Here is a 57,671-nt window from a genome sequence, read left to right as displayed (position 1 = left end):
GCCAATTTTAAGTATGGTTGGTCCAAATAGTGAAGTAATCGGAGCAATTTATATAGAGTCCAATATTGAAAAAGTATACGATCAAATGGACGATATTAATCGTATTTTTGCTGTTGGTACAGCAATTTCCTTAGTCATCACAGTCGTATTAGGAATACTTATAGCTCGAACAATCACTAGACCTATTATGGATATGCGCAAGCAGGCTCAAGCAATGTCAAGAGGAAACTTTTCAAGAAAAGTAAGAGTGTACGGTAACGATGAAATTGGTCAATTAGCAATTGCTTTTAACCATTTAACGAATCGATTGCAAGAAGCGCAATCTTCAACAGAAGCAGAGCGTAGAAAATTAGCATCAGTTTTAGCAAATATGACAGACGGTGTTATTGCAACAGATCGCAAAGGGAAAATCATCTTAATTAACGATCCTGCATTAAGTTTGTTAAATGTGACAAGGGAAGAAACGTTAAACCGACCAATTGCTTCTGTCCTAGGAATTGAAGAAAACTACAGCTTTGAAGATTTAATTCATATGAAAGAGCCGCTAAATTTGAATTTTAGTACAGAAGAAGCTCCTTTCATTTTGCGTGCAAATTTTTCTGTCATCCAAAAGGAAACGGGATTTGTCAACGGTTTAATCACTGTATTACACGACATTACGGAACAAGAAAAAATTGAAATGGAACGCCGTGAATTCGTAGCGAATGTATCTCACGAATTACGGACGCCTTTAACAACGATGAGAAGCTATTTAGAGGCTCTTGCAGATGGTGCGTGGAGAGATGAAAATATCGCTCCGCATTTTCTCAATGTAGCACAAACGGAAACAGAGCGAATGATTCGCCTTGTGAATGATTTATTGAATTTATCCAAAATGGATAGTAGGGATTATAAATTGAATAAAGAAGTTGTTGAATTTAATAGTTTCTTCCATCGAATTATTGATCGGTTTGAAATGTCAAAATCACAAAACGTTAAATTCATTCGCTATATTCCGGAGACACCATATTTTGTGGAAATTGATACAGATAAATTGACTCAAGTAATCGATAACATTATTTCTAACGCAATAAAATATTCCCCTGATGGAGGCAACATTCGATTTGGTTTTACCGTTCAAGGAAATATGTTAAAAGTAATGATTTCCGACGATGGAATGGGTATACCAAAAGAGAATCTTGGAAAGATCTTTGATCGGTTTTATCGCGTAGACAAAGCACGTTCTCGCGCCATGGGGGGAACTGGTTTAGGTCTTGCCATTGCGAAGGAAATGATTAAAGCTCACAATGGTACAATTTGGGCAGAAAGTGAAGAAGGTGTAGGAACGACAATCTTCTTTACGTTACCGTACGAAATAGATGGGGCTGGTGATTGGGAATGAAGTATATCGAACATATCAAATCCATAATTCTTCTTTTCCTAGTCCTTTTAAGTATCGTCCTAACCTTTTCAATTTGGACATATACACCAAATCTTCAAGTGATTGAAGAAACACAAGTTGATCAATTAGTTGTGGGTAAACAAAAAAAATTCCAGGAAATCATAAAACCTTATCGCATTTTAGTAAGAGAGCAAGATGAATGGAAAGGTACGATCGGTTCTGGAGCAATTAACGATTTGATGGAAATCATGGTGAATTGGAAAGGTTCGGCTCTTACTTATGTTCAAAGTAATTTTTCGAATGATAAAATGAATGATTTTTTACGAGCAAACAATCGGATAACATTGTTTTTTTCTGTAGAAGTGCCAATCAAGGTATTTCACTCGATTGTTCCATTAACACAAGATGACTTGCCAGAAATCAGCTTCAATCGACTTGTAATTGATTGGAGCAAGGTTACCACGAATAATGCGGTAACTCTTTATTTTTTAAGTGAATCCCATCGCAATATTTATAGTACTGAAGTAAAAATGAGTGAAGATTATTTTCAGTCAACGGTTTTACAAGCATTGGAAGGATTGGCCTTTTATAAAGAAATAGAGCGTCCAAATGCCCTGTCTTTATACGTACCAGCTGAAGAAGTTAAATTAGTTCAATACACTTACTATATTGATGAAATTCATCCGGATACATTTAGAGATATATTGTTTTATGATTCAACTATTGTCCGTAAAAATGTTGAAAATCAAGATTCCTTAAAGTATACAGACGGTATGACGTTAATGACAGTAGATGTAAAATATCGTTATTTGAATTATGTAAATCCGTCTACAGAAAGTATCGTTGAATTACCTCCATCCCGTTTACTTTTAGATAGCTTTGAATTTGTGAATGAACATGGAGGTTTTACTGGGGATTATCGTTTGATCTCTGTAAATGAGCAAAAGCACATTATCGAATACCAATTGTATAAACAAGGATTACCTGTTGTAAGTACAGATACGACAACAAGAATTACTACGACTTGGGGAGAAAATCAAATATTCCGCTATAAGAGACCTTATTTTTTACTGGATTTAGATATAAACTCTGAAAAATTTGAAAGAAAACTATCTTCAGGTCTTGAGGTTATTGAATTCATTGAGAAGAGAAAGCAACTTGAGTTAAATGAAGTGGATGATATCATTCTGGGATATTATTTAAAACAAAATGACAATAATCTTTTATTTACATTAGAACCGAGTTGGTTTGCAGTCAGTCAAGGAAGCTGGATTCGCATTACACCGGATGTACTAGGAGGGGGAAATAGTGGACTGGAGTAGATCAAAAACCATATTCATTATTGTGTTTTTAATTTTAGATGTCTTCCTTTTCTCTCTCTATTTAAATCGCCATATTGAAGCTCAACAAGTGAAAGTGTCCGGTGGAAAAACGATTGAGTCCAGGTTAAAAGACGATCAAATTACCTTTAATCTACTGCCAAATATAGAATCTGCTCCATATATTTCGGCAAAAGTCCAGGATTTTAGCGCAGAAAATTTGCAACTGAAAAACTATCAACAAATGACAATCGAAAATAACAATAAACTCATCGTTACACTAGATGAACCAGTGAAACTTCGAAATGTAAAAGAAAAATCATCATTTAACGAGTTTGTTCGAAATAACGTATACAATGGCTCATCATATGTAGTATGGAAAATTAATGAAGATGAACGAACAGCTATTTTCTTTCAAAAATTTGAAGATAAAACAATTTACTATAACATTCATGGTATCGTTACAATTTATTGGAATGAAGATTTAGAAGTAACGAGATATGAGCAAACAATGCTGAATGATTTTGAAAAATTTGAAGAAGAAGAAAACCTTCTCCCACCATATCAAATTATTCAAATATTATATTCCAGGGACTTATTGAAACCAAGATCTCATATTACAGAAATAAAACTAGGGTATTCAACTCTTGTTCAGCTAACGCAAACGCAAGTATTCGTTCCTACTTGGAAAGTAAGCGTTAAGGATGCAGATGGAGCAGAAGAAGAATTTTTCGTGAATGCTGTAGAAGGTAAAATCATTGATGTTCAGTCAGATTTAACAGTTGATGAAGATGAAACAGATGAATTAGAACTGTTAAGAGAATTAGAAGAAGAATAGGGTGTACGAAATGCGATTTAGTGTTTTAGCTAGCGGCAGTACAGGCAATGCCATTTATGTCGAAACCGATGAACACGCCTTTTTAGTGGATGTTGGATTGAGCGGAAAAAAGATGGAGCAGCTCTTTGCAAAAATTGGTCGCGACATGAAAAATTTATCAGGGATTTTAGTGACACATGAACATAGTGACCATATTAAAGGCCTTGGTGTAGTCGCAAGAAAATATAAGCTGCCGATTTATGCAAACGAGAAAACTTGGAGAGCGATGGAAGAGCATGTTGGCAATATTCCACTTGATCAGCGCTTTTTGTTTAACATGGAGTCGGTACAATCCTTTGGTTCTTTAGATATTGAATCCTTTGCTGTATCGCATGATGCGGTTGATCCGATGTTTTACGTATTTCATGAGAATGGACGGAAATTAGTAATCATCACGGACACAGGGTATGTGAGTGATCGAATGAAAGGAATTATACGCGGTGCAGATGCATTCGTATTTGAAAGCAATCATGATATTAATATGCTTCAAATGGGGAAATATCCTTGGTCTATTAAACGTCGCATATTAAGCGATGTTGGACATGTCTCCAATGAAGATGCTGCTGTAGCCATCAGCGAAGTGGTTGAAGCAAAACCTACCCATGTTTATTTATCTCATTTAAGCAAGGAAAACAACATGAAAGAACTTGCTCGCATGACAGTAAAGCAAATATTAGAGTCCTATGGCATTAAAGAAGGGGAATTTTTGCATTTACATGATACCGATGCAGAAGAACCAACATTACTTGTGACGGTGTAAAATTAGATTTAATGAGAACTTTGTATGTTATACAGAGTTCTTTTTTAATTAAATTAAATGCAAATATTGTTAAAAATTGAATACGACGTTCATACTGGAATTATGAATTTTTAATTTGGTTTTATTGCATTTTAATGTAATTTTAATGTTTGGCATGTATCATAAATGACGATGAAAGAAAGAAAGGAGAAGGGTCATGAGTTTTTATCAAAATGATGAACATCGGAATGAATCGGATAAGGATTTTTCATACTCTCCTTTACAAGAACAATTAAGACGAGAAGAAGAGGAATATAAGAAACGGCAAAATAAAAAAAGACAAGGGGTTTTAGGCTATTTTTTTAGCGGATTTGTGGGAGTCATTGTAGGAGCATTATTAGTTTGGTTGTTGCTTCCCTCTATGGTAGACCGATTGCCAAGTAGTACAACTCATCACACTCCAACAATTACGCAAACGGCTACAGAAGTGACAACAGATGTTACAAAGGCAGTGGAAAAAGTATCGAAAGCGGTCGTAGGGATTACAAACATTCAAGAAGTGTCGGACTTCTGGACGCGTCAATCTAGAGAGACTGAAGCTGGTAGCGGTTCAGGGGTGATCTATAAAGTTGTTGGAAATAAAGCCTATATTGTCACGAATTATCACGTTGTCGAAAATGCCAAACAATTAGAAGTAACTTTGGCTGATGGAACGAAAGAAAATGCAGAACTGATTGGTAGCGATATTTGGACAGACTTAGCGGTTGTCTCCATTCCAAGCAAAAATGTTGAAGCCGTTGCAGAGTTTGGCGATTCCGATGTGTTAAAACAAGGAGAGACAGTCATTGCCATTGGTAACCCTCTAGGATTAGACTTTTACGGTTCGGTTACAACAGGAGTCATTTCAGGAAAAGAGCGTTCCGTACCTGTCGATTTGAATGGTGATGGTTATGTCGACTGGGAAACAGAAGTATTGCAAACAGATGCAGCCATCAACCCGGGAAATAGTGGAGGAGCATTAGTGAACATTGCTGGTGAATTAGTTGGAATTAACTCAATGAAAATTGCAGAGTCAACGGTGGAAGGATTAGGTTTCTCAATCCCGATTAACACGGTGATTCCAATCATTGAAGAACTTGAGCAACATGGTGAAGTAAAAAGACCGACGATGGGAATTGGTTTATTAGATTTAACGGACGTACCAGCATTCTATCAAAAACAAACATTAAAATTGCCTGAAGAAGTCACAACGGGTGTTGTGGTGACAGAAGTGGTGCCAGGTTCTCCTGCTGACCGTGCAGGTGTAGAACAATATGATGTCATTGTAGAAATGGATGGGCAAAAAATTGAAAACTCCATCGACTTACGTCAACATTTATATAACGAAACGGAAATTGGTGACACATTAAAGATGAAAGTGTATCGCGCAGGAAAAATGATGGAGTTGCAATTAAAATTAACTGAGGGTAGTCAGTTATAATATTGTGGATAAATGACAGTTATCAACATGATTTTTCCACAAAAGAGTAGGGAAAAGAAAGTCTGTTATTTCCTACTCTTTTTTTGTTTGTTAAAATGTTTTGTGGATAAAATATGAAAAATGTGAATATCTTTGTGGAAAAATGAATCAAGAAGGAGGGATTGGAAATGAAAAAATTTTGCTGTGAAACGCACGTAAATCATGCATTGGACATGATGGTTGCTGAAACAAAAGAATATCCGATATTAGAGAAAGTGGATGAGGAACAACAATTATCCACAAAGTGCGATTACTGTGAAAACGAAGCGAAATATATTGTATCAAGAAAATAACTTTACACAAAATATAGATTTTGGTTGTGGATATGTGTAAAACTTTTGTGGATAACTTGTTTATAAATAAAAATCCGATGTGGATTGGCTGTGAATTTCTAAATTATATGATTTGTTAAACAATTGGTGTGAATCAAGTTAAAGGTGAGAAGATGAATATTTCAATTATTTCAGTCGGAAAGTTAAAAGAAAAATATTTAAAAATGGGTATGGATGAGTATGTGAAGCGCCTTTCCGGTTACGCAAAAATCGAATTGATTGAAGTGCCGGATGAGAAAGCGCCTGAAGAATTGAGCGAGGCGGAAATGGAGTTGGTGAAAAAGAAGGAAGGAGAAAGGATTTTATCTAAAATTCCAGATGGTACATATGTGTACGCCCTTGCCATCGAAGGAAAAATGAAAACATCCGAAGAATTTGCAGAAGGCTTGGAAAAACTGATGACCTATGGTACAAGCAAAATCGCCTTTGTCATCGGCGGCTCCCTCGGTTTACATAAAGATGTATTAAATCGGGCAAATGAAAAAATCAGCTTCGGCCGCATGACCTTTCCCCATCAACTCATGCGGCTTATCTTGCTGGAGCAAATCTACCGCGGTTTCCGGATTATGAAGGGAGAACCGTATCATAAGTAAGGTTTTTTGGAAATCAATCGAAAAGTCCGTATAATAAACAGAGGATTTTTCAATCTAAACGAAAGGGAGAAATAAAAATGCCAATCGCAGCTATATATGGGGAACCCGTCCTAATGGAAATTCAGAGATACTGACAGAACAGGTAATTCAAGAAATAGCTACTGAAAAAATTTATTTAAGAGATTATCATACCCAACCCATTATAGATATGCGCCACGCGGAGGAAGGTTTTCAAGAAAGAAATGATGATTATAATTCAATCATTGATCGTATACTTCCACATGATATTTTAATTTTCTCTACTCCTATTTATTGGTATAGCATGTCAGGAACAATGAAAAACTTTATTGATCGATGGTCACAAACTTTAAGAGACCCGAAATATCCTGATTTCAAGAGTAAGATGGCCTCAAAAAAAGCCTATGTAATCGCTGTTGGAGGAGATGATCCCCACATCAAAGGACTACCTTTGATTCAGCAATTTCAATATATTTTTGATTTTATGGAAATTGAATTTGCTGGATATATTCTTGGAAATGGAAACAAACCTGGAGAAGTATTACAAGACGAGGCAGCACTCTTCGCAGCGACTCAACTGCGAAAGCTATTAACGGAAAATATCTGAAATTAGTCATCAAAAATGCTTAAAAAGGCAAGTGCCTTCACCGACACCAAGTTTTTCGATTTCTTCTACAAACTGCTCGCGGCTTGGTACGGTCATTGGGAATGGAGCATTTGTATCAGAAAATTTATTTAATAGGTCAGCAAACACAGCCCAAGGAATCTGCTCTTCGTTAAAAGCATCTTATCCTGACCATAATCCTGGTGTTTCGCCATCTTTGTTTGGGATACGCAAAAACGTTGTGGCATCAATCAGTCTTAAATTGGGATTATCTAGGCGCTCATATAACCAAGCGCTGTCAACAACAGAAGGAATCGTTCTCATTATTCATCATATTTATTTTGCTTATTGGATTACTTGGTTTTAATATATCAAATATATCTATCTAAAACAATTGAATTTTAAAAAAGAGACCAGCACTTAGAATATGTGCCAGGCACTTTTTTTATAGTTCAAAGAGTTTGCGCCATATTTCTTTCTTTTTTCTTTGCCATATACAAAGCTTGCTCAGCACGTTTGATTAAAGTTTTGGGAACGTCATATGACCTGCAAAGCGGAATGAATGGTTTTCAATGATATTTCTCAGCTTTTCTGCTGCCAGCTCTGTCGCTTCAAGCAAGGTTTTATCTTTAAGATGATTATGAATTCTTCTCCTCCCCAACGTCCAAATAAGTCGTCAGGCTGAAGAAAATTTTTTACTAAAGAGGTTAGAGAGGTTGGCGATAAGGCATATAGTAAGGAGAAAAAATGGGTACAATTTAAGCCTGAGAAAAACCTAATAAGGGAATTTCTCAGGCTTTAGAATTTTATTACGCTCTTTCTAAAATAGAGGCAATCTCTGAAATAATGATCTCACTTCCAAAAATAGGAGAGTGTTCTTTGGAATTTTCAGGAGGATTATGGGCTTCTTTAAAAAGGTCGCTGCTTCTCCAACGTGTGAAGTCTTCAATGGATTCCCAATACATATTGACGTTCATTTCATCATAGTCTGTAAGATTTTTTGTAATTAGTCTTATTTTTTAAATCCTTCGAACTATCCATTTGTTTTTCTAATCAATGAGGCGTTTAAAGAAATTGAAAAAATTAAACCGGATACATCTTATGAAAAAGAATGGATTAAAAAACAATAAAAATAAGAGACCATTGCGGACAAAGGCTGTGACTTCAAACACTTTTTCTAATGCTTGTTTTACGACATGACGTTCCACAGCGCCAGTTGCTCCAAAGACAATAATTTTCATAGCGCTCCCCCCTTCCGTTCGACGGTAAATCTCCCTTGTGAATCAATAGAATTGAGAGATTTGAAACGCTAGCAAGCTGCCTAGTTTGGAGCACTAAAAAAGCGGCAAAATGTTGTGCAATCAACATCCTGCCGTTTTCATAGAAAATGTTTATTGATCTTCAATGACAATATAAGTTGCTTTTACGGGGCCATGCACGCCGACAATCAATACGGATTCTATATCTGCTGAATTGCTTGGTCCTGACATAAATAAAATGCAGGATGGCACTTGTTGACCCTTTTCGATTTGCTTGCGGATTTTTTGGGCAGCTTGCGTCATTCTAGGGACAATGGAACTTTTCGGAATAAGCACGATCACTTTTTGCGGCAAAAAGTTCATTGTGCGTCCCCGGTTTGGATGACTGGTAAGCATAGCGGTGGCGGATTCGGCCAATGTCATTTCGCTGATCGTTATACCGATATTCGCCTTTTCGGCCTGGCGAATGTTTTCCTCAGGGGTGTCCGGATTCCACTCGTAAAAGTGGATGCCGTTTTCCGGCAAATTTTCCATCCATTTCTTCACCCCGAATTTTTCAAAGCGGTCGTCTTTCCATGTGATGACCGATTCACCTCCATAATCGTTCACCACTTGATGAAGTACATTCGGCAAATCCGCGGTTGTTGTTTGGACGAACGTTGTATGGATGTTTTCGCATTGCTGTTTCAACACTTCCACTAGTTCATCTTGGGATGCATTTTTTAACACTTCATGTTGGGGGCAATATTTCCAAACCGGACGTTCCACTTTTGTTCGAACAGGGCGGCCGAGGCTTTGGGCAATTTGATTTAGGAATTCATCGCGATTTTGAATCGTCATGATTGCTCTCCTTTCTGACGCTGCTTCATCCAATGGCGGAAGCTTTCTTTATTTGGGGCAGGAAAATCCCGCGCTTCCGTCCAAGCTTTTAATGGGCCTGGTCCGCTTGTGATTTTGTCATCTTTTACAAAAGGAGACATGATAGGTGAAGCGACTTTTGTTGCCATATTAAAGAGCGGCGAAGTTGATGCCCCTAGCCCAAAGGCTTTCATAATTAAACGTTCTGAAATCGGGGCTTTTCCTTCCTGTTCCACAATTTTTTGGCGATGCAAATGCAATAATTGATGCAATGGAATTTTTACAGGGCAAACTTCTGTACAAGCACCGCAAAGGCTTGATGCATACGGCAGTTCTTTGAAATCTTCATATCCTCCAAGGAGCGGAGATAAAATAGCGCCGATTGGGCCAGAATAAATTGACCCGTAAGTGTGGCCACCTACATGGCGATACACTGGACAAACATTGACACATGCTGCACAGCGGATGCATTGTAGTATAGGCTGGAATTCCGTGCCTAAAATTTTCGAGCGTCCATTATCTACAATGACTAAGTGGAATTCTTCCGGACCGTCAGTTTCGTTTTCTCCTTTTGGTCCTGTCAGCAATGTGACATAGCTTGTTAATCGTTGGCCGACCGAGCTGCGAGTTAATAGGCTGACGAGAACTTCCATTTCCTCAAAGGTTGGTACAATTCTTTCCATCCCCATTACCACGATTTGAGTTTTTGGCAGAGCTGAGACAAGGTCTGCATTTCCTTCATTTGTCACTAAAGTCACTGTGCCGCTTTCGGCAATGGCAAAGTTGCATCCTGTAATGCCAATGTCTGCTGTTAAATATTCCTCGCGCAGCTTTTTGCGGGCAAACAGCGCCATTTCTTCAGGTTGTTCTGATTTGTCGTAGCCAACTTTTGCAAAGATTTCCCGTATTTGATGGCGGTTTTTATGCAATGATGGCACAATGATGTGTGAAGGTGGTTCATGGTCATTTAATTGTAAAATGAACTCTGCCAGATCGGTTTCCACCACTTTGCAGTCAGCTTCTTCCAACGCTGCGTTTAGATTGATTTCTTCTGTCACCATCGATTTAGCTTTAACAATTTTTTTCGCTTCTTTTTGAATGGCGATGTTTTTTATATAGTTCGATGCGTCTTCTTTTGTTTTCGCGAAAAATACATGGCCGCCGCGTTTGACCACATTTTCGCTCAACTCATAAAGATATGCATCTAAATTTTCTAAAACGTGTTTTCGAATTTCTTCTCCATGAGCTCTCCATTCTTCCCAATTTCCTAATTCCTCCACGCGAGCTTGACGGCGGGTTTGAAATCGGGCTTGGGCAGCGGAGATAGCGCCTCGCATAAAGGTATCGTTTAAGTTCGTCTCCACGCGTTCTTTAAATTGTTCATCACTTGTTTTCATAGCCATCATGAATCCCCCCTTAGCGACTATTTAACACTTCTGCAATATGCATAACGCGAATCGGCTTTCCGGTGCGGCTGGTTCTTCCTCCAATATTAATAAGGCATCCGGCATCTGCACCAACTAAAATATCCGCTCCTGTTTCTTCGATATTGCGAACTTTTTCATCCACCATTTCTCCGGAAATATTCCCCATTTTCACAGAGAATGTACCGCCAAATCCACAGCAGCGCTCGTTTCCTGGAAGTTCAACATATTCCAGTCCTTCAACATTTTGAAGTAATCGGATGGGTGCATCTTTTACTCCTAAAAGTCTCGTCATATGGCATGATGTATGATAAGTAGCTTTGCCTTTTAACCGGGCTCCGACATTTTCAATTTTTAAAATATTTACAATAAAGTCGGTTAATTCATAGGTTTTATCTGCTAAACGTTGCGCTCTTTGTTCCCATTCCGGATCCCCTTTAAAAATATGCGGATACTCTTTAAACATATATGCGCAAGAACCTGATGGCGTAACAACATATTCTGCATGTTCAAATGCTTTAATCATGTTTTTCATGGAACCTTTTGATTCTTCTACATATCCGCTGTTATAAGCCGGCTGACCACAGCAAACTTGTGATGTAGGAAAATCGATTTCACAACCAAGCCGTTCAAGAAGTTCAACAGTCGCTTTTCCTACATTCCCTTGAAACATATCGACAAGGCATGTCGCAAATAATGAGACTTTCATTATGAATCCCCCTATAATCCTACATAAATCGACAGGTCATCAGATGACTTAAATGGTAACACATTTTTTTAAATTCTACTATAATTTTTTGAAAATACAAAACATAAAAAAGTGCAGAAGCTGATTAAACTTCTACACTTTTCCTTATTCAGCCATATCGAAATATTTCATTAAAATTTCTTCTACGTTATTTAAATGGGAATACATGGCGAGTTCTGCCAGTTCGGGATTTTGTTGTTTGATAGCTAAATAAATTTGCATATGTTCATCATATAATTGTTCAATCGTGGTTTGTTTAGAAAATAACCAAATGCGCCTTGTTTCTCGCATTAATTCAATCGTAAGCCCAGATACTTGGTTTAGTAAATTAGGTAGCAGAGGGTTGTGGGAAGCATTTGCAATGGCCTTATGGAATTCGAAATCCGCTTTTTCACCAAGCTCTTCATCCCCTTCTACGTTTTTCATTTCCCCAAGGATTCCTTCTAAAATGACAAGATCTTCTTTTGTTCTGTTTTTCGCTGCGCTTCTTGCCGTCCCAACTTCAAGAATTTTTCTTAATTCAAGCAAATGAGGGACGTATTCTCTGTATGTAATAATGGCCGTAGAAAGAGGAAATTCCAGTTTTTGTTTAGGGAAGTTTTTCACAAATGTGCCAGAGCCTTGTTTTATTTCAATCAGCCCCATTGCTTTTAAGGCTGATAATGCTTCACGAACAGCGGATCTACTGACTTGTAATTGCTCTGCTAAATATTCAACAGAATCTAAACGGTCACCTGGTTTTAGTTCGCCTGTACGGATCTTTTCATAAAGAATTTCACAAACTTCTTCGTAAATTTTTTTCGTTTTTACTTTTGCAAGTTTCAAATAGTCCACCTCGTTTTTCAAGCAAAATCGGTAAATTAATTATACATTATACCGAAAGTACAATGAAAAATCTTCTCGTTCAGAGAAGATAAAAGTGTAACTCAAATAAAACAACATTGAATTTTAAAAAAATTCAATTTATAATCTAAGTCATAAGGTCATCAGATGACTTGATAGGGGATATTTTGAAACATTGGGGGAAAGAGCATGACATTTACTCAAAATTTTACAGCAGTTGGAAACAGTTTAGGGTGGACAGCCCTGGTTGCAACAATTCCTATTTTATATTTTTTCTGGGCGCTTGCTATTAAAAAAATGAAAGGGTATATGGCGGGGCTAACCACTTTAATTATAGCTATCGTCATTGCAGTTTTAGCATTTAAGGTGCCAGTTTTGACAGCAGTAGCATCTGCTTCGCAAGGGGCTGTATATGGAATCATTCCAATTGGCTGGATTATCATTACGTCCGTATTTTTATATAACTTGACGGTAAAAACCGGACACTTTGATGTTATTCGTTCATCGGTGTTATCTATTACTGAAGATCGTCGTATTCAGGCTCTATTGATAGCCTTTTCTTTTGGGGCATTTTTGGAAGGGGCAGCAGGATTTGGCGCTCCGGTTGCCATTACAGCGGCGTTGCTAGTAGGGTTGGGTTTTAAACCGTTGCAAGCGGCGGCCCTTTGTTTAATTGCAAACACAGCTCCTGTAGCTTTCGGTGCTATTGGGGTACCGATTACCGTAATGGAAGGGATTACAGGGATTCCTGCTTTAGAAATTTCAAAAATGGTAGGCCGTCAATTGCCTATTATTGCCGTATTTATTCCCTTTGTTTTAGTGGTGATTATGGTCGGTTTTAAACGGGCTTTTGAAGTGCTGCCTGCAATTTTAGTATCCGGTATTTCGTTTGCAGTGGCGCAATTTTTAAGTTCCAATTATTTGGGCGCCGAATTGCCGGATATTATTTCATCCTTAGTATCCTTAGTAGCTTTAGCGATTTTCTTGCGCTTTTGGCAGCCAAAACATATTTATCGTTTTGAAACGGATGGCCAAATGGAGGATACAAAAAATCATTATACTAGTGGACAAATTTTAAGGGCTTGGTCTCCGTTTATTGTATTAACGCTATTTATTTCTGCCTGGGGAATTCCATCCTTCAAAAAGGCGTTATTAGGTACATATGAAGGCGGGAACGCATTTTTAACCTTTGTGAATAACATTGGTGGTGCGCTCACGTTCTATCCGGAAGTACCGTTTTTACATAATCAAGTGATTGATGGTTCAACAGGCAAAGAAATTGCGGCAGTGTATAAATTCGAATTATTAGGTGCTGCGGGAACAGCCATTTTATTTGCTGCTATAGTATCTAAGTTTCTATTGAAAGTTTCTTGGGGTAAATGGGTAAAAACTTTTGGTGAAACCATCAACGAAATTAAATTCCCGCTTTTAACTATTTGCTGCGTTGTTGGTTATGCTTATGTGGCAAACACAGCCGGCATGATGACGACTTTAGGTTTAGTATTGGCAAAAACAGGAGCTTTATTCCCGTTCTTCTCGCCGGTGCTTGGCTGGATTGGTGTGTTTGTTACAGGTTCCGATACATCTTCCAACGTATTGTTTGCCAAGTTGCAGCAAGTTACGTCTGAATCCATCGGCATGGATCCGGTTCTTGCATTGGCTGCCAACACATCGGGAGGCGTGACTGGAAAAATGATTTCGCCGCAAACATTAGCTGTAGCTGCTGCAGCGGTGGGATTAATCGGAAGAGAATCAGAGTTGTTAAAATTCGCCTTAAAATATAGTCTCATTTTACTTCTCTGCATATGTATCATTACATTTTTGCAAAGCACGGTACTTACATGGATGATTCCATAAGTTCTGAAATCTTAGCAGTATTGTCTGTTATAGATGATGCTGCTAACAATTTTGAGTAATAGGGGGAAAACTTATGAAAAAAATTGAAAAAGTCTTAGTAGCAAACCGCGGCGAAATTGCCATCCGCATTTTCCGCGCATGTACTGAATTAAAAATAAAAACCGTTGCAATTTATTCCCATGAGGATAGCGGCGCCATTCATCGTTTTAAAGCGGATGAATCCTATTTAGTAGGAAATGGAAAAAAACCGATTGATGCTTATTTAGATATTGAAGGAATTTTAAAAATAGCAAAAGAAGCAAATGTGGATGCTATTCACCCGGGATATGGCTTTTTATCAGAGAATGTAGAGTTTGCTCGCCGTTGCGAAGAAGAAGGAATCATCTTCATTGGACCAAAATCAAAACATTTAAGCATATTTGGGGATAAAGTAAAGGCTCGCGAACAAGCCATCGCTGCTGGAATTCCTGTCATTCCAGGTACAGATAGGCCAGTAAAAAGTTTGGAAGAAGTTGAACAGTTTGCAGATACATACGGCTACCCCATTATGATTAAAGCTGCACTTGGCGGTGGAGGCAGAGGAATGCGCCTTGTGGAAAAGGCAAGCGATTTAAAAGAGGCTTTTGAACGGGCCAAATCCGAAGCAAAAGCGGCTTTTGGTTCGGATGAGGTTTACGTGGAAAAAGCCATTGTTAAACCAAAACATATAGAGGTTCAAATTTTAGGGGATGAAGCCGGCAATATCGTGCATTTATATGAACGAGATTGCTCAATTCAACGCCGCCATCAAAAAGTGGTAGAGATTGCGCCATCTATCTCAATTTCAGAAGATTTGCGCCGCCGCATTTGCGAAGCAGCTGTAAAATTGATGAAAAATGTGCAGTATGTGAATGCAGGGACAGTGGAGTTTTTAGTAACGGGCGATAATTTTTACTTTATTGAGGTAAACCCGCGCATTCAAGTGGAACATACCATTACCGAAATGATTACAGGAGTTGATATTGTTCAGACGCAAATTAAAATTGCGGAAGGTCATGGACTACACAGTAAAGCAATTCGGATTCCTGAGCAAGAAAAGATTCCTTTATTTGGCTATGCCATTCAATCACGGATTACAACGGAAGATCCAAAAAACCATTTTATGCCGGATACAGGAAAAATTATGGTGTATCGCTCATCCGGCGGTTTTGGTGTCCGTTTAGATGCAGGGAACGGTTTCCAAGGCGCAGTTGTTACTCCTCACTATGATTCGTTGCTTGTGAAACTATCGACTTGGGGAAGAACCTTTGAAGAAGCAGCGCAAAAAATGGATCGCAATTTGCGGGAGTTCCGTATTCGAGGTGTGAAAACCAATATTCCGTTTTTAGAAAATGTCGTAAACCATGAGAAATTTTTAAGCGGCCAATTCGATACAAGCTTTATTGATACAACACCGGAATTATTTGAATTTAAAGAACGGAAAGACCGTGCGACAAAGCTGTTAAACTATATCGGCAATGTGACATTAAATGGCTTCCCTGGAATCGAAAAGCGGCCAAAACCAATCTTTGTTCAGCCTCATATTCCGACTGTACCTGAAAAAAAGGTAACTGGTACAAAACAAATTTTAGATGAACAAGGCGTGGCTGGACTTATCCAATGGATTAAAGCCCAAGATGATGTACTGCTTACCGATACAACATTCCGGGATGCCCATCAATCGCTCCTTGCCACACGCGTTCGTTCGAAAGATATGTTTGAAATTGCCGATGCTACAAGCCAATTGATGAACGATTTCTTCTCCCTTGAAATGTGGGGAGGTGCAACTTTCGATGTAGCGTATCGCTTTTTAAAAGAAGACCCTTGGGATCGATTGGAAACATTGCGCAAAAAAATTCCAAATATCTTGTTCCAAATGTTATTTAGAGGAAGCAATGCGGTAGGGTATTCCAACTATCCGGATAACGTCATCCGCGAGTTTATAAAATTATCAGCTCAGTCCGGTATTGATGTATTCCGCATTTTCGATTCATTGAACTGGGTAAAAGCGATGGAAGTGGCCATTGACGAAGTTCGCCTCAACGGAAAAGTGGCAGAAGCGGCAATCTGCTATACGGGCGATATTTTAGATGATGGAAGAGCAAAATATACGGTGCAATATTACAAGGAAATGGCAAAACAATTAGAACAGGCCGGCGCGCATATTTTAGCCATTAAAGATATGGCAGGGCTGCTTAAACCAAATGCAGCTTATCGTTTAATTTCCGAATTGAAGGAAACAACAGATTTGCCAATTCATCTTCATACCCATGATACAAGCGGAAATGGGATTTTCGTTTATGCAAAAGCCATTGAAGCAGGAGTGGACATTATTGATACGGCATTAGGTTCCATGGCTGGCTTAACATCTCAGCCAAGCGCCAATTCGCTCTACTATGCTTTAAGCGGCGAAAAACGGCAAGTTAGAGCGGATATAGAATCCCTTGAAAAACTATCTTACTATTGGGCGGATGTGCGAAAATATTATGTGGATTTCGAAAGCGGCATGAATGCCCCTCATTCAGAAGTGTATGTACACGAAATGCCTGGCGGACAATACAGCAACTTGCAGCAACAAGCGAAAGCAGTAGGGCTTGGGGACCGCTGGGAGCAAGTAAAGAAAATGTATTCCCGCGTCAATTTAATGTTTGGCGATATTGTAAAAGTAACGCCATCATCAAAAGTTGTTGGCGATATGGCGCTTTTTATGGTGCAAAATGATTTAGATGAAGAAAATATTTTTGAGCGCGGGAAAACGCTTGACTTCCCTGATTCCGTCATTGAATTTTTCCAAGGTTATCTAGGACAGCCTTATGGCGGATTCCCGAAAAAACTGCAAAAGCTTATACTAAAAGACCGCAAGCCAATTACGGTGCGCCCTGGTGAACTGCTAGAGCCGGTTGATTTTAGTAAACTTGCTGTTAAGCTGGAAGAAAAAGTCGGATTCAAACCGACTGAGAAAGATTTAATCTCCTATGCACTATATCCAAAAGTATTTGAAGAATACGCTAAAGTGCGTGCTCAATATGGTGACATTTCTGTATTAGATACTCCAACATTCTTATATGGTTTGCGCCTGGGCGAAGAAATTGAAGTGGAAATTGAAAAAGGAAAAACATTGATTATTAAATTAGTGTCCATTGGCGAGCCTCAACATGATGGTACACGGGTAATTTACTTTGAAATTAACGGCCAACCTCGGGAAATTGTCGTACAAGATATGACGGTGGAGGCAACGGGTAATAAAGCCGTCAAAGCGGACCCATCCAATCCAAATCAAATCGGTGCAACGATGCCGGGTACAATTTTGAAAGTGGTAGTATCTAAAGGCAGTCCGATCAAGCGGGGCGACCATTTATTAATTACGGAAGCCATGAAGATGGAAACAACTGTGCAGGCGCCAAAAGACGGTGTGGTAAAAGAAATTTACGTCAAAGAGGGCGATTCTATTTCTACAGGCGACCTATTAATCGAAATCGAATAAATAAGAGGTTGGAACAAATCTAAAAAAACATCATTTTCTCCAAGGAGAAAATGATGTTTTTTTGATATGTTATTAAAATTAGCTCTATAATATTGGATCTATAATATTTGGTGTTGGTGAGTAAAAACCAGCACCAATTTTTTGAACAAAAAAATGAGACAGTGACAAAACTCTGGTAAAATGTAATCGACCAAAACCACATTTACAAGGAGTGATGTCACATGTCTCATCATTATTCTATACGTAATTTATTAAATATTAAAGATAAAAATATCACATTTGATGAAAATTTTTGTGCAGAAGAACTCATTAAGGGGGTCCAATCAAAAGTCTTTTATGGCCAATTAACTTACCAACCAAAAGCTTGTTATGCTTGTGGCCATGTCTTCGATGATCAAATCATTAAACACGGTTTTAAAACGTCTCTCATTAAAATGCCTAGCATTTCAGGTTTTCATACCTACTTAAAATTGCGTAAACAGCGTTATTTCTGTAAACATTGTCATTCCACGTTTACTTTAAAAACGAGCGTCGTGGCTAAAAACTGTTGTATTTCCAACAATACTAAAGTATCGATTGCTTTAAACGCCAAAGATAAAATATCCGAAAAAGATATTGCGATGAAACATCATGTTTCTCATGCCACTGTCAGTCGTGTCATTGACAGCTTTTATAGCTACTATCAACCAAATGTTCACTACCTTCCAAAGCATTTGTGTTTTGATGAGTTTAAATCAGTGAAAATTCATAGAAGTCTTCACCTTACCTTATCGATTCCACTTTCTTATACACGATCTCTATGGACCCAACATACTAAACTGATTCTCATAAGGGTGTGAAGTTAGCCAGTTTTTAATACGGATTCAAAGATCCCTGAGACTGGTCGACTTTTCTAAAAAATAGTAGCACAAATCTTGGCCTTGGTTTGTACTACTAATCTTAGTATGTTTTTGTTTTGACTATAACAGGACTTGTATGCTCAACTAAACGACCTTATGGTGGAGTAGGAATTGTAAAGTATACACGAGGCCCCTTTTCCAAAGTTCCCAAACTCGTCGATTTTAGCTATATTCGGAAATCTTCCTTAAATCTCCAAATATTCGCCTCAAAAAATTTAGGATAGACATGCTTATGAAATGTACTATTTCAAAACTTAAACATTTGAAGAATAATTGGAGCTCCTTTTGGTGGCAGGTCTTTCGTTTTTAACTTAATCATACCGCATTGGACTTCGTAATTTTCTTTAGGTTGTAGCACACCATTAATAAATAAATTCATATAGGAGACGGTACTTGGGTCAATGATTTTCTGATTTTTTCCTTTCGTAAAGCCATCTTGATCTCTATAAATTCTTGATTTTCCGTTTGAATTTGTATAGTACTCAAAAACTTCAACCTTTTTTGGAAGGTGAAAGGAAAACTCTGTCTGTGGTAAATGAGGGATTTTTAAAAATGGCTTAGGTAAGTTATTAGCACACTTTTTACTTTCCATCATTCCGCTCCTTCCAATTAATTACTAATAATTTCTACTATAATATGCCTAAGTACACAAAAAATTTCTCCATACAATAAAATGAAATTAGCTTTAAGGAGGAAAATGGATGGCATTAGAAATTTTAAAGCTTGCAATTAATGCCGCTACAACTGTACTTACTAATCCAGATGTACAAAAATTTTTTTATGTAGTAGATACTCCTGTAACTGGGGCATCTACTTTAACAATTAACGCAGAAGATTTCATGGATGATACTGGAGCAACAGGTGTTACACTTCCAGCATTATCAGATGAGAATAGTTATTTAATTGTATATGTAAACGGTGTACAAGTAATGCAAGATTTAGTGACATATAATCCAGGTGGAACTGGTACAGGATCACTTGTCATTACTGTTCCTGAAAATTCAGATATTATTGCAAATACACCAGTAGTTCTTGTGGTAACTAACTTCGCTCCAACAGCTCAAACTACTATTAATACTTAAGAAGTTGTATAATTCTTTAGATTAGAAGTGGTGCTTTGTTAGTTAGAATAAAAGCCCCCTTTTCTCGTACCATTCATTTTAAGAGAAAAGGGGCTTTTATTAATGAGCGAGAACTTTGTGAGTCTTCGGAACGAACATGTTTTTTTACGAAAAAACTAGGTAATAACTATTAAGTATCTGATAGGAGGTTTTTTGTAGGGAGGAGCTTATTTTGAAAGCGTCCAAGCGAATTAAAGCGTCTAATGCCAGATATAACACAGAAAATGTTAACTCAACAATTACGCGAATTGGAGCAAGATGGAGTTATTAAACGAATTGTTTATCATCAAGTTCCTCCGAATGTTGAGTATGAATTAAGTGAATATGGTTGGAGTTTGAAAGGGATTCTAGATGCTCTATGAACTTGGGGGAAAAATATATCGTCAAAGTGTATGGTAGTACAGATGGAGTTTTGGAAGAGAACATTTTAAATGAACACTTAAAATAAATTGAATTAGAGTGTAAGTATTATTTTCTGTCTCCCATTAAGCTAAACAAAGGAAAAGTTTATTCTTAACAAAATCCGGAATATCAATAAATTTAAATATTGGTAATAATCCCCAAATTCAGAAACCATTCATTATGAAAAATCCCAACTTTAAACGTATGAAAACCTCCTTTGAAACAAATGATAAAAATACAATTCAAATACCAATGAATTGTAAATGGAGAATAAAGGAGGTATGTTGCATGAGAACGTTGCAAAGAATAGCTTTAGTATTAGCAATTATCGGAGCTATTAATTGGGGACTTATTGGATTTTTTAATTTTGATTTAGTAGCGACATTATTTGGAGGACAAGATACAGCCTTATCACGTATTATCTACAGTCTAATTGGTTTAAGCGGACTATTTTGTTTAACACTCTTGTTTCAACCATGGGAAGATATGGAGCGACAAGAAACGGTTCGTCCTAGAAGCCAACAAAACAATATCAATTACGGAACGGAATTTGGAGAAGAAGCTGATTTCACTTCCGTAGAAGAAAAAAACAAGCGAAATGAATAAAATACTTTTAAGAAAGTGCAGCACTTTACGTAATCATCTCAAGAGTGCAGCACTTTTTTTGTTGCTTATACATTAAGAAGAAAATTTTGGATTATTATAAAATTTGAAACTCCGTAGATAATAGCACATTTTCGTCTAATATTGCATATATTGCAATGGATTCGTAAAAAGGGGTGTTGAAATATGAATGGAAACTGGAAGCTTAGTGACCCGTATGTATTTGAATCATTAAAAAGACTTTTAAATCAATCCATTGCAGTTCAAACAATTCGGGGCAGTCTACGTGGGGAATTGAAAACCGTGATGCCAGATCATATTGTCATTCATATGGGTGGATCGCCATTTTTTGTTCGTACTGAACAAATTATTTGGATTCAACCAATATGAATGCATAGGTCAAGCACCGTCCATCATAAGATAGAAACGGTTAAAAATTATGGATGGAGGCTCACTCACTCTTATGTTTAAACGTGTAAATAAAATTCTCATTGATTTACCGATTCCGGACCATGGCGATATGAATGCGGCTGCAGCCGTTCAAGAATTACTCGGTGGTAAATTCGGTGAAATGTCTACATTAAATAATTATATGTTCCAATCCTTTAATTTCCGCGGCAAAAAAAAGCTTAAACCTTTTTATGACTTAGTGGCAAGTATTACAGCAGAAGAATTTGGTCATGTGGAATTAGTGGCGAATACGATCAACCTGCTCTCTATTGGCAACACAGTTCCAACTGGTCCTGATACCGCTCCACTCCAAAACGGAAAAGACGCACGTTATTCCCTCCACTTTACAACGACTGCACAAGCAGCCTATCCAGGAGATTCAATGGGGAGACCGTGGACTGGTGAATATGTCACAAATTCAGGCAACCTTGTAGCAGATCTTCTTTTTAATTATTTATTAGAAATTGGTGCAAGAACTCATAAAATGAGGGTCTATGAGATGACAACTCACCCGACGGCATTAACGATGATTGGTTACTTGCTCGTCAGAGGCGGCACACACATTATTGCATATGCAAAAGCCCTTGAAGTTGCAACAGGCGTAGATGTAGGGAAAATGCTCCCAGTTCCAAGCTTGGATAACAGTAAATTCGATTATGCAAAACCATTCTTGGAGCAAGGATTATTTAATGTATTGTATACATGGGGAGAAGAAGACTATCGCGACATTAATCAAATTTGGAAAGGGCAGAACCCTGAAACCGGAGACCCGTTAAAAGTCATTCACGGAACACCGGAAGGGGCACCAGTACCAGATCTTCCGGAACTACCGGAAGAATTTGCTCCTGGAATTGACCGGGATGATTATTTACGGATTTTAAAAAGACTGCAAAGCAACTTGTAATAAGTTTGGGAAAAAATTTGCCGTCCCACATTTAACAAGATGTGGAACGGCATTTTTATGTTAATTTTGCTTCTTTGTTGTAAAATCAGGAATAAGCCAATAAATAAGCAATCCAGCAATTGTTGCATAAGCGATCCCGTTTGCATATCCAATACCGATAATAAAGATAACTGCCACAATAATTAAGTTTTTCATGTTCGTCATATCCACTTTTTCTTCGATCATGTGGCGTATTCCCATCCCAGCAATCATACCAAATAACAAGATACAAATACCACCCATAACAGCAACAGGAATAGATTGAATTGCAGCCCCTACTTTTCCGAATAAACCTAATAAGATGGCAATGACACCCGCACCTTGAATAATTCTGCTAGAGAATTGACGAGTAATTGCTAATACGCCAAGGTTTTCTGCATAAGTTGTTTGTGCAGGACCTCCAATTAAACCAGAGATAAATGTAGCGAGACCGTTTCCCCAAAGAATGCTTGAGAATCCTGGATCCTTCGTTACATCCTTACCTGTAATCTCATTTAATACGAACATATGTCCTAAGTCTTCGATGATTGTAACTAATGCAATAGGTGCCATTCCGAAAATGACAATCCATGTGAATTCAGGCATGACAAAATGAGGAAGAGCAAATACTGGAGCATCTACAATTGGGCTATAATCGACGATTCCACGAATTGCGGCATAAATGTATCCTACTCCTAGGCCAATAATAATTGGCAGTAAACGAACCATTTTATTTCCTGCAAGTGTCGCGATAATTGCGGCAAGGAGGCTGACGATTGCTACATCCCAATTTACACTAGCCATATTTGTAACAGCTGTCGTTGCTAATGCTAACCCAATGATACTCACAACAGGGCCAACAACTACTGGAGGAATTGCTTTCCGGACTTTATCAAAACCAATAAAAGTAATAAGAAGTGCAACAATTCCATAAACAATTGAAACACTAATAAGTCCTGCAACTGCCTCGCCCGGCGAATTCAATTCCCCTACATACAATGCTAAAGGCGCAATGAAAGCGAAAGACGATCCTAAATAAGTAGGAACTTTTCCACGCGTAATCAAATGGAATATTAAAGTCCCTAAACCACTAGCAACAAGTGCACTTCCTGGATCTAATCCGGTGAGTGCTGGAACTAAAATCGTCGCACCGAACATAGCAAACAAATGCTGCAAAGACAATGGAATCGCTTTCAAAAAGTTTTTCAAACAAGTGTCCCTCCTTAATAAATGGTATTTCTGTCATGAAATTTTTAGAATATGAATTTTAAATTTTCACTATTGAAATAAGACAAATTAATGAAGGATATAGTGATGAAGAATAAAATTGTACATAAGTTGGGAGAGTAATGAACGACTTAAAAGAAAAGGAGGCACCCTTTGCCTTTTATTAGGTACTCACAAAATCAGTTTGTAGAGAATCGAAAAGGCATGCAAACAAATGAAGTTTGCATGCCTTTATTGATGCGTACTAAATTTTTATAATGATTTCCTACTAATATTAGATTCATTAATATTTTTAAAAGCGTTGATGATAAAAAGGAGATTGCCTAATAAAAATGCACCGCCGCCAAGATATGTGAAAATATGTGCTGTATCGAGCATACCAGGGACTTGAACTAAAAAGGCGCTGAGTAGGAAAACCGGGACCCCTAATTGATGAAGCCAAAAGTGTGTTTTACCTAATGAATTGATTGCAGCTCTTGGATAAAGGCTATAGATAACTCCGAAAATAGCCGTTGTTGCAAAACCAACTAAGTTTACATGTGCATGAGCAGAACCCCATTGAAGTTTAAGCGTCATCGACATAAATAATCCTACACAAATTCCAAAAATCAAGTAAAGAACTGCAAGCTTAATCCAAATGGATCCCCTCATGTATACACTCCTTGTTGTCATTATTCCATGCTCCTACTAACGTCGCCATTTCCTTTTACTTAAAGCTTGTTGTTCCTCCTTTTTCCTTTGCTTATTTCATCATAATACGATTTTTTATGAATTATGAATGGATTGATGAATTTGATTTCATTAAAGTGAAGAAGTCCACTTTTAGCATAAATGTCCAGTTTAAATTCAATTCGCGGCAGACATCACTACTGCTTCAAAAGGATTTAATTACAAGTAATATCAATAGAAATTATAAAATAAGCCATTGCTATTGGAATATCAGTTTTCATCCCATCATTTTACATATTAGGGAGGAATCTAGTAAATTATTGTTTATAATTATTACATAGGCAAGTCTATGAAGGGGTTTTATAAGAAATGAAACAATACTATGCTTTCTTAAAAGTGATTGAAAGAGGGAGCTTCACAAAAGCAGCGGCAGAACTTGGTTATACTCAGTCTGCTATCAGTCAGATGATTCAAGCTCTTGAAGAAGAAATGGGGACAACGTTGATATACCGTTCAAGAAAAGGCATTACATTAACGCCGGATGGAGAGGAATTTTTGCCTTTTATTACGAGAGTTGCAAATTCTCATGCAGAACTGATTGAAAAAGCGAAGGAAATGCAAGGATTAGCAAACGGGCATATTCGAATTGGAACTTTTACAAGCGTTTCAAGCAATTGGTTGCCAAGTTTAATGCAAGATTTTAAACACCTTTACCCATCCGTGCAATTTCACCTGCAGCAAGGAGAATATACAAGTATCGTCAAATATATTAAAGAAGGCAGTGTGGATTTCGGGTTTGTCAATCCTGATGCGGCAGAAGACTTAGAAACAGTTGTTTTAAAGCAGGATAATATGGTCGCAATCTTACCAGAAAATCATCCTCTTGCAAACGATTCAACAGTCACATTAGAAGATTTAGCAAAGGAACCGTTTATATTACTTGAAGAAGGAGAACTAAATGAACCGCTAAATGCTTTTAAGAAAAAAGGATTGCATCCTAATATTCAATATAGAGTAATTGATGATTATACAATAATGTCAATGGTCGAAAGTGGACTCGGCGTTTCAATTCTATCGGAAATGGTGATGAAAAAAGTTCGTTACCGATTTGTCATAAAAGAAGTGAACCCTCCGATCATTCGAACAATTGGCATTGCTTATAAAAATAAAAAAACGTTGCCAATTGCTAGTCGTTATTTTATCGATTTCATCATTCGAAAACTGTCTTAAAAGGTTTGTAACCTTTTTGAAAGGAAGATTCTGAATGAAACAACTGTATATAAAACAAAAGTTTTTTAGCTTAACTGATAAATTTACGATCAAAGATGAACATGAGAATGATGTGTACTATGTAAAAGGGAGATTCTTAAAAATTCCAAAAACCTTTTCAATTTATAATATGGAGGGGCAACAAGTAGCCCTTATTACAAAAAAAGTATTTGGTGTATTGCCAAAATTTACTGTTGAAGTAGGAGGGCAGCACGTCATAACAATCATAAAGGAATTTACCTTTTTTAAATCGCGCTATACGATAGATTCAGCTGGAATAGAAGTACGTGGTAATTGGTGGGATATAGATTTTCAAGTATTCCAACATGGTGAAAAAATAGGTCAAGTAAGCAAAGAATGGTTTACTTGGGGAGACAGTTATAAAGCACAAATCTTAAAAGAAGAGGTGGAAACCATCATTATTGCTCTTGTAATTGCCATTGATTGTGTGAAGGAAGATCAAAGAATTGCGTCTGCCACAAGTTCAGTTTGATAAAAAACATACTAACATTAGTAGTACAGACCTAGGCCAAGGTTTGTGCTACTATTTTTTTATAGTAGAAGTGAAGGAAGGTCGAACAGCCCCTGGGACCAAATAGAGTCCGTATTAAAAACAGACCAACTTCACACCCTTATTTGAATCAGTTTAGTATGTTGGGTCCATAGAGACCGTGTATAAGAAAATGGAATCGATAAGGCAATGTGAAGAACTTCTATGTTTGGCTAAAAAGGAGAGGCAGAAAATATGAAACACGTAGTGGCATTTGATGTCAGTATGGGGAAAAGTACAATGGTCATTTACGACCGTTATCGTCAATGCGAATATGAGGGTGAAATAACCCATAACCGTTACTCTTTCGAGAAATTAAACAAAACCCTTATAACTTTAACACAAAAAGATGGACAGGCACCTGATATTGTCTTTGAAGCAACAGGCGTATATTCAAAACCACTAGAACGATTCTTAGGTGATCAAGGTTATATGTATTATCGAGTTAACCCACTCGAAGCGAATATTCAAATGGCTTCAATGAGGAGACAAAAAACAGATAAAAGCGACGCTCATGAACTTGCGAAAACTCACTTTAGAGTTGAACGTGAACAAACTTATCAAGAAGAGGATTATTATAAACAAATGCGTGCAATGACGAGATATTATGATGAATTAAGTAGTGAAATGACGCATTTATATAGTCGTTTACATGCGATTCTACAATTGAGTTTTCCCGAGTTAGAAAAGCTATTCAGTAAACGTTCTGCTTTATTTTTGAATGTCGTTCAATTATACCCTCATCCGGATCATGTGTTAGTTTGTTCAAAAACAGTGATTCGTAATCGTTTAAAAGCCAACACAAGAAAAAACTTATCATTGGCACGTGCTGAAGAAAAAGGGATCGCTTTAATCGAAGCAGCAAAAGAAGCGTATCCAGCAATTTCAAAAGATGATATTCGCTGTGAACAAGTGCGGGATTATGCCAAACGGATTGCAGACTTGAAGGAGAAAAGAGATCAACTTGTCCAAAAGATGGTTAAATTATCGAAAGATAAACAAGAGTATCAGATTTTAATTTCATTTCCAGGAATCGGAGAAACGACTGCAGTTCGTTTAATTGGAGAATTAGGAGATATTCGACGATTCAAAAACCATAAACAACTGAATGCTTACGTCGGTATTGATATCATGAGATATCAATCTGGGAATACCTTTTATAAAGACAAGATTAATAAAAGAGGAAATAACAAACTTAGAAAGATTCTATTTTACATGATCCAGACCATGATCCAACTACGGAAAAATACACAAAATCATATTGTAGATTATTATGATAAATTAAAAACGCAACCCCAGAGGAAACCTCATAAAGTTGCGTCCATAGCATGCGTGAATAAGTTCTTGAAATCGGCTTATCACCTTATCACACATAATCTGAAATACGATTACGAAAAGGCAACAATGCATCAGTAATCGTAAGTAAGATTATATCACAAAGACCTGGCGAAAAAAATGGAAATCGTGAGGTCTATTTGTCATGCGAAAATTTATTTTGGAAGGAAGGGGTACCCCTTCCTTCCAAAATAAAATCTATGTTAACCAAATTATTTAATAAAAAACACTTGACTAGAGGTAAGAAAGGGGCTGTTCAGAAAGTCGAACACTTTCTGAACAGCCTTACTTCTTATAGTAATATTCTCTTAAAAATTTTGCTCCTGCGGTGGTCACATCAAACGCGCCTCCTCGTCGCAATTTATCTGCGGCTAAGCATGTGCGACAGCCGCAATTTATCTGCGGCGAAAGCATGTGCGACAGCCGCAAAGGGGGCGTCTTGAAATGACTTTTCAGACGCCCCCTTGGCTTCTTATAATTCAACAGATTCAACGGAAATCCATTGTTGAGACCATTCTTCAATTGATTTCAATATGGGTTCCATCGAACGACCTTTTTCCGTCAATGAATACTCGATCACGACGGGAGTAGAAGGGATCACTTTTCGATTAATAATCTCCATTTGTTCTAATTCTTTTAAGCGGTCAGATAAAACCTTTCCACTAATACCGATAGTTGACTGTATTTCACTAAAACGTCTTGGTCCAGAAAGTAATTGATATATCACTAATGCAGTCCATCTCTGACTTAAGATGGATATTGCTTTTTCAAATTTTGGGCAAATCGCTGGCTGTTCCAATTACAACACCTCTCTAATTAAGTATTTTATCAAAAAGTCGATTATAAAAACAAAATAAGTTATTTTTTTTAACATCATTACAGAAAGTAACTAAATATTGAATAAAAATCGCAAGTGAAAATAAAAAGCAGTCCAAAATAGGACTGCTTTATTGTAATATTAATTTCTAATAAGATAGTCGAATGCGCTTAATGCAGCAATTGCGCCAGATCCCATGGAGATGATGATTTGGTTGTATGGACCATCTGTGCAGTCCCCTGCTGCAAATACACCAGGGATTGAAGTAGCACCTTTTTTATCTACAATGATTTCGCCAATTTTATTGCGTTCAAGTGTGCCTTCTAGCCAATCTGTATTTGGAACAAGACCAATTTGAACGAATACACCAGCTAATTCAATGTGTTTTTCTTCGCCGGTAGCGCGGTCTACATATGTAAGACCATTTACTTTGTCTGTACCAGTGATTTCTTTTGTAGCCGCATTTGTGATAACCGTAACATTTGGTAAGCTATGAAGGCGATTTTGTAAAATTTCGTCTGCTTTTAGATGGTCATTGAATTCAAGTACTGTCACATGGTTAACGATACCAGCGAGGTCAATGGCTGCTTCCACACCGGAGTTGCCTCCACCAATTACCGCAACGTCTTTTCCTGCGAATAATGGTCCGTCGCAGTGAGGGCAGTATGCAACACCTTTATTTTTGAATTCTTGTTCTCCAGGGACATTGATGTTGCGCCAACGTGCACCTGTTGCAATAATCACTGTTTTACTTTTTAGAACGGCGCCGTTTTCAAGTTCTACTTCAATTAGGTCGCCATTCTTTTCAAGGTGTTTTACACGTTGGAGATTCATAATGTCAACTGGATATTCTTTCACGTGTTCTTCAAGAGCTTTTGCTAATTTTGGCCCTTCTGTTTCTTTTACGCTAATGAAGTTTTCAATTGTTAATGTATCTAGAATTTGTCCTCCAAAGCGTTCTGCTACAATGCCAGTGCGAATGCCTTTGCGGGCTGCATAAATTGCTGCACTCGCTCCCGCAGGCCCACCGCCGATTACTAATACATCAAACGGATCTTTATTGGACAATTCTTCCACATCTGAGCCTTTACCGAGCTTTCCAAGAATCTCTTCAATCGTCATGCGGCCGCTAGCAAACGGTTCACCGTTTAAGAAAACTGTTGGCACAGCTAAAATGTCTTTGCTTTCCACTTCTTCTTTGTATGCAGCACCATCAATCATTGTATGTGTAATGTTAGGATTTAACACACTCATGATGTTAAGTGCTTGCACAACTTCAGGGCAATTGTGGCAAGTTAAGCTGACATATGTTTCGAAGTTGTACTCTTCTTTGATGGATTTAATTTGATTGATGATTTTTTCATCCACTTTTGGAGGACGACCGCTTACTTGCAATAATGCCAATACTAATGAAGTGAATTCATGTCCTAATGGAACACCGGCAAAAGTGATACCAGTGTCTTCGCCAACACGGTTTACGCTAAAGCTTGGTGTTCTTTTTAGTTCTGTTTTTTCTACTTTAATTTTTGGTGTCATGGATGCTAGCTCATCAACTAAAGCTAGCATCTCTTCAGATACCTCGTCAGAACCAGCACTTACTTTTAAAACGATATCGTTTTCAAGCAGCTGTAAATACTGACTTAGTTGAGATTTTATTTCTGCATCTAATGCCATGTTGAATCGTCTCCTTAAATTTTACCAACAAGGTCAAGGCTTGGCTTAAGTGTTTTACCAGTTTCTTTCCATTTTGCTGGGCAAACTTCACCAGGATTGTTACGTACGTATTGAGCAGCTCTAATCTTGTCGATTAAAGCACTTGCGTCACGGCCAATACCTTCAGCGTTGATTTCAACAGCTTGAATTACACCATCTGGATCGATAATGAACGTACCGCGATCAGCAAGACCTTCGTTTTCTCTTAACACTTCAAATTGTTTAGAAAGAACGTGAGTTGGGTCACCAATCATAGCGTAAGTGATTTTTCCAATTGTTTCTGAAGTATCGTGCCATGCTTTGTGAGTGAAGTGAGTGTCAGTTGAAACTGAGAATACTTCAACGCCTAATTCTTGAAGTTTTGGATATTGTTCTTGAAGATCTTCTAATTCAGTTGGGCATACGAATGTGAAGTCAGCAGGGTAGAAGCAAACTACAGACCAATGACCTTTGAAATCTTCTTCAGTTACTGTGATGAATTCACCATTTTTGTAAGCTTGAGCAGTAAATGGTTGTACTTGTTTTCCGATTAATGACATATTCATTACCTCCAAAAATCTTATTTTTAATATAAAAACTTTTTGATAATAATTATTAGCTAGAATTAATTATTATATACATATCTTTTTTTGTCAAATGGAATATATTAAACATTTCAAACATTAGTCTATATTTTAGACTACATATATATACATAAAAATGGAAAATGAATTGAAGTGACGAACAAACTAAACTTTTCCATTATTCACTATATATTTATTTTAGAAGATGCGAATGGGTAATACAAGAAACAAACTCCTATCTATAATGAATGTTTATGTTAGGATAGAGTACAAAGGTTTCATAGAAGGGAGAGTGGAGTTTAGTGTTTTTGGAACAGTTGAAGAGAAAGTTAAATACACAGCAAATGACATTTATTGGTGAAGAAACAGCTTTTCGTTCTGCAGTGTTGATTCCCATCATTCAAATAGAAGGAGAATGGCATATTCTTTTTGAAGTGCGTTCATTCACATTAAGAAAACAGCCAGGAGATATTAGTTTTCCAGGAGGCCGTGTCGAAGATTCAGATGCATCTCCATTAGAAGCAGCTTTGAGGGAAACCCATGAAGAATTGGGAATTCATCCTAATACAATTAAAATAATAGGTGAACTAAGTCCGTTAATAACTTCCCCTTCCTTTGTCATTTACCCATATGTTGCAACAATTGATAATCAAGTTATTCAATCTTCTTATAATAAAGAAGAAGTAGAAGAAATCTTTACGATTCCAATAAAGTGGCTTCTCAATTATGAGCCATATTCTCATTTAGTAAAAATAAAGATCATTCCGCCATCAGATTTTCCTTATGAAAAAATTATTAATGGTAAGGATTATCAATGGAGAACAAGAGAAATGGAAGAATGGTTTTATGACTATGAGCAGTATACCATTTGGGGTTTAACGGCGAGAATTTTAAAACATTTTGTTGAAATACTGAAAAATAAATAAGATATTCTCTATGGTAACATTATAGAAATGATTACGAAGCATGTCACAGTTGTTTAAATAAAAAACTTGCTAGCATTTATCATTTGTTTTCTGCTTAAAATGTTATATCAATATAATTGTAATGAATCCAAATATTGCATTTTTTATTCATCATGCATTCGAAAATAATTTCACCAAATACGGTAAATAATATAAATCAATATAGAAAAGAAAGTAATGATACCTTTTATACACATGAATGTATCAAAAAAATCTTTTCCATAAATGTACATTTTAACTTGCTATCAGAGCATAGATATAATATTTAAATCTCAAATTAAAAGTGTTATACTATTATAAGGTCAAAATGTACAAAAAGATGTTGACAAAAAATAGCTACATCTTTATGGAAAAAATAGGGGAGATAAGGATGGTTATAAAATGAGTAGTAGTCAAACTAAGAAAAATGTCGTTCTAATCGGCGCCGGTATTATGAGTGCAACTTTAGGGACGTTACTAAAAGAGCTTGCTCCAGATTGGAATATTACGATTTACGAAAAACTTGATAAGCCTGGCGAAGAAAGTTCAAATGAATGGAACAATGCGGGTACAGGACATGCCGCGCTATGTGAGCTTAACTACACAGTTGAAAAACCAGATGGCTCCATTGACATTTCCAAAGCAATTAATGTAAATGAACAATTCCAAGTTTCTAAGCAGTTTTGGGCTTACCTTGTAAAAAATAATTTAATTCAGAATCCGCAAGATTTTATAATGCCGTTACCACACTTGAGTTTCGTTACAGGTGAAAATAATGTTTCCTTCTTGAAAAAGCGTTTTGAAGCACTGTCAAAATTGCATCTATTTGAAGGTATGGAATTCACTGACGATCCGGAAAAATTAAAAGAGTGGATTCCATTAATGATGGAAGACCGCGCTATTACAGAACCAATCGCAGCTACAAAAATTGATTCAGGTACGGACGTAAACTTTGGTGAATTAACGCGCATTTTAGTGAAACACTTACAAAATCAAGGTGTTGAAGTACATTACAAACATATGGTTGAAGGCATTAAACGCACAAAAGACGGCCGTTGGGAATTAAAAGTCCACGATTTAGACAGCATTAAAATGAAATACGTTTCTGCTGATTTTGTATTTATTGGTGCAGGTGGCGGAAGCTTACATTTACTTCAAGATACAGGAATTCCAGAAAGTAAGCACATTGGTGGGTTCCCAGTAAGTGGTTTATTCTTAGTATGTAAAAACCCTGAAATCGTTAAAAAACACCATGCAAAAGTATATGGTAAAGCAAAAGTTGGAGCACCTCCAATGTCTGTGCCGCACTTAGATACTCGTTATATCGATGGTGAAAAATCTTTATTGTTCGGACCATTTGCAGGATTCTCACCTAAGTTCTTGAAAACTGGTTCTTACATGGATTTATTTGCTTCCATCAAAGCGAATAACTTATTTACTTTGCTTGCTTGCGGTGCGAAAAACGTGCCGTTAACAAAATACTTAATTGGACAACTTATGTTAACGAAAGAACAACGCATTGAAGAATTACGTGAATTTATTCCTAATGCAAAAGCTGAAGATTGGGAAATTATTATTGCTGGACAACGCGTACAAGTAATTAAAGATACTGAAACTGGCGGTAAAGGTACATTGCAATTCGGTACAGAAGTCATTACTTCATCTGACGGCTCTGTCGCTGCATTATTAGGAGCTTCTCCAGGCGCTTCTACAGCAGTAAAAGTAATGCTTGATGTAATTAATCGCTGCTTCCCAGAAGAAATGAAAAAATGGGAAGGAAAAATTAAAGAAATGATCCCATCCTATGGTCAAAAATTACTAGACAACCCAGATCTATTCAAAGAAATACAAGCTTCTACTGATGAAATTTTAGGTTTAGGAAAAGAAAATATAGAGAAAGAATTAGAAACAATTCAATCATGAAGCATCTTAACATACCAGATCTCCATAAAGGGAATCTGGTATGTTTTTTATTACTTGCAAAAAAACAGGATATGGATGTGAAATAAATGAGATACATCAATATGGTTAGGGGAATCTTTTATCAACGATTGAACCGCTTTGTTGCTGAAGTTTATATCGATGGTCAAAAAGAAAAAGTCCATGTTAAAAACACTGGTCGCTTAAAGGAATTGTTGATACAAAATGTAGAAGTGTTACTAGAAGAAAGTAATGATTCGAAACGGAAAACAAAATATTCGCTCATTGCTGTGAAAAAAGGCGAACGGTGGGTAAATATCGATTCCCAGGCACCAAATACTGTTGCTTATGAAGCGATATTAGATGGGAAAATTGCTGAAATTGGAACCGTCCAAAAATTAAAAAAAGAAGTGAAATATGGAGATTCCCGATTTGATTTATACTTTGAAACGCAAGAAGAAAGAGGGTTTATTGAAGTTAAGGGCGTAACGTTAGAGAAAGATGGAGTAGCAGTGTTTCCTGATGCACCCACTTCTAGAGGGACAAAACATGTTTTAGAACTAATGAAAGCGGTGGAGGAAGGTTATAAAGGAATCATATTATTTATTATTCAAATGGAGGGTTGCCGCCTTTTTGTACCTAATCATGAAACAGACCCGTCCTTTTCAAATGCGTTACGCCAAGCTTCAAAACAAGGAGTGCAAATTTTAGCTTACGAAACAAGTGTAAGTGAACAATGTATGGTAATCAGTAATCGAATTCCCGTTGAATTAATATGAAAAAGGATTGTTACATAAAAAGAAGAATTTAGGACAATTTAATAATGAACAAATTAGATTTGTTCAATTTGCTCAATAAGGAGGATGGTTATGTCGATTGAGGATAATAAACATAAAGGCGAGTTCCAACGCAAAAATAAGCTTCGATTTCACCAATCCCCTAATCAAAAATCAACAGAATTTGCTTCTGATATGGCAATTGAAACAACCTCCCAAAAGGAAAAAGGGCGTATACAACAACCAATCAGTGAAAGAACAGCATGGCATTAAGACTGACCATTTGAATTATTGAGTATTTATAAGCTATGGATACTTTTCCATAGCTTTTTTTAAGTGAAAGTATTACCATAAAAAAACGCTTTACTTCAATTGTAAAGCGTATAATCGATTATTCTATAAAATGTTTTTTTAATGATTTTGTTTCCATCTTTCTAGAAATGCAAGGACATGTTTTGCATTGCTTCATACTATCAAGGAGATAGTTGTAACAACATGTTTTTCTAATTCTGAGCTCTGCTCCATTATCTATAAATGTTTTCTTACCATAATATTTTCGCAGTGGATTTTCTTTATGATGATAACCAAATAATGACCCATCTGCTTCAAAAATGATGTAGTGAAAGTCATCAATGGCTTGTTGATGATTCTCCTTTAACTCCAATCCATTAATTGATAAACATTGAAAGTATGCATCAATTCGGGATTTAATCTATATTTTTCAATATCTGTAATTCTTTCTCTGTTAATGCATTAACCATGGGAAATAACTACCTCTTATTTTCAATTGTATATTGACAGAGGTGTATAGGATTAGCTTTTTGAAATTGATTATTATCTACAATTAGTTAAGGAGGAGTAAAGCCAGTTGGTGCGGTTCAATCTTGGCTTGGTGATCCTTGGTATGAACATATTAGCAAGGATATGGAAGGCGTCGAAGTTGTTGGGACTGAGAGTGAAGTAAATGTGGAGAAAATTGCTTCGTTAAAACCTGATTTAATTATCGGGAACAAGCTTCGCCAAGAAAAAATTTATGATCAATTAAATGCCATTGCACCTACTGTTTTTTCTGAAACCTTACGTGGTGATTGGAAAGAAAACTTTAAGTTATATGCTAAAGCGCTAAATCTCGAAGAAAAAGGAAATGAGGTATTAGGTCATTACGATCAACACGTTGCCGACGTGAAAGAAAAACTTGGTGACAAAGTGAACAAAGAAATTTCTGTTGTTCGCTTTATGGCTGGAAAATCCCGTATTTATTACACGGATTCATTCTCAGGGGTTATTTTCAATGAATTAGGTTTCAAGCGTGCTGCTCATCAGGAAGAGTTGTTTACTTCAGATAATAAACTTAGCAATTTAGCTGTTGAAGTAGGAAAAGAAGTTATTCCGAAAATGGATGCAGATTACCTATTCTACTTCACTTATGCTCCAAAGGGAGATCAAGAGGCATTAAATACAGCAAAGGAATGGATAAGTGATCCTCTATGGCAAAATCTAAATGCCGTTAAAAACGGTAATGCTTTTGAAGTGAGCGATGCAATTTGGAACACTGCCGGCGGTGTAATTTCAGCAAACTTGATGTTAGATGATTTAGAAAAATTATTAACGAATTAATCTGCCATAACATCCCAAGTATAAACTTAGAATTGGCCGTCTGAAAAAGCCATTTTGAAACGGCACTTTGCGACGAGGATACTTGTTTCAACTACCTCAAGGAGCAAAGGTTGATTATATAAGAGTGTCTGGAAAGTTTAGACTTTCTAGACACTTTTTTTTTGCACCCTTTAAACAAATAATGCGCTTCAATTATTTACTTCTTAGTTATTTTTTTTCAAAATAAATGGTTGAAAAAATGAGCAAAATACAATTTGAGAAATAGTAATGCTGTTTCTCATTTTATCTCAATGAGGAGGATTGCTATGCCGAATGTAGAAGTAAACTGTACCGTCTCCAATTGCTATTTCCACAGAAAAGGAAATATCTGTGGTGCGGAGAAAATTTTAATTGATACGGATTCAGATTCCAAAGATAAGTCGTCAGAGTTTGCTTCAGAAGTAGACTTCCGAGAGATTGAGGAAAGGGCTAAATCATCAGAAGAAACTTGCTGTAAAACGTTTAGACCTAAAAAGTAGACTTTCGGAAGTATGGGCAGGCCAATCATTGAGAAATTGCGGGGACTAATCTTTTTAGTCCCTTATTTTTTGAGGAGCTGTAATGTAATGTATGAAGTCATTGTCAATCAACTGAAACAAATTGAACGCAGTCATCATGTAAAAGTATTATTTGCTGTTGAATCTGGTAGTAGAGCATGGGGAATTGCCTCAAAAGAAAGTGATTACGATGTTCGCTTTATTTATATCCATCCAGTAGACTGGTATCTTACAATCGATCCCCAAGGAATTGGAAAAAAACGAGATGTCATCGAGTTACCGATTCACGATCATCTTGATATAAGCGGTTGGGAAGTTACAAAAGCTTTAAGGTTATTCCGAAAATGTAATCCTTCTATTTTAGAATGGATGAGAAGTAGCCCCATTTATTTACAACCATATAGCTTTATTTCTAAGTTGCGCTTATTGGAGGATGAGGTTTTTAATCCGAAATCGATGCTTTCACATTACATACAAATTGCCAAACAAAATTATGCATCTCTCCAAGGAGAGAATGTGAAGGTAAAAAGCTATTTATACGCTTTGCGCTCATTGTTCGCTTGTAAATGGATTGAACAGTTCAATGAAATCCCACCGATACATTTTCAGCATTTGCTTTCACAAATGAAGGTTGATGGTAAATTGAGAAATGAGATTGAGCAGTTGGTGAAATCTAAAGTTTTCGACAAACGGGAAACCATTCGGCCTATTCCAATATTCAATGATTATATCGAACATGAATTGTATTCATTGCAGGACTATATAAAAAATCTGTATGGAGAAAAGAATAATCCAACTGTCCAGTTAGATAAGCTATTTCGTGAGACTTTAAGAGAAGTTTGGAATGAGAAGTTTGATGCATTCTAGAAACTATAATTACTCATCCATAACCAATATAGATGTACGAAAAAAAGTCCAGAATATAAGATTGAAATACCTGTTAAAGCATAAAGATAGAACCGTTGAAATGATTTTATGCATCTTAAAATAACAAGATTAGAAACAATAAATATGAATACGGAAAGACTGAATTTAATTCCTAGAAATAAATATGGATTTGCTTCAAAAAAGAATCTCATCAGAGGATTTATTTCTTTTATGAAATTATTCATTAAACCATAATGTGTGGCTATACCATCAAATATGTTTAAGATTGCAACCAATAAACTCAATATAAAAATTTGCTTGTTTCTTTTCATTCAATACACCTTATAGATTTTTTCAATAGTATAACCATTTAAGCAACTTTCTAAAAAAAAGTGGAATTCACATAGATAAAAGCAATTCCCTTGCTTTATGATGTGAATTCCACCATACAATGTTATTTATTTTTTTTGTTTCTTTTTCTTTCCAACACTAACTGTTCTAATTGGGATAGTTCACGAGAAAACTCTTCTTGCGCGGCTCTAGCAGAGATTTTTTCTTGTTTTGGTGTTTGCGGCAAAGAACTTGCATTATTGGTTTGGCCTTGTTTATTATCTCTTCCCATATTAGATCTCCTTTCTTGATAGTTAATCTTAATATGGCAAGATGCGATTTTTTTATCACATTGAAAAGCATTAATTGGAGGAAGGAAAAGAATAAGTTTTATTGAGAGGTTATATTGATGCATAAACATTTGGGGCAATATATTTGGGATGCTTCGTGAATAAGTAGCATCCCAAAAGTCAACTAATGACGTGGTATAATTTTTTGTTTATAAATACTGTATACATTGTTTTGTTTCTCATGTTTACTTCCTTTAAATTCAATATAAGTTTTATGAATGTATGGAGAGGTCATAATGGAAAGTAACGCTCCATAGTTGGGGATAAAAGTTATCTCGTCGCCAGGTTTGAAAAGTATTTTTTTTCCATCTAACACAATGTGGTCGCTGGTTGAACCAAGAATTTTCACAGGCATTGTTGGTGTTAAGCCCGAAACAGATACATCTTGCCTTCCTACTCCAACGAGAATATGGTTAATCCAACCTTGTTCATGGAATTCAATTGATTCACCAAAGCCGTTTTTGCCACGATTACCATAGGGGACAGAAGGTTTTTGTTTCGCCTCTATTACTTCTGCAACAAATTTAAATGTATCTTGATAAAGTTTCGGTATGACTTGGCCTTTAGTCGTCTCTCTTCCTAATAGAATCGATTCACCAAGACGAACATCATTGATTACACCAATATTTTTCGTTTCCGTTAGCCATTTAATATTTGCAGAGTTTCCGCCTGATACGATAGGGAGTTGTAAAGAGAATTGTTGCCTAATTTGCTGAACAAGAGAAGAGAACTCTCGCATCTTGTCTTCTGTCGGTATGACGCCACCAAAACAAGCAAAATTTGTTGCCAAACCAACAATTTCGATACCTCGGAGTTTTATTACCTCATTAATAAATGCTGGTAGATCTTTTGGCATGACACCTTCACGAAGGTCACCCATTTCTACCATAATCATAATTTTATGGATTTTTCCTTGTTTAATAGCTTCTTCTGATAATGCACGAATGATGGTAAGTTCAGTGTTCATGCTGATGTCCGCATATTTGACGACACTCGGAACTTCCGACATCCCAGGGGTCCGAAGCATCATCAGGGTTGCGTTGATTTTCGCCTTTTTTAACTTTTCTAAATGAATGGTTTTTGAAACGGCCAGTCTCGTAATCCCTGCTTGGACAAAGGCATTGACAATTTGCAAATCTGCACAAACGCCTTTGACTACCCCTGTCACTTCCACCCCCTTTGCTTCGCATAATTGTTTTAGAACGATTACGTTGTGTTGAATTTTATCAAGATTGATTTCAATTCGAGGAACGGGTTTTAGTTTCATAGTGAACTCACGACCTTATCCTTATTTTTTAAGGATGGGAAGAAGTCAATGATTGCATTGATGATTTTTTCATCACCTTTTTTCAACACATCGCTAACAGGTAAATGATACTTATTTTCGTATTCTACAATTGTTTGATCGATTTCCTCATCTGTCATATTTTCGTGATTTAATGTAATAGCAATTACTTTTGTATTTCCATAATGTTCAATTAAGTTAATTTCTTCTTGAACATCCGGCATTGGCATAAATGGAAAATCTCCTAACACTTTTCGTTTTGGCGGATGTTGCAAGATGACTGCTTGTGGTCTTGCACCTCTTAAAATACCGCATGAGCTAGCATAGGCTGGGTGGCTCAGCGCACCTTGCCCTTCCACAATGATAATGTCAGGGTTTTCATTTTTGTGGGCACGCAATATTTCCCCCTCCAATTCTCCAATTAAATATTGAAGCGGGAAAGCATCCATTGCAAAACCATACTCTGCACCCTGAATTAAACCTGTTTGTCCAGTGGCAATAAAGATTGGATTGAATCCGCGGTTTCTGAAACCTTTTTCAAGCACTTTCGCAGTTGTACGTTTTCCGCAAGCACCATCTGTACCGAGTACTGCAATAATCGGTGTATTGATTTTTAAAATTCCACCAGTAAATAAATGCCACTCTTTTTTCGGTTTTGGCTTTCGAATATCGCGAATGGTTACGTTATATTTTTTTGCATTATTCATCATTTCATCATCTTCAGTTAGAAATTCTTGCAGTGGGTTAATGATGTTTAAGCCAGCCTTCATCGCTTCTAAAATGACGGCTCTTTCTTCATCTTTTAAAAAGGCATCGCTAGGGGCAATTCCGAGGATAAAATCTGTTGGTTTTTCTTTGGAAATTGTTAATGCTTCTTCGAGGTTTTTACATAAAGGGATTCCATTTTTGACACCATCTAAATATTCACCAGAATCCAAACCACTCTTTGTACTATCAATTACTGCGGTTATTTCATAATATCCTGGCTCACGAATCAGACCATTAGCGGTTTTTCCATCCATTGAACCAAATTGGCCTTCACAATAAATAATTGCTATTTTCTTCATGTACAATCCCTCCATTTACCGAAGAATAAACAAAAAACATCTTTGTTGCTTCTTAAAGTAATGGTAGAGTCCAATACAATGAAGTAAAAGATGTTCGATAGGTGAAATATTCAATTGTTAACTAAACCAAGGGTTAAAGTATTAACTTAATTATAAGATTATTTATTTTTTTACGCAAAAAAAAGAAACAAAATTCATGAAATTTCCTAAAATTTAGGTTAACAGTTTAGAAGTTTTGTAATTGTACTGAATCTACTGAATCTTTATGTCTTAAATCTCCATAAAAAATAGCAGCACAAACAATCCATTTTTCGTTTGCACTGCAAATAAGTATGTTAACGATTCAATTTAATAATATCAAAATAATCGTTTAATAATGCCCAGTTTTGTGGGAATGGATAACCTAAAGCCCAATAGCTGATGCCCCGTAAGTTATATTCTTTCGCTAAATTAAATTTTGCTCGAGCGCTTCTTGCATCTTCAAACCATACTTCATGAGCTTGCCCACTTTCATCCACGTATCTGAAAAATGGAGATTGAGCATTTTCGTCATAAAAGATTTCAGATTTATAACGGGTTGCACGGCGAATAGCTTCCTGTGGACTAAATGTCTCGGCAATTGCCCCTTCTACGTGAGGAATTTTCCAATCTCTTGCATATATTTGAAACCCTAAAAATATTTTTTGAGCAGGTATAACTGTTAATGCATACTCTACTACACGTCTTATTTGATTAATTGGAGAAATAGCTCGTGGCGGACCTCCCCTCCATCCCCACTCATAAGTCATTAGAATAACAAAGTCTACTATACGGCCATGAGCTTCATAGTCATGGGCAGTATATAGTAAACCTTCCTGTTCATCGCTTGTTTTTGGTGCGACCGCGGTAGATACGAAATATCCCCTTTCATGAAGGCGATTGACTGTCAGCTGTAAAAACTCATTATAATTCTCCCGATCTTCTGGAAGCACATACTCAAAATCGATATTCAATCCACGGTAACCCTTTTCTTCCATTACTTGTAGGCAGCTGTTGATTAATTTTTCCCTTAATTCTTGATTGGATAAAACAACATGGGCTAGGTTCGAGCCAGTGCTTGTAGATGAAAAATTAGAGATGGCTAACATCGGTATAGCCTGTTGAGATTTTGCAGCATTAAGCATTAATTCATCAGCAAAAGGTTCTAACGTACCATCCTCTTTAATCATATAAGAAAAAGGTGTGAAATAAGTAAGTAAATTACCTACTGCATTAACAGACTCTGCCCCTTCTTCATCTTGTTGATATGAATAAGCGTTGATTTCAATAGATGGTTTCGGTCTAGGTATGATTAGCACCATCCCTGGGTAGATGTTATCTGGATTACGCAGACCATTTTGTTTAATAATGGATTCTGCCGTTGTTCCGTAATACGCTGCAATTTGCCACATCGATTCTCCTAGTTGAACCAAGTGTAAGCGCGGAGGGATATAGATTGTTGTACCGGGGATTAAATTATATGGATTGATGGTAGGGTTTGCTTGTTGGATAGCTTGAACGGAAACTTCATAATTGCTTGCAATCGACCACAATGTTTCTCCAAATTGAATGATGTGTGGTGTTGTTGTATCTGGAATCACGATTGCTTGGCCTATGAGTAATTCTCGGGGGTTTGGAAGTTGGTTTAGTTGGATAATGGCATTCATACTTGTGTGATATATACTTGCCAATTTCCAAATGGTGTCTCCTTGTTGCACGACATGAATTCTCAGAAGAATGCCTCCTTCCTAATTCTTATAATGCACTATATGTTCTATCTTGCTAATTCATATGCTTAAGTAAAAAGAAAGTCTTCCAATTTTGAAGACTTTCTCTTTTTTTTTGAAACTTACCTCTATATTGGAACGTACTAAATTAAGGGGAAAATTTACCTATATCCATTAATTGCACGAAGTTGGTTTTTTTGAATTTAAATAATTCCAAATGGCATTTGAAATTTCTTTCGCCTCTTTTTGATGTGATGTGTTATTAAATGCACTATTAAAAGATGATATGAGTGCTTCTAGAACATATAATTTTTCTTCTGGCTTTTTCAATTCATCGAGTAAATAATTGGCTAATTCTACTCCTTTTTCGGAATCATTTTTAGTTAATTGATTCACAAATCCTTCAAGCTGTTTGACAATGAAGTCTTTAGATACTTTTTTTGAATTAACTTTTACTTTTAAAGCTTGTACGATTTCTTCATTAAATACGACATCACCAGTTTCTAATATGTTTGGAATAATGGCAATGACGCGATTGAGTGCTGTTTTGATAATCGATTCAGGTGCAACTTTAACCCCAGTTGCGATATGAATAAAATGCAATGAAAATACGATGATAGCAAAAGTATGGATGGCGCACTCATAAGAGATAGGACGGATTTTCTCTCCATAAATATCGACAAAACGATTTGCTAACCAATCTATTTCAATGACCATGTGTTTTTCAATAATCTCTTTTATATCCTTATCATTGGAGTCAAAGGTTGTTGAAAAGATTTCATTAAAATTTTGTTTTCTACTTAAATGAAAGCCCATAGCAATTTGATTAATTAGTAAATTGATATCAGAGGTATCTTTATTTGAAGCTATTTGATAGCGAGCATTGACTAACTCTTCTCTTGATTCTTCTAAAATAGCGATTAAGCATTCATTTTTAGAAGTGAAATGATTGTAGAATGTTCCTTTGGAAATATTAGCAGCTTCAATAATATCCATAATGGATGTATTGTTGAAACCTTTTTTAATAAATAATTCGCGAGCTGCTTGAATAATTTGCCTTTTACGTTTGTTCATTTCGCCACCCTTTCCGCAAGAAAAACAACATTTTATACTATAAGTATAAAATAATTAAAATTGAAATATCAATGTCTCGTAGAGTTTTTGCAATAATGTTGTAAAAATTGAACCATCGGTATAAAATGGTTTGAGGGAAATAAAATGGATTATCGCTTAACGGTTGTTTTGGAAGATGGTGGATGTCTTATATAGAAAATAAATGATTAGAAAGTGAGGTTTTTCCTGTGAAGAAAAGTTTGACTATTGGTATAGCTGCCGCTCTTGCGGCAAGTAGTATTACACCAGCAGTCGTCGCCGCTGCTCCAAATTCTCCTGATCATGTATTTGCAAAAACGAAAAACAAAAAAGAGGAAGAAAAATCTTTTGTCGAAAAAGTGAAAGTCCAAGAGTTAACGTTGGAAGAAGCGATTCGATATGGATTAAACAGTAACTATTCTTTAATTGAGTTGGAGTATACTATTGAAAACTTAAAATTACAAGAAGATATGTATGAGGATCTTCTCGATGTTGCAGAAAGTTCTTATGAGAGTACTCAGAGAAAAATAGAAGAGTTAAATAAGTATTTAGAATCTACTTCAAAAGATACTGTGACAGTTGATTTAGCGAAAGAAGTAACTAATCTCAAGCGATCTTTAGAAGAATTATTAGACATCAATCCGGAAGACCTTGAACCAGATATCGATCCTTCAGACTCTGATAATGTAATCGTTAAAACACAAATAAGATATTTAATCAATTTTTTGGAAAATGCCATGAAATACGTGGATGAATATGAAAAATATCAGCAAAGAGAATTAGTAAAAGAGCAATTGAATGTGCTAAAAAGCAATTTAAGCAACCTCTATTTCCAAGTGAATCAGTATAAAAACATGCTTGATACTTTAGATATTCAACGAACTCAAATGTTTAATAACCGTGTGCAAATGCGTGAACAATTAAAGCTACCAATCATATTAGATTTTATTAGCTTGCTTTTAACTGAAGAGCAAATTGATTTTATGAAATATACACTCGAAGTACAACAAAGCCAATTAAACGGGATGAAAACACGTTATGAACTAGGATTAGTATCGAGAAAAGACTATGAAAAAACAGAAAGAGACATATCTGATTTAGAAACGCAAATTGCTGAACTTGAAAAGCAACTTAAACATGATAAGGCGGTATTTGCTACTACAATTGGCATTACATATGATGAAGATTTTAAATTGATAAGACCGGACTTAGGGGAATTGGCGTTAATAAAACAGGAAAAATCAACAGAAGAACTTATTAAAAATAGCTTTGACATGGTGAATGCAAGAACAAATTTACGAATTAAAGAAAAAGCATTAGATGATTTTGATGATGAAGAAAATCGTACAAGAGAAAGAGAAAAAATGCTTGAAAATGATGTTGAGGTAGCTAAATTGCAAATTGAAGCTCTTCAAGTAGAATTAGAAAAGGCTATAAAAAATACCTTCCATCAAGTACAAAAACAATATGAAGCGTTAAATGAAGCGAAAAAAGATCTAGAACAAGCAAAAACTGATTATGCTGATACACAGCTTTACTACAATTTAGGCTTACTTTCAAAACAAGAATTTGATGCAGCCAATACAAGTATAAAACAAGCGGAATTTAACTATAACAACGCCAAATACCAATATTATTTACTCACAAAACAAGTAGAGTTAATGAATAAAGGTGTTATTGTTAGAAATTGATAATCAGGGCTTTGGATTTTTCCTTTGCTAAGGAGGCTTTAAATAGATGACTAAGAAAGGAATAATAGGGACCCTTCTATTGTTAACATCTATCATCCTATTAGTAGGTTGTAATAATTCGACAGAAGAAACAGAGGTTCCTGAAACAGAAATACCAGTAAAAGTTGCGACAGTGACTTTCGGTGCTTTAACAGATGATAATGAGTTATCGGGCACCATCTTACCTGAAAATGAGGTTGCAGTTTTACCGAAAGCTGTTGGAGAAATTAAAGCAATTTATGTAAAAAAAGGAGATAAAGTAAAGCAGGGCGATATTCTAGCCCAGCTTGATGATACAGCTGAAAGAAATGCGATGGAACAGCAGCAAAAAAGCTTAGAGCAAGCACAGGCTAGTTTGAAAAGCGCACAAAATGGCAAGGTAAGAGCTGAAAACAGTTATAAACAAGCACAGGCCTCACTAAAATCAGCTGAAGCTTCTTTACAACAAGCAAAAGAGAATTTAAAAAATTTAGATTTTCAAATTCAAAATGCTCGAAATTCTTGGGAACAAGCTAAAAGAAACTTAGACAGAATGAAAGCTTTATATGAAGCTGGTTTGATTTCTCTACAAGATTATGAAAATGCTCAAAATGCGGAGAGAAGCGCAAAAATTGCTTTAGACCAAGCAGAACTATCGAAAAAAACAACGGAAAATGAAGGCATTAGAATGCAAGAAGTAGCTGTAGAGCAAGCTCAAATCAATGTGGAGCTGGCGCAAACTTCCATGAAAGATGCGGAAATTGCAGTGGAACAGGCACAAATACAAGTAGATCAAGCTCAACTTGCTGTAGATGCTGCTAAGGATCGTTTAGATGATAAAGTGATTAAAGCGACGATTGCAGGAGAAATTACAGAAATCAATGGGGAAGTAGGGGAAATGGCTTCTAATGCCAACCCATTTGCAACGATTGTAGCAAAAGATTCAGTGAAATTAAGTGTGAAAATTACGGCTAACCAACTATCTTCCTTCGAAGTCGGGGATGTATTAGATGTGAAAGTTGCCGGTTTAGAAGGAACATTTAAAGGAAATGTTGCCTATGTTTCTTCAGTGAGTTCAGGATTTGGACTATTTACTGTTGATATTAATATCGATAATAAAGAACAAAAAATTCGACCAGGCATGATTGCTTCCGTCATTGTGGAAGAAATTAAACAAGCCAACTCGCTTCTTATTCCTGTTGAAGCGATTGTACAAAAAGAAGGAAAAACCGTTGTATTCATCGTTTCAGAAGGAAAAGCAGAACAAAGAGAAGTAGAAATTCTCAAATACAGTACAGATTTGGTGGCTGTCGTGGGAGAACTTAAAGAAAACGAACAAGTTGTAATCAGTGGACAGAACCTCCTCGATGATGGAAATAAAGTCCGTATAATGGAGGAGGAGTAGACATTGAAGCTTGTAAACACCTCAATTAAACGTCCAGTCGGCGTAATCATGTTTGTTATTTGTGCTATCCTACTGGGCTTTATTTCTTTAAGGGAATTGAAGGTAGAATTATTCCCGAAAATTGATTTGCCAATAGCGGTTATTGCTACAAGTTATCAAGGAGCTGCTCCTCAAGAGATAGAAGAATTGATTTCAAAACCGATTGAGTCAGCTGTAAGTACTGTAGAAGGCATGGATACAATTCAGTCAGTATCCAGTCAAGGAGCTTCTCTAGTACTAATGATGTTTGATTATGGTCGGGATATTGATGATGCGTTAATCGATGTTAGAGAAAAAGTCGATCAAATATCGGGGATGCTTCCAGATGGGGCAAATGATCCGATGGTAATGCGACTTGATCCGAATGCGACGCCAGTAGTGATTGCAAGCCTCTCAGGGGATAATTTGGAAAAATTACAAGATATTGCAGAAAGTGATATTCAACCGGCAATTGAACGAGCGCCTGGTGTTGCCTCTGCTACCATTGTTGGTGGAAAAGAACGCGAAATTCGCATCAATTTGAATCAATCAATACTGAAAAACTATGGACTAACAGGTTCACAAGTGATTACTGCATTACAAGCGGAGAACCGTACAATCTCGGCAGGAACGGTTGAACAAGGAAATCAAGATGTGCAACTACGCGTCGTTGGAGAATATACATCCGTTAGTGATATTGAAAATACGCTCATCACTTTAAATAATGGTGATACCGTTCGAGTAAAAGACGTGGCGGATGTCGAAGATACATTTAAAGAAGTATCGTCAATTTCTCGAGTGGACGGTAAAGATACATTAATTTTCACCATTATGAAACAGTCGGATGCAAACACCGTTGAAACTGCAGAAGAAGTTAAAAAAGTTATTGAGAAATTGAATGAAAAATATACCGAACGAGGATTAGAAGTAAAAACGATTATGGATACGTCGGTGTATATTACTGCGTCAATTGACTCAGTTCTAGATAACATGATTGTAGGGGGATCACTCGCTGCAATCATCCTATTACTCTTCTTAAGGAGTCTAAAAGCGACGTTAGTTATTGCCGTTTCAATGCCGATTTCCATTATTAGTACATTTACGTTAATGTACTTCACAGGAGAAACATTAAATATTATTTCGATGGGTGGACTGGCTCTCGGTATCGGGATGATGGTTGACAGTTCCATCGTTATATTAGAAAACATATACAAGAAGCGTTCGGAAGGATTATCGATTAAAGAGGCAGCATACCATGGTGCTTCGGAATTAGGCCCTGCTGTTATTGCCTCTACACTGACGACTGCAGCTGTATTCGTTCCAGTCGTATTCGTAGAAGGGCTTGCTTCACAAATTTTTCGTCCGTTAGCATTGACGGTTGTATTTGCATTGACAGCATCGCTAGTAGCTGCCATGACATTGGTGCCAATGCTATCAACGCAATTTATGCGTAATGTTCAAATCTCAGTAGATGAGAATAATGGACAATACTTCTTCAATCGTGTTTTAAACAAAATTAAAAATTTCTATGGAAAAGTACTAGAAAAGGCCTTACGTAGAAGGAAAACAGTTATTGCCATCGTAACTGCTGCTTTTGTGGGAAGTTTAGCTTTAATGCCAGTTGTGGGTATGGAGCTAATGCCTGCAACAGATAGCGGGCAAGTTTCAATTACTGCACAGTTGCAAAACGGTGCGAAGTTAGAGGAAACGGAATCTATCGTAGAGGAAATTAATGAACGGTTAAAAAACTTTGAAGATATAATTAAAGTGAATTATGTAAGTATTGGTGGTACTACAAATGGTATTACTGCAGGAAGTAAAAATGTGGCTTCCTATATGATTGAACTAGTTAGTTCATCGGAAAGGGATATTACTACTGATCAATTCATTGCTCAATTAAACGATTTAGTAAGTGATATTCCTGGGGCAGAAATTACTATATCGGAAAATAACCAAGGGATGTCCACTGGTTCACCAATCTCGCTTTCGATTTCAGGGGATAACTTAGATGTATTAACTGATTTAGGACAGCAAGTTGTTTGGATTTTAGAGGAAATCGATGGAACATTGAATGTGAAAAGTTCGGTTGAAGAAGGAAGTCCAGAATTGCAAGTGGTTGTAAATCGTGAACTGGCTTCTGCTTTTGGGTTAAGTTACCAACAAATTATGAATGAAATCAATGTAGCGTTTAACGGTCAAGTGGCGACTAGGTATAAAGAAGATGGTAACGAATATGACGTAACGGTTGCTTTACCTGATGATAAAACGGAGACTGTTCGTGATCTAGAAACATTTGTCGTTCGGAATAATGAAGGGGAAGATATCCCGTTATCTGCAGTTGCTGAAATAGTGCCAGTACAAGGGCCTTCTCAAATTACTCGAAATAATCAAGAGCGTACAATTAACGTAACGAGTGATGTAATTGGACGAGATTTAGGAACGGTTTCTAAAGAAATTGAAGAGAAATTGAAACAAATCAATTTACCTGATGGATACGAAATTTCCATGGGTGGAGAAGTAGAAACGATGATGGAATCTTTCGTCCAATTAGGATTAGCATTAGTTTTAGGTATATTCCTTGTATATATGGTAATGGCTGTTCAATTTGAATCCATTACTTATCCATTTATCATCATGTTCTCCATGCCTACTATGGTGATTGGGGTAATATTAGGGCTACTCATTTCAGGATTACCGTTAAGTTTACCAGGTTTTATCGGTCTAATTATGCTTGCAGGGATTGTTGTAAACAACGGTATTTTACTTGTTGAATATATTAACATTTTAAGAAGAAATGGAATGGAACGAATGGAGGCTATTGTAGAAGCAGGGAAAAGCCGTATGCGTCCAATTTTAATGACAACACTCACTACGGTTTTAGCGATGATTCCGCTAGCCCTTGCAATTGGTGAAGGTGCGGAAAACCAACAACCAATGGCTGTAGTCGTTGTATTTGGATTAACTTCTTCTACAATCTTTACTTTAGTATTCGTTCCAGTTATGTATGTTATGATTGATAACATATCAGAAAAAGTGAAAAACATCTTTAACAAAGATGATTCAGATAAGACTGGTAAACCGAAAAGAAGAATCTTCAAGCGCAGAAAAGCGAAAAATAAAGTCGTAGAAAAAGAGCTAGAAACAATCGGTGGAAAACCAGAGTTGACGTAAGTAAAAAAGCATATCTCTCGGATAGAGAGGTATGCTTTATTTTTTATTTATGCTTTTTTCATAATAAAACTTAAATGACGTCCAGCCTTTTTATCTTCTCGATAAGAAAATCCTTGAGGATGCTTATAGGTGCATGTTGAGTCAATGGTAATCTGTTCAGACGGTATACCGCAAAGTTCGCATTGTTTTTTAACCGTTTGTTGATTATCGATATGATATTTACCCGTTTCTTCGTTAAAATAAATAAATTCATTTGCATATCCTAAATTTTTAAATTTAGCATACACATCTTCATCAACTTCAAATTTTTCTTGGCTAATTGCACTACCGAGATGAACACGGAAATCTTTAATATCACATTGTTCGTTCTTTTGAATGTGTTCAAATACTTTTCTAGTTATCTCCTTCACGGTTCCTTGCCAACCAGAATGAATCACTCCTATAATGCCGCTTTTTTCACTATAAAAAATAATTGGAACGCAATCAGCTGTAAAAGTACAAAGGACGATGTGGGACTCTGTTGTATAAAGGGCATCGGTATTTGGAATGGCAGTATCTTTTGAAAGTGCTCCCCGTCCGCAATCTTTTTTTGTAACTTTATATACGTTATCGCTATGGGTTTGATTGGCACATACAAATTGTTCGATATCACAACCGACGTATGCAGCAAGCTTTTGACGATTTTGAACGACATCTTCTTCATTATCGCAAACATGAAGGGCCATGTTATGCTGTTCTAACTCTTTTTCATTTTTTAACGTGATGCCAGCAATAAATTTTTCGTTATTGAAATAAATTTTTGTTGTCATGTCTTCACTCCTAGACTCAGTTCTGCATGGTAATTTTTATTATATATTGTTCTTTCAGTTGAGTCATAAAGTATGTAATTATGTTACAGAAAATATCGGGTGAGTGAACTATATGATTTCCATTTTAGAATTGCAAATTATAATAGCCAATAAATCAAAATTTAAACACGTTATCCAATATATATACAGGTAATACTGATGGAATAATGCAATAATGGTAACTAGGAAAATTCACTTTTCAAAAACGTGATAATAGTTATACTGGTAAAAATATTTGCCAAATGGTAGGTATAAAGAAAAGCCCTATTAGGAATGTTTATCTACCTAATAGGGAGTTTGACAAACCTAATTTATTTAATTTCCTTGATAACGATGAATTAAATCGTTGTTTTGTCCTCTGGCAAATACATCTGTTCTAGTTGGTCCCCAAGATACTGCTGCTGGTGCGCTTGTAATTTGAGTAGTGCCTAAGCTTACCCATGGTTCCCAACGAGTGCCATTCCAAGTTCTCTTAAACAATCGATTTCCTACGCCTCTTATAAAGACATCAAGATGGTTTGGACGCTTAGAAGAAACGGTTGGCGCACTTGTTAATGTACCGCCAAGGCTTTCCCAATCGCTCCAGCGGTTTCCGTCCCACCATTTATGAATTAAATCATTATTTACTCCTCTAGCAAAAACATCTATTCGATTTGGTCCCCAAGAAATCGCAGCTGGTTCAGAATTTAAATTTCCTCCGAGATCTTCCCAAGGTTCCCAATAAGAACCGTTCCAAGTCCTCTTATACAATCGATTTCCTACGCCTCTTACAAATACATCTAATTGATTTTCACGTTGAGAAGATGCGCTAGGACCGCTTGTTAATGTGCCTCCAAGACTTTCCCAACTGCTCCAGCGAGTGCCATCCCACCATTTATGGTACATGGCATCATCTGTCCCTCTTACAAACACGTCAATTCGGTTTGGACCCCAAGAAACAGAGCCAGGAGCGGATGTTAATACGCCTCCGAGGCTTTCCCAATTGCTCCAACGGCTACCATCCCACCAAATATGGTATAACGCATTGTCACTACCTCTTGCAAATACGTCTAATCGATTGGGTCCCCAAGAACTTACACTAGGAGCGCTTAATAATGTTCCACCTAAACTTTCCCAATCGGACCAACCCTCTTCTGGCCTAGGTCCAGGTTCTGGAGCCGGTCGTTCACCGCGGATATAAGCTAAAGCCAATTCAATAGCTCGAATTAATATGCGATTTACTGTGCTTTCTGGGAAATTCATTGAACGGATAAAAAGTGGGAACCAAGGATTATCACGCTGGAACTGATTATAAATTTGGGTAGGAGTGCGATTTAAATTTTGTTGATTACGTAAGTACGAAATTGTTAGAAGCATGAGGGTATCAATCATTTGGGGATTTACACCAGCTTGCTCTAGCTGCGTATATAAGTTGCTATGCTCTGTGCGAATACGTTGTATCAATTCTTGCTCACTTGGTCTTTGTTGCGGTGTTTGTTGTACATATAAAGGATTGGGAGGGTAGTAATAATTTACAGGAACATATACGTAATAATAGGGATAGCCATTATACATGTTCATATGAATACCTCCATTTCTTTGAATAGTGTATGCGTAAAGAAAAAAAATGGGACTCAAATGATTCAAAAGAGCATAGTATTTTTGGCGCATAAAATTTAAGCATGGAAATAGGAGAACGGTTGGGAGTATCACGATAAAATTCATAATTTTTTATAGAAAATTTTGTAAAGGAAAAATATAAAAATTTGATAATATTAAAAGTTTGAATCGATAATAATATCAATTAATTATTAATTAAATATTTTGTATAATGCGAAATATTTAAATTTCCAAAAAAATCACACTAGACTAAATAAAAATAATGTTTTACAATACAGAAAGCTAATACATTTGAAATAGATATTGGATTGAAACCCTTTTCAGAAAATTATGAAATTAATATTCTGAAATAAGTGTTTTTATTTTCTGAAAAATCTAATATCTAATTAGTTTTTATTACAAAATCTAAATAAATGGGGGGAGTATTACATGGTGGAATCAAAAAAGACTAAAAGATTTGCCTCTCTTTTTCTAGCATCTTCTTTAGTTGTGGGAGCTTTAGCTGGTTGTAGTGGAGGATCTGGGGGTGACCAAGGAGACAGTTCTTCATCAGACAATGGTTCTTCTTCAAACGGTGGAGATAGCGATGTAATTAAAATTGGTGCAAACCTAGAGCTTACTGGTGCTGTTGCTTCTTATGGTTCATCTATTGCACAAGGTGCAGAACTTGCGATTGAAGAAATTAATAATAACGGTGGAATCAATGGTAAGAAAATAGAATTTGTCAAAGTTGACAATAAATCTGAAAACGCGGAAGCAACATCTGCTGCTATCAGATTAGCAACTCAAGAAAAAGTAAACGTAATGATTGGCCCTGCAACAAGTGGTAACGTTCTTGCGACAGTTCAAATTGCGAACGACAATAAAATTCCGCTTGTTACAGCTTCAGGAACTGCGCCAAACGTTACTGAGAATGCAGATGGATCTATTAACGAGTATGTATTCCGTACATGCTTTATCGACCCATTCCAAGGAGTAATTGCTGCAAACTTTGCTACAAATGAACTTGGAGTAAAAAATGTAGCGATTTTTGCAGATAACTCTTCGGACTATGCGAAAGGTTTAGCAGCTGCATTCAAAGAACAAATTGAAGCAAATGGCGGACAAGTAGTTGCGGAAGCAGCGTATGTAGCGAAAGACACAGACTTCAAATCAACTTTAACAACTCTTAAATCTAAAAACCCAGAGTTTATCTTTATTCCGGGATATTATGAAGAAGTTGGTTTAATTGTTAAACAAGCGCGTGAATTAGGAATCGATGTTCCATTAATGGGTGCTGACGGATGGGATTCTCCAAAATTAGTTGAATTAGCTGGTGCTGAAAACTTAAACAACTCATTCATTATTAACCACTATTCATCTGAAGACCCAGATCCAAAAATTCAAGACTTCGTAAAAGCATTTAATGATAAATACGGTGAATCACCAAATGCTTTCCACGCTCTTGGATATGATACAGTTTACTTCATTAAAGATGCAATTGAGCGTGCAGGATCTGTGGATGGAGCAGCAATTAAAGACGCACTTGCTGCAACAAAAAATATTTCGCTAGTATCTGGTACAGTCTCTGTGGATGAAAAGCATAATGCGGTGAAATCTGCAACAATTTTAGAGTATGTAGACGGTACACAAACATTTAAAACTAAAATTGAACCTTAATTTTACAAGAAAGGGGGGCACACCGCCTCCCTTTTCCCGTTCGTATCCCAAATTTCCAAATATTAGTTGAATGTTTTGAACTTTTAAGAATTGACAGATAAAATATTTGCTTCATAAAAGGAGTGTGACTTTATGGATTGGTTGCAGCAACTCATTAATGGTATTTCCTTAGGAAGTATTTATGCATTGATTGCGTTGGGGTATACGATGGTATACGGTATTATCAAATTAATTAACTTCGCCCATGGAGACGTTTTCATGCTTGGCGCATTTATCGGTTTTTTTGCCATCACTCGTTGGGAAATGGGTTTCATTCCAGCGTTAATTATAGCTATGGTTGTTTGTTCAATCATTGGTATGATCATCGAGAGGGTTGCATATAAGCGCTTAAGAAATGCAACTCGAATTGCAGCGTTAACGACAGCCATTGGGGTATCGTTCTTAATAGAGTACACCATGATATTCTTTAGAGGAGCCACACCAGAGGCTTATCCTCAAGTATTACCGCAAACAAATATTAATATCTTAGGTGCGAATATAAACTCTCAAACTATTTTTATTCTTGTAGTTACAATCATTTTGATGATTCTTTTACAATTTATTGTTCATAAAACGAAAATTGGTAAAGCGATGCGTGCAGTTTCTCACGATGCAGATGCTGCGAGACTAATGGGTATTAACGTTGATAATACAATTTCGGCAACGTTCGCAATTGGTTCCGCTTTAGCAGGTGCAGCAGGAGTAATTTTCGGATCATATTACACAAGAATTGACCCATTAATGGGCGTTCTACCTGGTTTAAAAACCTTCATTGCGGCTGTATTAGGAGGAATTGGAAGTATTCCAGGAGCGATGGTTGGAGGCTTTATATTGGGAATCATTGAGACAATTGTAAGTGCTGTAGGTTATTCACTATGGCGCGATGCCGCAGCATTTATCATTTTAATCTTAATTTTAATTTTACGACCAGCAGGTATATTCGGTAAAAACATCCGTGAGAAAGTGTAGGTGACTGGGGAAATGAAAAAATCGAAAGCCTTTTGGGGTTATTTAGCATTTGCACTAGTAATCTATGCAGTTGTACAAGGTATGCTTGCAAGTGGAATGCTCGATTTATATTATCAAAACATGTTAATTACGATTTGTATTAACGTGATGCTTGCTGTAAGTTTGCATATCGTAATAGGGGTTACAGGCCAATTCTCTATTGGTCATGCCGGTTTTATGGCAGTAGGCGCATATATTAGTGCAATTTGTACAATGAAACTAGGGTTGCCATTTATTGTGGGAATCATATTAGCGGGGATTGTTGCCGCTGTAGCAGGTTTACTAGTCGGGGTACCTTCTTTAAGACTTAAAGGAGACTACTTAGCGATTGCTACATTAGGATTTGCTGAGATTATTCGAATTGTATTCTTGAATGTTGATTATGTTGGCGGAGCAGCAGGGATGGTTGTCAATCATGCTACAACTTGGACATATGCTTTTGTCGGTGTGGTTATTACAATCATGGTTATTTCTAATTTTACAAACTCTCGTCATGGACGCGGTTGTTTAGCTATTCGTGAAGATGAAATAGCAGCCGACGCGATGGGAATCAATACAACTTATTATAAAGTTGTTGCTTTTGTAATCGGTTCCCTTTTTGCAGGGGTAGCAGGTGCTTTATATGCACATAATTTCTATATTATTCAACCAACAGCATTCAACTTCTTAAAATCATTTGAAATTCTGATTTATATCGTATTAGGCGGTTTAGGAAGCCTTTCAGGTTCTGTCATGGCAGCTATTTTCTTAACGGCAATTTCACAATATTTGCAAGCGTTCCCAGAAACGCGAATGATCATTTACTCTGTCGTATTGATTATCGTGATGTTATATCGTCCAACAGGATTGATGGGAACAAAAGAGTTAAAAGACTTATTTAAAGTAAAAAATAGAGGGGGGTCTGAAGCATGAGTAATCCTCTTCTGAAATTGGAAAATATCGGTATACAATTTGGTGGATTGAAAGCGGTACAAAATGTCAACATGTATTTAAATAAGGGAGAACTTGTTGGACTAATTGGACCGAATGGAGCAGGGAAAACCACAACCTTCAACATGTTAACTGGTGTATATGTACCAACAGAAGGTGAAATTACCTTTAATGGTCAAAGTATTAAGGGATTAAAACCATACCAAGTATCGCATAAAGGAATCAGCCGTACATTCCAAAATATTCGATTATTTAAGGATTTAACGGTATTAGATAACGTAAAAATCGCAAACCATCAGCTTGCGAAACATTCAATCCTTTCTTCCATCTTGCGTTTGCCAACTCATTTTAAAGGCGAGGCAACTATGGAGAAAGAGTCTATTGAATTTTTAAAAATCTTTGAGCTAGACGTTTATAAAGATGAATTAGCGAAAAACTTGCCTTATGGAATGCAACGACGTCTAGAAATCGCTCGAGCGTTAGCTGCTGGACCAAAGCTTCTATTATTAGACGAGCCTGCAGCGGGAATGAATCCACAAGAAACACAAGAATTGATGGATTTAATTGCATTAATTCGAAAAGAATTTGATTTAACAATTCTATTAATCGAGCATGACATGAGTCTAGTAATGGGAATCTGTGAAAGAATCTACGTTTTAGACCATGGTCAATTAATTGCTGAAGGAACATCGGAAGAAATACGTAACAATCCAAAGGTAATTGAAGCTTACCTTGGTGAGGAGGTCGTACACTAATGCTACAAGTAAATAATATTGATGTGTTTTACGGGAATATTCATGCATTAAAAAATATCTCCTTGGAAGTTAATGAAGGTGAGATTGTTACGTTAATCGGTGCAAACGGCGCAGGAAAAACTACTTTGTTGAAAACGTTATCTGGATTACTGAAACCAAAGCAAGGTACGATTACGTACAAAATGCAACAAATTGGTGGCAAACCAGCTCAAGCGATTGTGAAAAGTGGTATTTCTCATGTGCCGGAAGGACGCAGGGTTTTTGCGAATATGTCAGTAGAAGAAAACTTGGAGTTGGGTGCTTTTCTTAGGAAAGATCGCGATGGAATCAAAAAAGATTTAGACCATGTATTTGAACTATTTCCAAGATTAAAGGAACGAAGAAAACAATTGTCCGGTACTTTATCCGGTGGGGAACAACAGATGTTGGCAATGGGAAGAGCGATTATGGCAAGACCAAATTTACTATTGTTGGATGAGCCTTCAATGGGACTTGCCCCACTAATTGTTCAACAAATATTTGAAATTATTCAAACAATCAACAAAGAAGGAACAACTATTTTACTTGTTGAACAAAACGCTCATATGGCTTTATCGATAGCAGACCGAGCTTATGTTATCGAAACTGGAAAAATTGTATTGTCAGGAACAGCGAAGGAACTTCAAGAAAGTGAAGAAGTAAAGGCGGCATATTTGGGAGGAGTATAATAAAAAAGACTGTCCGAAAAGAGGAGGGAAACTTTTCGGTACAGTCTTTTTCTGTGAAAATAATTTAATTCCACTTAGCCCATGAATAGCTTCAATCTATTGAGGGTAATATATAAATAACCTAAAAAAGACAATAAGAAAGCAGAGCTACCTAATGGAAGGTAACTTTGTTTAAACTTATTCTTCTTTGGTTATACTAATTAATTAAAGGTTCTTTATAAGGCTCCTTATTAATTAGCATAGAGTAAATGATTCGAAGCATTCGATGCGATATGGCAACGAGTGCTTTTTTCTTTCCTCTTCTTGCAGCAATCGACCAATATTTAGCAGCTAACCAACGATTCCTACTTCTAGAGATTGCCCATGCTACTTCGCACAGTACAGTTTTGATATGAGGATTCCCTTTAGTCGTTTTAGTTGACTTTCGTTTTCCTGCACTTTCATGATTTCCTGGAGCAACTCCGGCCCAAGACGCTAAGTGTTGAGAGGTAGGAAATTGTTCCATGTTCACCCCAATCTCTGCAATAATAATTGCTGCGGAATCCTTTTTAATACCCGGAATCGTTAGTAATAACTCCACTTCTTCTTTATAATTCTTCAGAATTTCATCTATTCTTTCCTCGATTTGGCTGATTAATGATTCTAAATAAACGATGTGTTGCCAAGATTGTTTGATTAGAAAGATTTGATGATCGTTTAAAGTACCGAATAAAGAGTCTGTAATCATTTGTTTTTTGTGCTTCATTCTTCCGTGAATACTATTTTCTACATCAATGGAATCAACATATCCATTTTGAATTAATTTGGATAGAAGTTTTCTTCCAGAAACACCAAACACATCTGAAATAACTGAATTTAGTTTAACATTTGAGCATTCTAAT

55 protein-coding genes and 3 pseudogenes (2 of these 58 only partly in view) are annotated in these 57,671 nt (G+C 36.5%); 34 read left to right on the top strand and 24 right to left on the bottom strand.

Annotated features, from left to right (window positions below; translation table 11 throughout):
• From walK to NSU17_RS07670, 8 genes and pseudogenes are all read left to right on the top strand, one after another.
• Positions 1-1,381: the 3' portion of a cell wall metabolism sensor histidine kinase WalK gene (gene walK, locus NSU17_RS07705; protein WP_016838906.1), read on the top strand. 455 nt of this gene lie to the left of the window's left edge; 1,381 of the gene's 1,836 nt are visible here — the last part of the coding sequence; the start codon falls outside the window, past its left edge; the stop codon is at positions 1,379-1,381.
• The gene (locus tag NSU17_RS07700) at positions 1,378-2,703 is read left to right on the top strand and encodes a YycH family regulatory protein (RefSeq protein WP_340436198.1); all 1,326 of its coding nucleotides are present in this window, start codon (positions 1,378-1,380) and stop codon (positions 2,701-2,703) included. Before walK ends, NSU17_RS07700 begins: the two co-directional genes overlap by 4 nt.
• Positions 2,690-3,538: a two-component system regulatory protein YycI gene (locus NSU17_RS07695; RefSeq protein ID WP_340704720.1), complete on the top strand. Its 849-nt coding sequence runs from the start codon at positions 2,690-2,692 to the stop codon at positions 3,536-3,538. The genes NSU17_RS07700 and NSU17_RS07695 overlap by 14 nt, the downstream gene beginning before the upstream one ends.
• A 10-nt stretch (positions 3,539-3,548) precedes the next feature.
• Positions 3,549-4,337, top strand: a complete 789-nt coding sequence (locus NSU17_RS07690) for an MBL fold metallo-hydrolase (RefSeq protein WP_173662482.1) — start codon at positions 3,549-3,551, stop codon at positions 4,335-4,337.
• Positions 4,338-4,533: 196 nt separating this feature from the next.
• Complete coding sequence (locus tag NSU17_RS07685) at positions 4,534-5,796, top strand: S1C family serine protease (protein ID WP_340704719.1); 1,263 nt, start codon at positions 4,534-4,536, stop codon at positions 5,794-5,796.
• Positions 5,797-5,963: 167 nt separating this feature from the next.
• Complete coding sequence (locus NSU17_RS07680) at positions 5,964-6,128, top strand: CxxH/CxxC protein (RefSeq protein WP_096549987.1); 165 nt, start codon at positions 5,964-5,966, stop codon at positions 6,126-6,128.
• A 152-nt stretch (positions 6,129-6,280) separates the two neighbouring features.
• Positions 6,281-6,760 carry a 23S rRNA (pseudouridine(1915)-N(3))-methyltransferase RlmH gene (gene rlmH / locus NSU17_RS07675; RefSeq protein WP_340704718.1) on the top strand — a complete coding sequence of 160 codons (480 nt, stop codon included), beginning with the start codon at positions 6,281-6,283 and terminating at the stop codon, positions 6,758-6,760.
• A gap of 77 nt (positions 6,761-6,837) precedes the next feature.
• Positions 6,838-7,385 (top strand): annotated as a pseudogene (locus tag NSU17_RS07670) (flavodoxin family protein).
• Between the two features lie 180 nt (positions 7,386-7,565).
• Here NSU17_RS07670 and NSU17_RS07665 read toward each other — a convergent pair.
• The 8 genes from NSU17_RS07665 to NSU17_RS07630 form a co-directional block, all read right to left on the bottom strand.
• Positions 7,566-7,706: a hypothetical protein gene (locus NSU17_RS07665; RefSeq protein WP_340704717.1), complete on the bottom strand. Its 141-nt coding sequence runs from the start codon at positions 7,704-7,706 to the stop codon at positions 7,566-7,568.
• A 196-nt stretch (positions 7,707-7,902) separates the two neighbouring features.
• Positions 7,903-8,043: a hypothetical protein gene (locus NSU17_RS07660; RefSeq protein WP_340704716.1), complete on the bottom strand. Its 141-nt coding sequence runs from the start codon at positions 8,041-8,043 to the stop codon at positions 7,903-7,905.
• Positions 8,044-8,191: 148 nt separating this feature from the next.
• Positions 8,192-8,389, bottom strand: coding sequence for an antibiotic biosynthesis monooxygenase (locus NSU17_RS07655; protein ID WP_340705492.1), 198 nt, complete (start codon positions 8,387-8,389; stop codon positions 8,192-8,194).
• A gap of 42 nt (positions 8,390-8,431) precedes the next feature.
• Positions 8,432-8,623 carry an NmrA family NAD(P)-binding protein gene (locus NSU17_RS07650; RefSeq protein ID WP_340704715.1) on the bottom strand — a complete coding sequence of 64 codons (192 nt, stop codon included), beginning with the start codon at positions 8,621-8,623 and terminating at the stop codon, positions 8,432-8,434.
• 150 nt (positions 8,624-8,773) lie between these two features.
• Positions 8,774-9,481, bottom strand: coding sequence for a LutC/YkgG family protein (locus NSU17_RS07645; protein WP_096550007.1), 708 nt, complete (start codon positions 9,479-9,481; stop codon positions 8,774-8,776).
• Positions 9,478-10,902: a LutB/LldF family L-lactate oxidation iron-sulfur protein gene (locus tag NSU17_RS07640; protein ID WP_340704714.1), complete on the bottom strand. Its 1,425-nt coding sequence runs from the start codon at positions 10,900-10,902 to the stop codon at positions 9,478-9,480. The genes NSU17_RS07645 and NSU17_RS07640 overlap by 4 nt, the downstream gene beginning before the upstream one ends.
• 13 nt (positions 10,903-10,915) lie before the next feature.
• Complete coding sequence (locus NSU17_RS07635) at positions 10,916-11,632, bottom strand: (Fe-S)-binding protein (RefSeq protein WP_096550009.1); 717 nt, start codon at positions 11,630-11,632, stop codon at positions 10,916-10,918.
• Positions 11,633-11,776: 144 nt separating this feature from the next.
• Positions 11,777-12,496: a FadR/GntR family transcriptional regulator gene (locus NSU17_RS07630; RefSeq protein ID WP_340704713.1), complete on the bottom strand. Its 720-nt coding sequence runs from the start codon at positions 12,494-12,496 to the stop codon at positions 11,777-11,779.
• Positions 12,497-12,703: 207 nt separating this feature from the next.
• On the opposite strand from NSU17_RS07630, the gene NSU17_RS07625 reads away from it, so the two are divergent.
• From NSU17_RS07625 to NSU17_RS07615, 3 genes are all read left to right on the top strand, one after another.
• The gene (locus NSU17_RS07625) at positions 12,704-14,371 is read left to right on the top strand and encodes an L-lactate permease (protein ID WP_340704712.1); all 1,668 of its coding nucleotides are present in this window, start codon (positions 12,704-12,706) and stop codon (positions 14,369-14,371) included.
• A 73-nt stretch (positions 14,372-14,444) separates the two neighbouring features.
• Positions 14,445-17,873, top strand: coding sequence for a pyruvate carboxylase (gene pyc, locus NSU17_RS07620; protein WP_340704711.1), 3,429 nt, complete (start codon positions 14,445-14,447; stop codon positions 17,871-17,873).
• A gap of 221 nt (positions 17,874-18,094) precedes the next feature.
• Complete coding sequence (locus NSU17_RS07615; protein WP_340704710.1) at positions 18,095-18,712, top strand: transposase family protein; 618 nt, start codon at positions 18,095-18,097, stop codon at positions 18,710-18,712.
• 307 nt (positions 18,713-19,019) lie between these two features.
• On the opposite strand, the gene NSU17_RS07610 is transcribed toward NSU17_RS07615, so the two are convergent.
• Entirely contained in the window at positions 19,020-19,364 is a 345-nt protein-coding gene (locus tag NSU17_RS07610) for a DUF4183 domain-containing protein (protein ID WP_340704709.1), read from the bottom strand.
• A gap of 109 nt (positions 19,365-19,473) precedes the next feature.
• Between NSU17_RS07610 and NSU17_RS07605 the strand changes: the two genes are divergently transcribed.
• The 5 genes and pseudogenes from NSU17_RS07605 (at position 19,474) to NSU17_RS07585 (ending at position 22,252) form a co-directional block, all read left to right on the top strand.
• The gene (locus NSU17_RS07605; protein WP_340436444.1) at positions 19,474-19,854 is read left to right on the top strand and encodes a DUF4183 domain-containing protein; all 381 of its coding nucleotides are present in this window, start codon (positions 19,474-19,476) and stop codon (positions 19,852-19,854) included.
• 215 nt (positions 19,855-20,069) lie between these two features.
• Positions 20,070-20,341: pseudogene (locus NSU17_RS07600) on the top strand (winged helix-turn-helix transcriptional regulator); the annotation flags it as partial.
• A 242-nt stretch (positions 20,342-20,583) separates the two neighbouring features.
• A complete protein-coding gene (locus NSU17_RS07595; RefSeq protein WP_340704708.1) occupies positions 20,584-20,901 on the top strand; it encodes a DUF378 domain-containing protein in 318 nt (105 codons plus the stop codon).
• Between the two features lie 183 nt (positions 20,902-21,084).
• Positions 21,085-21,288 carry a YuzF family protein gene (locus tag NSU17_RS07590; RefSeq protein WP_096550015.1) on the top strand — a complete coding sequence of 68 codons (204 nt, stop codon included), beginning with the start codon at positions 21,085-21,087 and terminating at the stop codon, positions 21,286-21,288.
• A gap of 73 nt (positions 21,289-21,361) precedes the next feature.
• Positions 21,362-22,252 (top strand): manganese catalase family protein, encoded by an 891-nt coding sequence (locus tag NSU17_RS07585; RefSeq protein WP_340704707.1) that lies wholly within the window; start codon positions 21,362-21,364, stop codon positions 22,250-22,252.
• Between the two features lie 60 nt (positions 22,253-22,312).
• Here the strand turns inward: NSU17_RS07585 and NSU17_RS07580 are convergent, their stop codons facing one another.
• Together NSU17_RS07580 and NSU17_RS07575 are read right to left on the bottom strand one after the other, a co-directional pair.
• Positions 22,313-23,479, bottom strand: a complete 1,167-nt coding sequence (locus NSU17_RS07580) for a uracil-xanthine permease family protein (RefSeq protein WP_016838883.1) — start codon at positions 23,477-23,479, stop codon at positions 22,313-22,315.
• Between the two features lie 270 nt (positions 23,480-23,749).
• Positions 23,750-24,148 (bottom strand): hypothetical protein, encoded by a 399-nt coding sequence (locus NSU17_RS07575; protein WP_016838881.1) that lies wholly within the window; start codon positions 24,146-24,148, stop codon positions 23,750-23,752.
• A 387-nt stretch (positions 24,149-24,535) separates the two neighbouring features.
• On the opposite strand from NSU17_RS07575, the gene NSU17_RS07570 reads away from it, so the two are divergent.
• The 3 genes from NSU17_RS07570 (at position 24,536) to NSU17_RS07560 (ending at position 27,401) form a co-directional block, all read left to right on the top strand.
• A complete protein-coding gene (locus tag NSU17_RS07570) occupies positions 24,536-25,396 on the top strand; it encodes a LysR family transcriptional regulator (RefSeq protein WP_340436729.1) in 861 nt (286 codons plus the stop codon).
• 34 nt (positions 25,397-25,430) lie between these two features.
• Positions 25,431-25,928: an LURP-one-related/scramblase family protein gene (locus NSU17_RS07565; RefSeq protein ID WP_340704706.1), complete on the top strand. Its 498-nt coding sequence runs from the start codon at positions 25,431-25,433 to the stop codon at positions 25,926-25,928.
• Positions 25,929-26,180: 252 nt separating this feature from the next.
• Positions 26,181-27,401: an IS110 family transposase gene (locus NSU17_RS07560; protein ID WP_340704705.1), complete on the top strand. Its 1,221-nt coding sequence runs from the start codon at positions 26,181-26,183 to the stop codon at positions 27,399-27,401.
• A gap of 391 nt (positions 27,402-27,792) precedes the next feature.
• Here the strand turns inward: NSU17_RS07560 and NSU17_RS07555 are convergent, their stop codons facing one another.
• From NSU17_RS07555 to ahpC, 3 genes are all read right to left on the bottom strand, one after another.
• The gene (locus tag NSU17_RS07555) at positions 27,793-28,119 is read right to left on the bottom strand and encodes a winged helix-turn-helix transcriptional regulator (RefSeq protein ID WP_096550023.1); all 327 of its coding nucleotides are present in this window, start codon (positions 28,117-28,119) and stop codon (positions 27,793-27,795) included.
• Positions 28,120-28,278: 159 nt separating this feature from the next.
• Entirely contained in the window at positions 28,279-29,811 is a 1,533-nt protein-coding gene (gene ahpF, locus NSU17_RS07550; RefSeq protein ID WP_340704704.1) for an alkyl hydroperoxide reductase subunit F, read from the bottom strand.
• Between the two features lie 14 nt (positions 29,812-29,825).
• Positions 29,826-30,389, bottom strand: a complete 564-nt coding sequence (ahpC, locus tag NSU17_RS07545; protein ID WP_016838485.1) for an alkyl hydroperoxide reductase subunit C — start codon at positions 30,387-30,389, stop codon at positions 29,826-29,828.
• Positions 30,390-30,715: 326 nt separating this feature from the next.
• Here ahpC and NSU17_RS07540 point away from each other — a divergent pair, with 326 nt between their 5' ends.
• The 4 genes from NSU17_RS07540 to NSU17_RS07525 all read left to right on the top strand — a co-directional run bounded on the left by NSU17_RS07540 (position 30,716) and on the right by NSU17_RS07525 (position 34,326).
• Positions 30,716-31,339, top strand: a complete 624-nt coding sequence (locus tag NSU17_RS07540) for an NUDIX hydrolase (protein ID WP_340704703.1) — start codon at positions 30,716-30,718, stop codon at positions 31,337-31,339.
• A gap of 420 nt (positions 31,340-31,759) precedes the next feature.
• Complete coding sequence (locus NSU17_RS07535; protein WP_096550026.1) at positions 31,760-33,280, top strand: malate:quinone oxidoreductase; 1,521 nt, start codon at positions 31,760-31,762, stop codon at positions 33,278-33,280.
• 86 nt (positions 33,281-33,366) lie between these two features.
• Entirely contained in the window at positions 33,367-34,056 is a 690-nt protein-coding gene (sfsA, locus tag NSU17_RS07530) for a DNA/RNA nuclease SfsA (protein WP_340704702.1), read from the top strand.
• 90 nt (positions 34,057-34,146) lie between these two features.
• Positions 34,147-34,326: a hypothetical protein gene (locus tag NSU17_RS07525; RefSeq protein ID WP_208651205.1), complete on the top strand. Its 180-nt coding sequence runs from the start codon at positions 34,147-34,149 to the stop codon at positions 34,324-34,326.
• Positions 34,327-34,444: 118 nt separating this feature from the next.
• On the opposite strand, the gene NSU17_RS15930 is transcribed toward NSU17_RS07525, so the two are convergent.
• Positions 34,445-34,717: a (2Fe-2S)-binding protein gene (locus NSU17_RS15930; protein WP_445684072.1), complete on the bottom strand. Its 273-nt coding sequence runs from the start codon at positions 34,715-34,717 to the stop codon at positions 34,445-34,447.
• 191 nt (positions 34,718-34,908) lie between these two features.
• On the opposite strand from NSU17_RS15930, the pseudogene NSU17_RS07520 reads away from it, so the two are divergent.
• The 3 genes and pseudogenes from NSU17_RS07520 to NSU17_RS07510 form a co-directional block, all read left to right on the top strand.
• Positions 34,909-35,670 (top strand): annotated as a pseudogene (locus NSU17_RS07520) (ABC transporter substrate-binding protein); the annotation flags it as partial.
• Positions 35,671-35,975: 305 nt separating this feature from the next.
• Positions 35,976-36,188: a DUF1540 domain-containing protein gene (locus tag NSU17_RS07515; RefSeq protein ID WP_016838497.1), complete on the top strand. Its 213-nt coding sequence runs from the start codon at positions 35,976-35,978 to the stop codon at positions 36,186-36,188.
• An 87-nt stretch (positions 36,189-36,275) separates the two neighbouring features.
• A complete protein-coding gene (locus NSU17_RS07510) occupies positions 36,276-37,073 on the top strand; it encodes a nucleotidyltransferase domain-containing protein (RefSeq protein ID WP_016838498.1) in 798 nt (265 codons plus the stop codon).
• On the opposite strand, the gene NSU17_RS15925 is transcribed toward NSU17_RS07510, so the two are convergent.
• The 6 genes from NSU17_RS15925 to NSU17_RS07485 form a co-directional block, all read right to left on the bottom strand.
• A complete protein-coding gene (locus NSU17_RS15925) occupies positions 37,070-37,405 on the bottom strand; it encodes a DUF5658 family protein (protein ID WP_445684045.1) in 336 nt (111 codons plus the stop codon). The two genes, NSU17_RS07510 and NSU17_RS15925, sit on opposite strands and share 4 nt — an antisense overlap.
• Positions 37,406-37,527: 122 nt before the next feature.
• Positions 37,528-37,695, bottom strand: a complete 168-nt coding sequence (locus tag NSU17_RS07505; RefSeq protein ID WP_016838500.1) for a YfhD family protein — start codon at positions 37,693-37,695, stop codon at positions 37,528-37,530.
• A 182-nt stretch (positions 37,696-37,877) separates the two neighbouring features.
• The gene (locus tag NSU17_RS07500; protein WP_340704701.1) at positions 37,878-39,020 is read right to left on the bottom strand and encodes an alanine/ornithine racemase family PLP-dependent enzyme; all 1,143 of its coding nucleotides are present in this window, start codon (positions 39,018-39,020) and stop codon (positions 37,878-37,880) included.
• Positions 39,017-40,105, bottom strand: coding sequence for a DUF1611 domain-containing protein (locus tag NSU17_RS07495; protein ID WP_340704700.1), 1,089 nt, complete (start codon positions 40,103-40,105; stop codon positions 39,017-39,019). Before NSU17_RS07495 ends, NSU17_RS07500 begins: the two co-directional genes overlap by 4 nt.
• Before the next feature lie 335 nt (positions 40,106-40,440).
• Positions 40,441-41,856, bottom strand: coding sequence for a LysM peptidoglycan-binding domain-containing protein (locus tag NSU17_RS07490; protein WP_340705491.1), 1,416 nt, complete (start codon positions 41,854-41,856; stop codon positions 40,441-40,443).
• Positions 41,857-42,024: 168 nt separating this feature from the next.
• On the bottom strand, positions 42,025-42,924 hold the full coding sequence (locus NSU17_RS07485) for a TetR/AcrR family transcriptional regulator (protein WP_340704699.1): 900 nt from the start codon (positions 42,922-42,924) through the stop codon (positions 42,025-42,027).
• A gap of 227 nt (positions 42,925-43,151) precedes the next feature.
• Here NSU17_RS07485 and NSU17_RS07480 point away from each other — a divergent pair, with 227 nt between their 5' ends.
• Genes NSU17_RS07480 through NSU17_RS07470 form a run of 3 tightly spaced genes read left to right on the top strand, consistent with a single transcriptional unit; the run spans position 43,152 to position 49,245 of the window.
• Positions 43,152-44,633, top strand: a complete 1,482-nt coding sequence (locus tag NSU17_RS07480) for a TolC family protein (protein ID WP_168412254.1) — start codon at positions 43,152-43,154, stop codon at positions 44,631-44,633.
• Positions 44,634-44,679: 46 nt separating this feature from the next.
• Positions 44,680-46,056, top strand: coding sequence for an efflux RND transporter periplasmic adaptor subunit (locus NSU17_RS07475; protein ID WP_016838506.1), 1,377 nt, complete (start codon positions 44,680-44,682; stop codon positions 46,054-46,056).
• A 3-nt stretch (positions 46,057-46,059) separates the two neighbouring features.
• Positions 46,060-49,245, top strand: a complete 3,186-nt coding sequence (locus NSU17_RS07470) for an efflux RND transporter permease subunit (RefSeq protein ID WP_340432662.1) — start codon at positions 46,060-46,062, stop codon at positions 49,243-49,245.
• A gap of 47 nt (positions 49,246-49,292) precedes the next feature.
• On the opposite strand, the gene pgeF is transcribed toward NSU17_RS07470, so the two are convergent.
• A complete protein-coding gene (pgeF, locus tag NSU17_RS07465; RefSeq protein ID WP_340704698.1) occupies positions 49,293-50,054 on the bottom strand; it encodes a peptidoglycan editing factor PgeF in 762 nt (253 codons plus the stop codon).
• Positions 50,055-50,408: 354 nt separating this feature from the next.
• Positions 50,409-51,653, bottom strand: coding sequence for a sialidase (locus NSU17_RS07460; RefSeq protein ID WP_340704697.1), 1,245 nt, complete (start codon positions 51,651-51,653; stop codon positions 50,409-50,411).
• Positions 51,654-52,121: 468 nt separating this feature from the next.
• Between NSU17_RS07460 and NSU17_RS07455 the strand changes: the two genes are divergently transcribed.
• From NSU17_RS07455 to NSU17_RS07435, 5 genes are all read left to right on the top strand, one after another.
• On the top strand, positions 52,122-53,351 hold the full coding sequence (locus tag NSU17_RS07455; RefSeq protein ID WP_340704696.1) for an ABC transporter substrate-binding protein: 1,230 nt from the start codon (positions 52,122-52,124) through the stop codon (positions 53,349-53,351).
• 132 nt (positions 53,352-53,483) lie between these two features.
• Positions 53,484-54,359 (top strand): branched-chain amino acid ABC transporter permease, encoded by an 876-nt coding sequence (locus tag NSU17_RS07450; protein ID WP_340704695.1) that lies wholly within the window; start codon positions 53,484-53,486, stop codon positions 54,357-54,359.
• A 12-nt stretch (positions 54,360-54,371) separates the two neighbouring features.
• The gene (locus NSU17_RS07445; protein ID WP_016838512.1) at positions 54,372-55,310 is read left to right on the top strand and encodes a branched-chain amino acid ABC transporter permease; all 939 of its coding nucleotides are present in this window, start codon (positions 54,372-54,374) and stop codon (positions 55,308-55,310) included.
• Positions 55,307-56,083 carry an ABC transporter ATP-binding protein gene (locus NSU17_RS07440; RefSeq protein WP_016838513.1) on the top strand — a complete coding sequence of 259 codons (777 nt, stop codon included), beginning with the start codon at positions 55,307-55,309 and terminating at the stop codon, positions 56,081-56,083. Before NSU17_RS07445 ends, NSU17_RS07440 begins: the two co-directional genes overlap by 4 nt.
• Complete coding sequence (locus NSU17_RS07435; RefSeq protein WP_016838514.1) at positions 56,083-56,790, top strand: ABC transporter ATP-binding protein; 708 nt, start codon at positions 56,083-56,085, stop codon at positions 56,788-56,790. Before NSU17_RS07440 ends, NSU17_RS07435 begins: the two co-directional genes overlap by 1 nt.
• Positions 56,791-56,986: 196 nt before the next feature.
• On the opposite strand, the gene NSU17_RS07430 is transcribed toward NSU17_RS07435, so the two are convergent.
• A protein-coding gene (locus NSU17_RS07430) for an IS110 family transposase (RefSeq protein WP_096549889.1) crosses the window boundary here: on the bottom strand, positions 56,987-57,671 show its 3' portion. Its footprint extends 455 nt past the window's final position; the window shows 685 of its 1,140 coding nt (coding positions 456-1,140); its start codon lies off the right edge, out of view — the gene reads right to left on this strand; the stop codon is at positions 56,987-56,989.

Source organism: Ureibacillus sp. FSL K6-2830 (genome assembly GCF_038004145.1).
Classification (GTDB): domain Bacteria; phylum Bacillota; class Bacilli; order Bacillales_A; family Planococcaceae; genus Ureibacillus; species Ureibacillus thermosphaericus.
This window is presented reverse-complemented; position numbering and strand designations above follow the sequence as displayed.

Coding starts and splice junctions, on each gene's coding strand:
- NSU17_RS07450 (WP_340704695.1), top strand. CDS start 53,484: ATGGATTGGTTGCAGCAACTCATTAATGGTATTTCCTTAGGAAGTATT.
- NSU17_RS07510 (WP_016838498.1), top strand. CDS start 36,276: ATGTATGAAGTCATTGTCAATCAACTGAAACAAATTGAACGCAGTCAT.
- pgeF (WP_340704698.1), bottom strand. CDS start 50,054: ATGACAACAAAAATTTATTTCAATAACGAAAAATTTATTGCTGGCATC.
- rlmH (WP_340704718.1), top strand. CDS start 6,281: ATGAATATTTCAATTATTTCAGTCGGAAAGTTAAAAGAAAAATATTTA.
- NSU17_RS07460 (WP_340704697.1), bottom strand. CDS start 51,653: ATGAACATGTATAATGGCTATCCCTATTATTACGTATATGTTCCTGTA.
- NSU17_RS07515 (WP_016838497.1), top strand. CDS start 35,976: ATGCCGAATGTAGAAGTAAACTGTACCGTCTCCAATTGCTATTTCCAC.
- NSU17_RS07565 (WP_340704706.1), top strand. CDS start 25,431: ATGAAACAACTGTATATAAAACAAAAGTTTTTTAGCTTAACTGATAAA.
- NSU17_RS07700 (WP_340436198.1), top strand. CDS start 1,378: ATGAAGTATATCGAACATATCAAATCCATAATTCTTCTTTTCCTAGTC.
- NSU17_RS07625 (WP_340704712.1), top strand. CDS start 12,704: ATGACATTTACTCAAAATTTTACAGCAGTTGGAAACAGTTTAGGGTGG.
- NSU17_RS07445 (WP_016838512.1), top strand. CDS start 54,372: ATGAAAAAATCGAAAGCCTTTTGGGGTTATTTAGCATTTGCACTAGTA.
- NSU17_RS07665 (WP_340704717.1), bottom strand. CDS start 7,706: ATGAGAACGATTCCTTCTGTTGTTGACAGCGCTTGGTTATATGAGCGC.
- NSU17_RS07525 (WP_208651205.1), top strand. CDS start 34,147: ATGTCGATTGAGGATAATAAACATAAAGGCGAGTTCCAACGCAAAAAT.
- NSU17_RS07500 (WP_340704701.1), bottom strand. CDS start 39,020: ATGAAACTAAAACCCGTTCCTCGAATTGAAATCAATCTTGATAAAATT.
- NSU17_RS07485 (WP_340704699.1), bottom strand. CDS start 42,924: ATGAACAAACGTAAAAGGCAAATTATTCAAGCAGCTCGCGAATTATTT.
- NSU17_RS07685 (WP_340704719.1), top strand. CDS start 4,534: ATGAGTTTTTATCAAAATGATGAACATCGGAATGAATCGGATAAGGAT.
- NSU17_RS07650 (WP_340704715.1), bottom strand. CDS start 8,623: ATGAAAATTATTGTCTTTGGAGCAACTGGCGCTGTGGAACGTCATGTC.
- sfsA (WP_340704702.1), top strand. CDS start 33,367: ATGAGATACATCAATATGGTTAGGGGAATCTTTTATCAACGATTGAAC.
- NSU17_RS07615 (WP_340704710.1), top strand. CDS start 18,095: ATGTCTCATCATTATTCTATACGTAATTTATTAAATATTAAAGATAAA.
- NSU17_RS07605 (WP_340436444.1), top strand. CDS start 19,474: ATGGCATTAGAAATTTTAAAGCTTGCAATTAATGCCGCTACAACTGTA.
- NSU17_RS07690 (WP_173662482.1), top strand. CDS start 3,549: ATGCGATTTAGTGTTTTAGCTAGCGGCAGTACAGGCAATGCCATTTAT.
- NSU17_RS07635 (WP_096550009.1), bottom strand. CDS start 11,632: ATGAAAGTCTCATTATTTGCGACATGCCTTGTCGATATGTTTCAAGGG.
- NSU17_RS07505 (WP_016838500.1), bottom strand. CDS start 37,695: ATGGGAAGAGATAATAAACAAGGCCAAACCAATAATGCAAGTTCTTTG.
- NSU17_RS07560 (WP_340704705.1), top strand. CDS start 26,181: ATGAAACACGTAGTGGCATTTGATGTCAGTATGGGGAAAAGTACAATG.
- NSU17_RS07590 (WP_096550015.1), top strand. CDS start 21,085: ATGAATGGAAACTGGAAGCTTAGTGACCCGTATGTATTTGAATCATTA.
- NSU17_RS07645 (WP_096550007.1), bottom strand. CDS start 9,481: ATGACGATTCAAAATCGCGATGAATTCCTAAATCAAATTGCCCAAAGC.
- NSU17_RS07535 (WP_096550026.1), top strand. CDS start 31,760: ATGAGTAGTAGTCAAACTAAGAAAAATGTCGTTCTAATCGGCGCCGGT.
- NSU17_RS07435 (WP_016838514.1), top strand. CDS start 56,083: ATGCTACAAGTAAATAATATTGATGTGTTTTACGGGAATATTCATGCA.
- NSU17_RS07455 (WP_340704696.1), top strand. CDS start 52,122: ATGGTGGAATCAAAAAAGACTAAAAGATTTGCCTCTCTTTTTCTAGCA.
- NSU17_RS07575 (WP_016838881.1), bottom strand. CDS start 24,148: ATGAGGGGATCCATTTGGATTAAGCTTGCAGTTCTTTACTTGATTTTT.
- ahpC (WP_016838485.1), bottom strand. CDS start 30,389: ATGTCATTAATCGGAAAACAAGTACAACCATTTACTGCTCAAGCTTAC.
- pyc (WP_340704711.1), top strand. CDS start 14,445: ATGAAAAAAATTGAAAAAGTCTTAGTAGCAAACCGCGGCGAAATTGCC.
- NSU17_RS07680 (WP_096549987.1), top strand. CDS start 5,964: ATGAAAAAATTTTGCTGTGAAACGCACGTAAATCATGCATTGGACATG.
- NSU17_RS07640 (WP_340704714.1), bottom strand. CDS start 10,902: ATGGCTATGAAAACAAGTGATGAACAATTTAAAGAACGCGTGGAGACG.
- NSU17_RS07475 (WP_016838506.1), top strand. CDS start 44,680: ATGACTAAGAAAGGAATAATAGGGACCCTTCTATTGTTAACATCTATC.
- NSU17_RS07495 (WP_340704700.1), bottom strand. CDS start 40,105: ATGAAGAAAATAGCAATTATTTATTGTGAAGGCCAATTTGGTTCAATG.
- NSU17_RS07610 (WP_340704709.1), bottom strand. CDS start 19,364: ATGGAAAGTAAAAAGTGTGCTAATAACTTACCTAAGCCATTTTTAAAA.
- NSU17_RS07585 (WP_340704707.1), top strand. CDS start 21,362: ATGTTTAAACGTGTAAATAAAATTCTCATTGATTTACCGATTCCGGAC.
- NSU17_RS07440 (WP_016838513.1), top strand. CDS start 55,307: ATGAGTAATCCTCTTCTGAAATTGGAAAATATCGGTATACAATTTGGT.
- ahpF (WP_340704704.1), bottom strand. CDS start 29,811: ATGGCATTAGATGCAGAAATAAAATCTCAACTAAGTCAGTATTTACAG.
- NSU17_RS07595 (WP_340704708.1), top strand. CDS start 20,584: ATGAGAACGTTGCAAAGAATAGCTTTAGTATTAGCAATTATCGGAGCT.
- NSU17_RS07570 (WP_340436729.1), top strand. CDS start 24,536: ATGAAACAATACTATGCTTTCTTAAAAGTGATTGAAAGAGGGAGCTTC.
- NSU17_RS15925 (WP_445684045.1), bottom strand. CDS start 37,405: ATGAAAAGAAACAAGCAAATTTTTATATTGAGTTTATTGGTTGCAATC.